Source organism: Blastococcus deserti, from assembly GCF_042682525.1.
GTDB lineage: Bacteria > Actinomycetota > Actinomycetes > Mycobacteriales > Geodermatophilaceae > Blastococcus_B > Blastococcus_B deserti.
Window position 1 is genome coordinate 92,964 of the sequence record NZ_JBHUHP010000011.1, and the last position, 41,726, is coordinate 134,689.

The 41,726-nt window shown below is 73.3% G+C and carries 39 protein-coding genes and 2 riboswitches; of the genes, 21 read left to right on the forward strand and 18 right to left on the reverse strand.

All coding sequences use genetic code 11. From position 1 onward, the window contains the following. Both ACFSHS_RS13440 and ACFSHS_RS13445 read left to right on the forward strand, forming a co-directional pair. The coding region (locus ACFSHS_RS13440; protein ID WP_376876724.1) for a transglycosylase domain-containing protein at positions 1-2,325 on the forward strand (2,325 nt) is incomplete at its 5' end. A gap of 144 nt (positions 2,326-2,469) precedes the next feature. Next, positions 2,470-3,933, forward strand: a complete 1,464-nt coding sequence (locus ACFSHS_RS13445; protein ID WP_376876727.1) for a glycosyltransferase family 87 protein — start codon at positions 2,470-2,472, stop codon at positions 3,931-3,933. Positions 3,934-4,044: 111 nt separating this feature from the next. Here the strand turns inward: ACFSHS_RS13445 and ACFSHS_RS13450 are convergent, their stop codons facing one another. Next, positions 4,045-4,872 carry a deoxyribonuclease IV gene (locus ACFSHS_RS13450; protein ID WP_376876730.1) on the reverse strand — a complete coding sequence of 276 codons (828 nt, stop codon included), beginning with the start codon at positions 4,870-4,872 and terminating at the stop codon, positions 4,045-4,047. Between the two features lie 139 nt (positions 4,873-5,011). On the opposite strand from ACFSHS_RS13450, the gene ACFSHS_RS13455 reads away from it, so the two are divergent. The 5 genes from ACFSHS_RS13455 to rplI all read left to right on the forward strand — a co-directional run bounded on the left by ACFSHS_RS13455 (position 5,012) and on the right by rplI (position 7,800). Beyond that, on the forward strand, positions 5,012-6,034 hold the full coding sequence (locus ACFSHS_RS13455; protein ID WP_376876733.1) for a cupredoxin domain-containing protein: 1,023 nt from the start codon (positions 5,012-5,014) through the stop codon (positions 6,032-6,034). A 210-nt stretch (positions 6,035-6,244) separates the two neighbouring features. Further along, a complete protein-coding gene (gene rpsF, locus ACFSHS_RS13460; protein ID WP_376876736.1) occupies positions 6,245-6,532 on the forward strand; it encodes a 30S ribosomal protein S6 in 288 nt (95 codons plus the stop codon). A 2-nt stretch (positions 6,533-6,534) separates the two neighbouring features. Further along, on the forward strand, positions 6,535-7,017 hold the full coding sequence (locus ACFSHS_RS13465) for a single-stranded DNA-binding protein (RefSeq protein WP_376876739.1): 483 nt from the start codon (positions 6,535-6,537) through the stop codon (positions 7,015-7,017). Between the two features lie 88 nt (positions 7,018-7,105). Next, positions 7,106-7,342 (forward strand): 30S ribosomal protein S18, encoded by a 237-nt coding sequence (gene rpsR / locus ACFSHS_RS13470; protein WP_014743489.1) that lies wholly within the window; start codon positions 7,106-7,108, stop codon positions 7,340-7,342. Between the two features lie 11 nt (positions 7,343-7,353). After that, on the forward strand, positions 7,354-7,800 hold the full coding sequence (gene rplI, locus ACFSHS_RS13475) for a 50S ribosomal protein L9 (protein WP_376876743.1): 447 nt from the start codon (positions 7,354-7,356) through the stop codon (positions 7,798-7,800). A gap of 115 nt (positions 7,801-7,915) precedes the next feature. On the opposite strand, the gene ACFSHS_RS13480 is transcribed toward rplI, so the two are convergent. After that, the gene (locus tag ACFSHS_RS13480) at positions 7,916-8,317 is read right to left on the reverse strand and encodes a RidA family protein (RefSeq protein WP_376876746.1); all 402 of its coding nucleotides are present in this window, start codon (positions 8,315-8,317) and stop codon (positions 7,916-7,918) included. Between the two features lie 519 nt (positions 8,318-8,836). Here ACFSHS_RS13480 and dnaB point away from each other — a divergent pair. Further along, on the forward strand, positions 8,837-10,207 hold the full coding sequence (gene dnaB / locus ACFSHS_RS13485) for a replicative DNA helicase (protein WP_376876749.1): 1,371 nt from the start codon (positions 8,837-8,839) through the stop codon (positions 10,205-10,207). A gap of 86 nt (positions 10,208-10,293) precedes the next feature. On the opposite strand, the gene ACFSHS_RS13490 is transcribed toward dnaB, so the two are convergent. The 3 genes from ACFSHS_RS13490 to ACFSHS_RS13500 form a co-directional block, all read right to left on the reverse strand. Next, the gene (locus tag ACFSHS_RS13490) at positions 10,294-11,001 is read right to left on the reverse strand and encodes a hypothetical protein (RefSeq protein WP_376876752.1); all 708 of its coding nucleotides are present in this window, start codon (positions 10,999-11,001) and stop codon (positions 10,294-10,296) included. Between the two features lie 143 nt (positions 11,002-11,144). Further along, the gene (locus ACFSHS_RS13495) at positions 11,145-12,341 is read right to left on the reverse strand and encodes a fatty acid desaturase family protein (protein ID WP_376876755.1); all 1,197 of its coding nucleotides are present in this window, start codon (positions 12,339-12,341) and stop codon (positions 11,145-11,147) included. A 31-nt stretch (positions 12,342-12,372) separates the two neighbouring features. Next, complete coding sequence (locus tag ACFSHS_RS13500; protein WP_376876758.1) at positions 12,373-13,473, reverse strand: ferredoxin reductase; 1,101 nt, start codon at positions 13,471-13,473, stop codon at positions 12,373-12,375. A gap of 91 nt (positions 13,474-13,564) precedes the next feature. Between ACFSHS_RS13500 and ACFSHS_RS13505 the strand changes: the two genes are divergently transcribed. The 3 genes from ACFSHS_RS13505 to ACFSHS_RS13515 all read left to right on the forward strand — a co-directional run bounded on the left by ACFSHS_RS13505 (position 13,565) and on the right by ACFSHS_RS13515 (position 16,210). Further along, complete coding sequence (locus ACFSHS_RS13505) at positions 13,565-14,758, forward strand: PucR family transcriptional regulator (RefSeq protein WP_376876761.1); 1,194 nt, start codon at positions 13,565-13,567, stop codon at positions 14,756-14,758. A gap of 99 nt (positions 14,759-14,857) precedes the next feature. After that, complete coding sequence (locus tag ACFSHS_RS13510) at positions 14,858-15,745, forward strand: hypothetical protein (protein ID WP_376876764.1); 888 nt, start codon at positions 14,858-14,860, stop codon at positions 15,743-15,745. A 129-nt stretch (positions 15,746-15,874) separates the two neighbouring features. Continuing rightward, positions 15,875-16,210: a hypothetical protein gene (locus ACFSHS_RS13515; RefSeq protein WP_376876767.1), complete on the forward strand. Its 336-nt coding sequence runs from the start codon at positions 15,875-15,877 to the stop codon at positions 16,208-16,210. A 65-nt stretch (positions 16,211-16,275) separates the two neighbouring features. On the opposite strand, the gene ACFSHS_RS13520 is transcribed toward ACFSHS_RS13515, so the two are convergent. Both ACFSHS_RS13520 and ACFSHS_RS13525 read right to left on the reverse strand, forming a co-directional pair. Beyond that, on the reverse strand, positions 16,276-16,881 hold the full coding sequence (locus ACFSHS_RS13520) for a class I SAM-dependent methyltransferase (RefSeq protein WP_376876770.1): 606 nt from the start codon (positions 16,879-16,881) through the stop codon (positions 16,276-16,278). A gap of 88 nt (positions 16,882-16,969) precedes the next feature. Continuing rightward, positions 16,970-18,364, reverse strand: coding sequence for a DNA polymerase IV (locus tag ACFSHS_RS13525; protein WP_376876773.1), 1,395 nt, complete (start codon positions 18,362-18,364; stop codon positions 16,970-16,972). A 96-nt stretch (positions 18,365-18,460) separates the two neighbouring features. Between ACFSHS_RS13525 and ACFSHS_RS13530 the strand changes: the two genes are divergently transcribed. Beyond that, positions 18,461-19,081, forward strand: a complete 621-nt coding sequence (locus tag ACFSHS_RS13530) for a maleylpyruvate isomerase family mycothiol-dependent enzyme (RefSeq protein WP_376876776.1) — start codon at positions 18,461-18,463, stop codon at positions 19,079-19,081. A gap of 97 nt (positions 19,082-19,178) precedes the next feature. Here the strand turns inward: ACFSHS_RS13530 and thiD are convergent, their stop codons facing one another. The 3 genes from thiD to thiM form a co-directional block, all read right to left on the reverse strand. Further along, positions 19,179-20,000 carry a bifunctional hydroxymethylpyrimidine kinase/phosphomethylpyrimidine kinase gene (gene thiD / locus ACFSHS_RS13535; RefSeq protein ID WP_376876779.1) on the reverse strand — a complete coding sequence of 274 codons (822 nt, stop codon included), beginning with the start codon at positions 19,998-20,000 and terminating at the stop codon, positions 19,179-19,181. Further along, on the reverse strand, positions 19,997-20,671 hold the full coding sequence (gene thiE / locus ACFSHS_RS13540) for a thiamine phosphate synthase (protein WP_376876782.1): 675 nt from the start codon (positions 20,669-20,671) through the stop codon (positions 19,997-19,999). Before thiE ends, thiD begins: the two co-directional genes overlap by 4 nt. After that, positions 20,668-21,480: a hydroxyethylthiazole kinase gene (gene thiM, locus ACFSHS_RS13545; protein WP_376876785.1), complete on the reverse strand. Its 813-nt coding sequence runs from the start codon at positions 21,478-21,480 to the stop codon at positions 20,668-20,670. The genes thiE and thiM overlap by 4 nt, the downstream gene beginning before the upstream one ends. Then, positions 21,474-21,567, reverse strand: a riboswitch (TPP riboswitch). It overlaps the preceding gene by 7 nt. 69 nt (positions 21,568-21,636) lie before the next feature. Beyond that, positions 21,637-21,745: riboswitch (TPP riboswitch) on the forward strand. Between thiM and ACFSHS_RS13550 the strand changes: the two genes are divergently transcribed. Beyond that, entirely contained in the window at positions 21,736-22,746 is a 1,011-nt protein-coding gene (locus ACFSHS_RS13550; RefSeq protein WP_376876788.1) for an alcohol dehydrogenase catalytic domain-containing protein, read from the forward strand. Its footprint overlaps the riboswitch before it by 10 nt. 8 nt (positions 22,747-22,754) lie before the next feature. On the opposite strand, the gene ACFSHS_RS13555 is transcribed toward ACFSHS_RS13550, so the two are convergent. Beyond that, positions 22,755-24,527, reverse strand: a complete 1,773-nt coding sequence (locus ACFSHS_RS13555) for a DEAD/DEAH box helicase (protein WP_376876791.1) — start codon at positions 24,525-24,527, stop codon at positions 22,755-22,757. A 66-nt stretch (positions 24,528-24,593) separates the two neighbouring features. On the opposite strand from ACFSHS_RS13555, the gene ACFSHS_RS13560 reads away from it, so the two are divergent. Continuing rightward, entirely contained in the window at positions 24,594-25,463 is an 870-nt protein-coding gene (locus ACFSHS_RS13560; RefSeq protein WP_376876794.1) for an alpha/beta fold hydrolase, read from the forward strand. A gap of 43 nt (positions 25,464-25,506) precedes the next feature. Here ACFSHS_RS13560 and ACFSHS_RS13565 read toward each other — a convergent pair whose 3' ends face one another. After that, positions 25,507-26,349: an ABC transporter permease gene (locus ACFSHS_RS13565; RefSeq protein WP_376876797.1), complete on the reverse strand. Its 843-nt coding sequence runs from the start codon at positions 26,347-26,349 to the stop codon at positions 25,507-25,509. Continuing rightward, positions 26,346-27,329, reverse strand: a complete 984-nt coding sequence (locus ACFSHS_RS13570; protein WP_376876800.1) for an ATP-binding cassette domain-containing protein — start codon at positions 27,327-27,329, stop codon at positions 26,346-26,348. The genes ACFSHS_RS13565 and ACFSHS_RS13570 overlap by 4 nt, the downstream gene beginning before the upstream one ends. Positions 27,330-27,474: 145 nt before the next feature. Here ACFSHS_RS13570 and pgm point away from each other — a divergent pair, with 145 nt between their 5' ends. Both pgm and ACFSHS_RS13580 read left to right on the forward strand, forming a co-directional pair. After that, the gene (gene pgm / locus ACFSHS_RS13575) at positions 27,475-29,109 is read left to right on the forward strand and encodes a phosphoglucomutase (alpha-D-glucose-1,6-bisphosphate-dependent) (protein ID WP_376876803.1); all 1,635 of its coding nucleotides are present in this window, start codon (positions 27,475-27,477) and stop codon (positions 29,107-29,109) included. Position 29,110: 1 nt separating this feature from the next. Next, the gene (locus ACFSHS_RS13580; RefSeq protein ID WP_376876806.1) at positions 29,111-30,190 is read left to right on the forward strand and encodes a M20 family metallopeptidase; all 1,080 of its coding nucleotides are present in this window, start codon (positions 29,111-29,113) and stop codon (positions 30,188-30,190) included. Positions 30,191-30,195: 5 nt separating this feature from the next. Here the strand turns inward: ACFSHS_RS13580 and ACFSHS_RS13585 are convergent, their stop codons facing one another. Next, a complete protein-coding gene (locus ACFSHS_RS13585; RefSeq protein WP_376876809.1) occupies positions 30,196-31,113 on the reverse strand; it encodes a diguanylate cyclase domain-containing protein in 918 nt (305 codons plus the stop codon). A 149-nt stretch (positions 31,114-31,262) separates the two neighbouring features. On the opposite strand from ACFSHS_RS13585, the gene ACFSHS_RS13590 reads away from it, so the two are divergent. Together ACFSHS_RS13590 and ACFSHS_RS13595 are read left to right on the forward strand one after the other, a co-directional pair. Continuing rightward, positions 31,263-32,198 carry a hydroxymethylglutaryl-CoA lyase gene (locus ACFSHS_RS13590; RefSeq protein WP_376876812.1) on the forward strand — a complete coding sequence of 312 codons (936 nt, stop codon included), beginning with the start codon at positions 31,263-31,265 and terminating at the stop codon, positions 32,196-32,198. Further along, entirely contained in the window at positions 32,195-32,710 is a 516-nt protein-coding gene (locus ACFSHS_RS13595; RefSeq protein ID WP_376876815.1) for a flavin reductase family protein, read from the forward strand. The genes ACFSHS_RS13590 and ACFSHS_RS13595 overlap by 4 nt, the downstream gene beginning before the upstream one ends. Positions 32,711-32,728: 18 nt before the next feature. On the opposite strand, the gene ACFSHS_RS13600 is transcribed toward ACFSHS_RS13595, so the two are convergent. Beyond that, the gene (locus ACFSHS_RS13600; RefSeq protein ID WP_376876818.1) at positions 32,729-35,080 is read right to left on the reverse strand and encodes a SpoIIE family protein phosphatase; all 2,352 of its coding nucleotides are present in this window, start codon (positions 35,078-35,080) and stop codon (positions 32,729-32,731) included. Positions 35,081-35,251: 171 nt separating this feature from the next. On the opposite strand from ACFSHS_RS13600, the gene ACFSHS_RS13605 reads away from it, so the two are divergent. Next, on the forward strand, positions 35,252-36,028 hold the full coding sequence (locus ACFSHS_RS13605; RefSeq protein ID WP_376876821.1) for a hypothetical protein: 777 nt from the start codon (positions 35,252-35,254) through the stop codon (positions 36,026-36,028). On the opposite strand, the gene ACFSHS_RS13610 is transcribed toward ACFSHS_RS13605, so the two are convergent. The 3 genes from ACFSHS_RS13610 to ACFSHS_RS13620 all read right to left on the reverse strand — a co-directional run bounded on the left by ACFSHS_RS13610 (position 35,983) and on the right by ACFSHS_RS13620 (position 38,003). Continuing rightward, positions 35,983-36,462: a hypothetical protein gene (locus ACFSHS_RS13610; protein WP_376876824.1), complete on the reverse strand. Its 480-nt coding sequence runs from the start codon at positions 36,460-36,462 to the stop codon at positions 35,983-35,985. The two genes, ACFSHS_RS13605 and ACFSHS_RS13610, sit on opposite strands and share 46 nt — an antisense overlap. Next, positions 36,455-36,820: a hypothetical protein gene (locus ACFSHS_RS13615; RefSeq protein ID WP_376876826.1), complete on the reverse strand. Its 366-nt coding sequence runs from the start codon at positions 36,818-36,820 to the stop codon at positions 36,455-36,457. Before ACFSHS_RS13615 ends, ACFSHS_RS13610 begins: the two co-directional genes overlap by 8 nt. A 178-nt stretch (positions 36,821-36,998) precedes the next feature. Further along, positions 36,999-38,003 (reverse strand): aldo/keto reductase, encoded by a 1,005-nt coding sequence (locus ACFSHS_RS13620; RefSeq protein WP_376876829.1) that lies wholly within the window; start codon positions 38,001-38,003, stop codon positions 36,999-37,001. A gap of 133 nt (positions 38,004-38,136) precedes the next feature. On the opposite strand from ACFSHS_RS13620, the gene ACFSHS_RS13625 reads away from it, so the two are divergent. Together ACFSHS_RS13625 and ACFSHS_RS13630 are read left to right on the forward strand one after the other, a co-directional pair. After that, positions 38,137-39,666 (forward strand): S8 family serine peptidase, encoded by a 1,530-nt coding sequence (locus ACFSHS_RS13625; protein ID WP_376876832.1) that lies wholly within the window; start codon positions 38,137-38,139, stop codon positions 39,664-39,666. 141 nt (positions 39,667-39,807) lie between these two features. Beyond that, a complete protein-coding gene (locus tag ACFSHS_RS13630; RefSeq protein ID WP_376876835.1) occupies positions 39,808-41,589 on the forward strand; it encodes an N-acetylglutaminylglutamine amidotransferase in 1,782 nt (593 codons plus the stop codon). Positions 41,590-41,726 lie beyond the last annotated feature (137 nt).

Below are 41,726 nucleotides of genomic sequence, written 5' to 3' on the forward strand. Positions count from 1 at the left end.
GCACGTACCCGGAGCACCGGTGGGGGTGGCCGTGGGTCCGGCCGTCCCCCGGCCGGCGGCCGGGCGCGCACGACGGCGTCCCGTACCGGCACGCCGACCTCGCCCCGTCCCGCAGGCAGCCGTCCCGGGGCCAAGGGCAGAGGCCCGGCCGGCAAGGGCAAGGGGGCGCGGAGCAAGAAGCAGAGGCGCAACCGCCGGCTGAAGATCGCCGGCGGTCTCCTCGCCGGGATGCTGGTGCTGCTGGGCGTCTTCGTCGGCGTCGTCTACGCCAGCACCGAGGTGCCGAGTCCCGACTCGATCACCAACGCGCAGACGACCGTCGTCTACTACTCCGACGGCACCACCGAGATGGCGCGCCTGGGCGACGAGAACCGCACCAACGTGCCGCTGGACCAGGTGGCGGAGGGGGCGCGCAACGCGGTGCTGGCGGCGGAGAACCGCAGCTTCTACACCGACCCGGGGATCTCCTTCACGGGCATCGTCCGGGCCACCTGGAACAACCTGACCGGTGGCTCGACCCAGGGTGGCTCGACCATCACGCAGCAGTACGTGAAGAACGCCATCCTGCGCAACGACGACCAGACGTTCAGCCGCAAGTTCCAGGAGCTGTTCCTGGCCATCAAGCTGGACAACAACTACACGAAGAACCAGATCCTCGAGAACTACCTCAACACCATCTACTACGGCCGCGGCGCCTACGGCATCGAGGCGGCGGCCAACACCTTCTTCGGAGTGCCGGCCGCACAGCTGACCCCGCAGCAGGGCGCCGTGCTCGCCGTGCTCATCCGGAGCCCGTCCCGCTACGACCCCGAGGTCAGCCCCGAGGAGGCCCAGGACCGCTGGGGCCGCGTCCTCGACGCCATGGTCGAGGAGGGCTGGATGACCGCCGAGGAACGCGCGGCGTCGGTGTACCCCCCGGCGCTGCCCAAGTCCGGTTCGTCCCTGGGCATCCCGGAGGGCCACCAGGGGATCATCGTCAACCGGGTGATCGACGAGCTCCAGGGCAAGCACGGCTACAGCGAGCAGCAGATCCGCGCCGGCGGCCTGCGCATCGTCACCACGGTGGACAAGGGCTACCAGGACACCGCGAAGGCCACCGTCGAGGACGTGATGACCGGCGAGGACCCGGCCCTGAAGCAGGCCCTGGTCGCCATCGACCCGCGCACCGGGGCCATCCGCGCCTACTACGGCGGCGCGACGGACTTCGACTACGCGCGCGCCCAGCGGCAGCCCGGGTCGTCGGTCAAGCCCTACGTGCTGGCCACGGCGCTGGAGCAGGGCATCAGCGTGACGGCCCGCCGGGACGGCAGCTCCCCGCAGACGTTCCCCGACCGGGACGCGCCCGTCCGCAACTCCGGTGGCGTCTCCTGCCCGGCGTGCACCCTGAAGGAGGCGATCACCCGGTCTCTGAACACGACGTTCTACGGGCTGTCCTATGAGCTCGGGCCCGAGAACGTGCGCCAGACCATCCTGGAGGCGGCGGACCTGCCCGAGGTCTGGGACACCGGCCAGTTCGAGGGCAACAAGACGCTGGCGAACGCCGAGGGCGGCACGGCGTCCTCCATCGGCATCGGTGAGTACGAGATGCGCACCATCGACCAGGCGCACGGGTTCGCCACGTTCGCAGCCGGCGGGGTGGAGCGTGACCCCTACTTCGTCGCGAAGGTGAGCAACAGCGAGGGGACCACGCTGCTGGAGTACGGCGGAGAGGCCGGGGAGCAGGTCCTCGACCCCGACGTCGCCAACGACGTGACCTACGCCCTCAAGGACGTCGCTGCCTTCTCGAAGCGGGCGCTCGACGGAGGGCGCGAGGTTGCCAGCAAGACCGGTACCCAGGGGTTGAACGCCGAGGACAACTCCGACGCCTGGATGGTCGGCTACACCCCCTCCATCTCGACCGCCGTCTGGATGGGCAACGACGACCCCAACCAGCCGATCGTCAACGCCCGCGGCCAGATCATCTACGGCTCTGGCCTACCGGGTGCCATCTGGCAGGACTTCATGAACGCCGTGCTCGCGGGCACGCCGAAGGAGGACCTGCCCGACGAGCCCGTGATCGAGGGCGACACCGGTGAGGGCGTCCCCGAGCCCACCCCGACGCCGACGGCGGCGCCGACGTCCGAGGCCCCGGCTCCGGTCCCCACGCCGACGCCCGTCACCCCGACCACGGTCCCGCCGGTGACCCCGGTGTTCCCGCCGGACGGCCAGGGCAATCCGAACCAGGACCAGGGCCGGGAGAACGGCAACAACCCCGCCGGGGGAATGCCGGGCATGCCCGGTGAGACCGAGGACCCCCCCTGGCCCGGGGAGCCGCAGGACGGCTGACCTCGGCCCTCCCGCCCGATCCCGCACACTGGGCGGGTGAGCACCTCCACGGACCCCTCCGGAAGCCTTCCGGGGGGGTCCGCGCTCGTTCCACGTGGAACGGCGCCGCCCACCCCGGGACCGGCGGACCGGCCGGACCGGGTGGTGCCGTCCTGGACGGACCCGGTCGCGGCGCAGGCCAGCGAGGCGGTCGGCGGGCCGTGGGGCCGGCACGCCGTGACCGGCCGGGCGTGGTTCTGGACGCCGCTGCGGGTGTGCCTGCTGTTCGCGACGTGCGTCCTCACGCTCGCCTGGGCCAAGCAGGCGCCCTGCTCGGCCGGCGACTGGAGCGGCTCCCGCCAGTACACGCACCTGTGCTACTCCGACGCGGTGCCGCTCTTCGGCAGCTACGGCCTGGGCGAGGGTGCGCTTCCCTACCTGGACGCGACGGTCGAGTACCCGGTGCTCACCGGCGCGTTCATGGCGGTGGCCGCCGCCGGGGCGCGGCTCTACGACGGTGTCGCCGAGCGCATCGGCCTGCTGCCCGACGTCCCGCCGGTGCAGAGCTACACCGTGCTGACCTGTCTCCTGCTGTCGGTGTGCGCGCTGCTGGTGGTCCGGGCCGTGCTGGGCCTTGCGGGCCGCCGGCCCTGGGACGCCGCCATGATCGGGCTCTCACCGGTCCTCCTGGTGCACGCCTTCACGAACTGGGACCTGCTCGCGGTCGCCCTCACCGCCTTCGGGATGCTCGCCTGGGCCCGCTCCCGGCCGGTGCTGGCCGGTCTGCTGCTGGGGCTGGGCATCGCCGCGAAGTTCTTCCCGCTCCTGCTGCTCGGCGTCCTCTTCGTCCTCTGCCTGCGCGCCGGGCGGCTGTGGACGTGGGCGAGGACGGTGGCCGCCGCCGTGATCGCCTGGACCCTGGTGAACGTGCCGGTGGCGGCGCTGGCCTTCGACAACTGGGCCTGGTTCTTCGTGTTCAGCCGCCAGCGTCCGGCCAACCCGGAGTCGATCTGGAACATCGCGCTGCACGTGGCCGACCACCGGATCCTCGACGGGCCGCTGGCTCCCGGAGAGGTGCCCACGGTGCTCAACGCCGTCGTCACCGTCAGCCTGCTGGGGCTGGCCGCCGGCGTCGCCTGGCTCGGCCTGGCCGCCCCGGTGCGGCCCCGGGTGGCGCAGCTGGCCTTCCTGCTGGTGGCGGGATTCCTGCTGCTCAACAAGGTGTGGAGCCCGCAGTTCTCGCTGTGGCTGCTCCCCCTGGCGGTGCTCGCCCGCCCTCGCTGGCGGTCACTGCTCCTGTGGCAGGCCACCGAGGCGCTGGTGTGGGTGGTGACGATGCTGCACTACCTCGGTACGGACAACCGCGGCATCGAGGTCGAGTGGTTCTTCCTCGGGGTCCTGCTCCGCGACGTCGCCGTGCTGGTCCTGATGGCCCTGGTGGCCCGCGACGTGCTGCGGCCCGACGGGGACGTCGTCCGGACCAGCTGGCCAGGGGTCGACGATCCGGCCGGCGGAGTGCTCGACCACGCCCCCGACCGCGTCGTCCTGCGTTCCTCGGGATCGCACCGCCATGACACTGCGACCGTCCCGGTCGCACCCCCATCAGGAGCCGTCCCCCCGGCACGTTGAGCCGTCGAGTCGCGCCTGCGCGAACCCCTCCGGGTTCACTCGGCACGACGGTGCCCCCCGCTCGGGATCCTGCCTCCGGGTGCCGCGCGTGACGACGGACCCGTCCCGCCCTCAGCGCTCCAGGGCCTGGCGGAGGGTGGCGATCTCCTCGGCGTGGCTGGCGGCGTCGCCGGGGGTCTCGAGCACGACCGGACAGTCCGCGGCGCGGGCCACCTCGATCAGCAGCTCCGCCGGGATCTCGCCCTCGGTCAGCGGTGCGTGCCGGTCGCGGCTGGAACCGTGCGCATCCCGGCTGTTGTTCAGGTGCACCAGGTCGACCCGTCCGGTGATCGCACGGACGTCGTCCACCGCGGTGGCCAGGTCCCAGCCGGCCGCCCAGGCGTGGCAGGTGTCGAGCACGAACCCGGCGCCGAACTCACCGACCGCCTCCCACAGACGGGCGATCGTGTCCAGGTCGCGGGCCATGGCGTTGCCGCCACCCGCGGTGTTCTCGATCAGCAGCGGGACGGCGAACCCGCCCTCCTCGGCCTGCCGGGCGAAGGTCTTGCGCCAGTTGTCGAACCCCACCGCGGGATCGTCCTTGGCCAGCACGTGACCGCCGTGCACCACCATGGCCCGTGCGCCGATGGCCCCGGCCGCCTTGGCGTGGGCGCCGAGCAGCTTGCGGCTCGGGATGCGGATCCGGTTGTTCGTCGTCGCCACGTTGAGCACGTAGGGCGCGTGGACCACGACCATCACGTCCCCCGCCAGGAGGTCCTCGGCGTCCGGCCGCGGCTCGGGTGCGGTCCAGCCCTGCGGATCGGCCAGGAACACCTGGACGCCGTCGGCGTCCATCTCCGCCGCCCGCGCGAGCGGGCCGCCGTCGTCGAGCTGGTTGTCCGCGGTCAGGCCGGGGCCGACGTGTACGCCGATCGGGTGTCGCGGGGAAGGGGTCACCACACCAGCCGACCCTAGTTCGTCCGCAATCCCGGGTTTAGGCGTAACTGCGGTCACACATCATCGTTCTTGCAGCGTGACGGGGCTGCTCCCCAGTAGGGGAGTCCAGCCTCTCAGCGCCTACGTGGAGGTAGAGCAGACGATGGCAACCGGTCGGATCCGTCGAACCGCGCGGCGGGGCATCACCGCCGCCGTCCTCGGCTGGCTGGGCGTGGCCGCCTTCTCGGTCCTGATGGCCCCCAGCGCCGGAGCGGCCCCGTCGAAGGCCGTGACGATCGAGATCAGGAACGTGACGCCGCCCGCGGCGAGCGTGGAGTCCGGCGGCACCGTGACCTTCGTGAACAAGATCCCGCCGCAGGACAAGGGCGGCATCTCGATCCCGCTCGTCGGCAGTTTCTCGGCCACGGTGTTCACCGACGTGTCGGTCACCTTCTTCGGCCAGAAGCGGGATCTCCCGCTGGACCAGAGCGCCTCGTGGGTCTTCACCGCCCCCGCCACCACGGGCACGGTCGCCTACACGTACCGGATCGTGCCGCAGCCCGGCCTGGCCGTCGACGTCGCCAACCAGGTCGTGAACACGGTGGCGGGATCGCTCCCGCCGCTGCCCGCGCCCGCGCCCTACGTCGTCCAGACCGTGGTGCCGACGGCGCCGGCCCTGCCGAGCGTGAACCTGCCGCAGCTGCCGACGGTGCAGGTGCCGCCGCTCGGCGGGGAGGTGCCGCCCCCGAGCCCGCCGGTGAACCCTCTCCCGACGCCCCCCACCGGGGACCCCGGCGACGGCGACCAGCAGGAGTTCCAGACCCTGGGCAACGGTTACGCCTACGACACCGGCCTCGGGGCGCCCCGGATGTCGGCGTCCGACGTCGTCGCGGCGGCGGCGTTCGACCCGTCACGGTTCTTCGTCCCCGGCCGGAGCACCGGTGGGCCCGACCGCGGTGGCTCCGGTGGTCTGGCGGGCACCTACGACGGTGCCTCGGTCCCGGTGTTCGGCCAGCTCGCCGGCCTGGACGGTGCCACGCTCGACGAGGACGCCGTCACGGAGGCCGCCTCGGAATCTGCGCCGGCGCAGAGCCTGCCCGCCGCCGCACTGGCCGCCGTGGTCGCCCTGGTCACGGTGACCGCGGCGTTGGTCCGCACCCAGCAGGCCGCGCGCGCGTCCCGCTGATCCCGGTTGCGTCCCCGGTCCTCCACGCGGGGCGGCGAGGACGGGGCCGTCCGGCTGTGGACCGTGCGGGGCGGTCGTCCCGACGTCGCTGGTAGCCTGGTGCCGCGCGTTCTGCCCGTCCCGTGCGACGGCCGGGGCGCGCGACGCGTGTACGACCCTCCTGCTGCAGATCGACTGCGGCCGCCAAGACCAGAGGAGGTGGGGTTCTCCGTGCGTCACTACGAACTGATGGTCATCCTCGACCCCGATCTCGAGGAGCGCACGATCGCGCCCTCGCTCGACCGGTTCCTGACCGTCGTCACCAAGGCCGGTGGCACCGTCAAGACCGAGATCTGGGGCCGTCGTCGGCTGGCCTACGAGATCAAGAAGCAGGTCGAGGGCATCTACGCCGTCATCGACATCCAGGCCGAGCCGGCCGCCGTCGCCGAGCTGGACCGCCAGCTCAACCTGAACGAGTCGGTGCTCCGCACGAAGCTGATGCGGCCCGAGGTCCACTGATCATGGCCGGCGAGACCGTCATCACCGTCATCGGCAACCTCACCGCCGATCCGGAGCTGCGCTTCACGCCGTCGGGCGCTGCCGTCGCGAACTTCACCGTCGCGTCGACCCCCCGCACCTTCGACCGGCAGTCGCAGGAGTGGAAGGACGGCGAGGCGCTGTTCCTCCGCTGCAACGTCTGGCGGCAGGCGGCCGAGAACGTGGCCGAGTCCTTGACCCGCGGTTCGCGGGTCATCGTCAGCGGCCGGCTGAAGCAGCGCTCCTTCGACACGAAGGAAGGCGAGAAGCGCACCGTCATCGAGCTGGAGGTCGACGAGATCGGCCCGTCGCTGCGCTACGCCACCGCGAAGGTCACCCGTGCCTCGCGCGGCGAGGGTGGCGGCGGCTTCGGTGGCGGAGGCGGCGGTGGCTTCTCCGGCGGTGGCGGCGGTGCGAGCGACCCCTGGTCGACGCCCGCCGGACCGTCCGACGAACCGCCCTTCTGAAAAGGACCCCGTCCTTCTCACCCCTCGCACGCTCGGGGCGAGCCTCCGGGCGGGGCCACACACTTCGTACTGATCTCTGGAGAACCCAGTGCCCAAGCCCCCCATCCGCAAGGTCAAGAAGAAGGTCTGCCAGTTCTGCAAGGACAAGGCGACCTACATCGACTACAAGGACACGACCCTGCTGCGGAAGTTCATCTCCGACCGCGGCAAGATCCGTGCTCGCCGCGTCAGCGGCAACTGCAGCCAGCACCAGCGTGACGTCGCCGTGGCCGTGAAGAACAGCCGCGAGATGGCACTGCTGCCCTACACCTCGACGGCGCGCTGATCATGAGCACGATGAAGCTGATCCTGACCCAGGAGGTCACCGGCCTCGGCTCCTCCGGCGACACGGTGGAGGTCAAGGGCGGCTACGGCCGCAACTACCTGCTGCCCCGCGGGCTGGCCATCCAGGCCACCCGTGGCGCCGAGAAGCAGGTGGAGTCGCTCCGGCGGGCGCGTGCCGCCCGCGACGTGCGCTCGCACGAGGAGGCACAGGCCCTGGCCGGGCAGCTGTCCGGTCTGACCGTCCGGGTTCCGGCGCGCGCCGGTGAGGGTGGCCGCCTGTTCGGTCGCGTCACCACCGCCGACGTCGCCGCCGCGGTGACCGCGGCTGGTGGCCCGGAGCTCGACCGCCGCCGCATCGAGCTGCCCAGCAGCATCAAGACCACGGGCGAGCACACCGTGACCGTGCGGGTGCACCCGGAGGTCGTCAGCCGGCTGACGATCGAGGTCGTGCCCAGCTGAAGAAGGACCCCCTGCCCCCACCGCTCGCAGGCTCGCGGCGGGACCCTGCAGGGGGCCGAGCCCGCGAGGGGCGTCGGACTCCGGTCCGGCGCCCCTCCGGCGTCTCACCGGACCGTCAGGCGACCGCCGTCGCCTCGAGTTCGACCATCAACTCCGGGAAGGCGAGCCGGCTGATGCCCAGGAGCGTGCTCGCCGGCATGACGCCTGCCCGGTCGAACCGCTCCACCATGGAGCCGGAGGCGGCGAAGAACCCGTCGACGTCGGTCGTGTAGATGTTCATCTGCACCACGTTGCTCAGCGTCATGCCGGCACCCGCGAGGACGGCCTCGACGTTGTCGAGCGACATCGCCACCTGGGCGGCCATGTCGCCGGGGTGTTGCGGCGTGCCCTCGGCCGACATCGCCGTCTGACCTGAGCACACCAGGACCCGGGTGGCCCCCTCGACCAACTCGGCCTGGTTGAAACCCATGGCGACCGACCACTGCCACGGGTTGATCCGGATTCGGCTCAGTGTCATGGCTGCTCCTCTCTCGACCGCCGCGCCCGCGCGCGGAGGGGGCCACCGATGCTGGCCCCCTCCGGGGGGTCGTGGGGCGCTTCCGCGCGTCCCCGGCGGGAAGGGTCCTGCTGGTCGACCGGGTGCCCGGGCTGCCCGGCGTGCGCCTGGGACAGGTGGTGCGCGGCGCGGAAAATAGTTGGTGACTTTCTCCCGTCCACAGGGGGTGGGCACTCTCCGCGCAGGTGGCGAGCGGGAATCGAGGCGGTGGGGCGTGTGCGTCCCCCGCCGTCTCCACATGTCGACAGGCGTGAATCCACCGACTTGTCCACAAGTTGTGCAGATCGACGTGCACATCGGTGTTGGACTCGGCCCCCGTCGTCTTCCTAACGTCCTCCTCAGCTGCCGCCGGGCATGAATCTGTCGGTGCCCGGCGGTAGCAATGACTCGAACGCACGTTCGGTCCGGCGGCGCCCGCCGAACTCCGGCTTCCCCACGGAGTGGTGGTGCGGGCGCGCCTGCGCGAGATGGAGGAACACCGTGGCGGTGGCCGACGAAGTCAGCCGGCCTTCAGCGACGGCGCCGGCGTACGACCGGCAGCCGCCGCAGGACATCCCCGCCGAGCAGTCCGTGCTCGGCGGCATGCTGCTCAGCAAGGACGCGATCGCCGACGTCGTCGAGTCGCTCACCGGGGCCGACTTCTACCGGCCCGCGCACCAGATCATCTTCGACTGCATCCTCGACCTCTACGGCCGCGGCGAGCCCGCGGATGCCATCACCGTGGCCGCCGAGCTCAACCGCACCGATCAGCTGTCGAAGATGGGCGGCGCGGTCTACCTGCACACCCTCATCGCCTCCACGCCGACGGCGGCCAACGCGGGCTATTACGCGGCCATCGTGGCCGAGCAGGCCGTGCTCCGGCGCCTGGTCGAGGCCGGCACCCGCGTGGTGCAGCTCGGCTACGGCGCGGCCGGGGGCAAGGGGGACGTCGACGACATCGTCGACCGTGCCCAGCAGGAGATCTACGACGTCACCGAGAAGCGGATGAGCGAGGACTACTCGCGTCTCGAGGACATCCTCCAGCCGACGATGGACGAGTTGGACGCGATCGCCTCCCGTGGCGGTGTCAGCCGGGGCGTCCCCACCGGCATCCGCGACCTCGACGAGCTCACCAACGGGCTGCAGGCCGGCCAGATGGTCGTCATCGCGGCGAGACCTGGCGTGGGCAAGTCGACGCTCGGATTGGACATCGCGCGATCTGCGTCGGTGAAGCACCACCTGCCGGCCGCGATCTTCTCGCTGGAGATGAGCAAGCACGAGATCACCATGCGTCTGCTGTCGGCGGAGGCGAAGGTGCCGCTGCACCACATGCGCGCCGGCACGCTGAGCGACGAGGACTGGTCGAAGCTGGCCCGCCGCATGGGCGAGATCGCCGACGCGCCGCTCTACATCGACGACTCACCGAACATGACGATGATGGAGATCCGGGCCAAGGCGCGGCGGCTCAAGCAGCGCAACGACCTCAAGCTCGTGGTGATCGACTACCTCCAGCTGATGGCGTCGGGCAAGCGGGTCGAGAGCCGTCAGCAGGAGGTCTCGGAGTTCTCCCGCGCGCTCAAGCTGCTGGCCAAGGAACTAGAAGTGCCGGTAATTGCCATGAGTCAGCTGAATCGGGGTTCAGAACAACGGCAGGACAAAAAGCCAATGCTTTCCGACCTTCGCGAATCTGGTTCGATCGAACAAGATGCGGATATGGTCATGATGATCCATAGAGAGGATATGTACGAAAAGGAATCCCCGCGGGCCGGCGAGGCCGACATCATGCTGGTCAAGCACCGTAACGGCCCCACCGCGAACGTCACCGTTGCTTTCCAGGGCCACTACAGCCGCTTCGTGGACATGGCCAACTGAGACTCGGCGGGTCGCCATGTCCGGGCATGCCGTGGCCGCCGAGGCGCGGCATGCCCGGTCTCACGGGAAACGCTGCTCGCTGGAGCTCAGGCGTCCCACACCCAGGTCGGCGGGGGCAGCGCGGGGAAGACCTGCTGCTGAAAACCCATGAGCTCCCCGAAGGTCCGCTCCTTGGCGTCGGCGATCCTCCGGAGGGGGGCCTCCGGGTGCACGAACACCTCGGCTATCCCGCGCAACGCCTCGTCGTCCGTGGCCTCGTCGGACAGCAGGGGCCGGGCTATCAACGGGAGCCGCTCGCCGATCGCGGCGTCCGTGCCCCGGAGCTCCTCCTCGAGGAGGACATCGACGCCATCGGTGCGAGGGTCGTAATCGGGCAGGTAGTCACGGGAACCCAAGATCGACCGGGTTAGCCGGAGTTCGTGGATCAGGCCCCGGATCTGTGGATCCGGCTCCTGGGTCTCCAGGATGCTCAGGGCGCCCTCCGCAGCGCGGATCCGCGGCAAGACCACGTCCTCGTGTGCCAGCGCGACTATCTCCTCGGCCCACTGCTGACGCCGGTCGGCGCCCCACAGGCCGGGGTTGAGGTAGGCCAGCGGCAGGAAGAGCCGATGGACCTCCCGGTCGATCTGCCGGAGCCCCGACACGAGGACCCCCGGGTTGCCTACGATGTTGGCGAATCGCTGTTGGTCCTTCGTGCGGGCGCTCTTGACGGCCGAGTCGAGCCAGCCGACGACAGTGGTAATTACGCTCCACGGCTCCGGCATCAGCGCCTCGCAGTGCGGCTGGCGATCCACCCGTAATCGCTGCGGCGACACCTGCTCGCATTCTGCTCAGCGTCTGCCAGGCGCGGTACCGGATCCCATGCAAAGCCGCCGAGGCCGGATGCGCGCGGTGCGCACCCGGCCTCGGGTCGAGATCGCAGCGGGTGGGCCTCAGTTCAGGTGGCGGCCTTCGACAGCTCGCGGCGCACCTTCTTGCCGCCGAAGGTCATGCGGGCGAGCTTGGCCAGCTGTGCGGGGGCGTTCTTCGGCGTGGTCTCGGCGAGCCAGCCGTTGGGCAGCGACAGCCGGATGACCTTGTGCCAGGCGCTCGCGACCTGCTTGTACAGCGGCGCGGTGTGGTAGGTCAGCCCGTAGCGGTCGAAGATGTCCTTCACCTTCGGGGCGATCTCGGCGTACCGGTTGCTCGGCAGGTCGGGGAACAGGTGGTGCTCGACCTGGTGGCTCAGGTTGCCGGTCATGATGTGCATCGCCTTCGACCCCGAGATGTTCGCCGAGCCCAGCATCTGCCGCAGGTACCACTCGCCTCGGGTCTCGCCGTCGATCGACTTCTTCTCGAAGGTCTCGACGCCCTCGGGGAAGTGGCCGCACATGATCACCGAGTGCGACCAGAGGTTGCGCACCACGTTGGCGGTGAAGTTCGCGGCCAGCGTCGGCAGGAACGAGGGACCCGAGAGGATCGGGTGGGCCAGGTAGTCCTTGGCCGCCTGGTTGCGGATCTTCTTCAGCACCTGCTTGGCGGCGGCCCGGAACTTCGGGTCGTTGCGGCGCTTCTTGGTGGCCAGGTTCTTGCCCAGCTCCAGGTCGTAGGCGGCGATCCCGTACTCGAAGAAGCAGGCGTTGATGAAGTTCCACAGCGGCTGCGCCAGGTACAGCGGGTGCCACTTCTGGTCCTCGTCGACGCGCATGATGCCGTAGCCGAGGTCGTTGTCCTTGCCGATCACGTTCGTGTACGTGTGGTGCAGCTCGTTGTGCGAGTGCTTCCACTGCTCGGCCGGGCTGGCCATGTCCCACTCCCACGTCGTGGAGTGGATCTTCGGGTCGCGCATCCAGTCCCACTGCCCGTGCAGGATGTTGTGCCCGATCTCCATGTTCTCGAGGATCTTGGCGACCGACAGGCCGACGGTCCCGACGAACCAGGCCGGCGGGAACATCGAGGCGAGGAGGACGGCGCGGCTGCCCAGCTCGAGCTTGCGCTGGACGTCGATGACCGTGCGGATGTACGTCGCGTCGGCCTCGCCGAGGCTGTCCCGCACCTCCTGGCGGATGGTGTCGAGCTCCTTGCCGATGATCTCGATGTCCTCGGCGGACAGGTGCGCGATCGGGTTCTCGGGCTTCTTCTGCAGAACGGTCACGGGTCCGGCTCCTCTTCTGGGGTCGGTCGGGTCAGTGGTCGATGTCGCAGGCGCCGGCGGCGGCGCTCACGCAGGTCTGGATGAGGACGCCGTCCCCGGGGGCGGCAGTGGTCAGCTCGCCGTTCCGCAGGTCCCGCACGGCTCCTTCGCGCAGGGGGAGCACGCAGCCGTAGCAGATGCCCATGCGGCAGCCGCTCGGCATGAGGACGCCGGCCTCCTCGGCCGCGTCGAGGATCGGCGTGGCGCCGTCGGCCTCGAGTGTGGTGCCCGACTTCGTGAACGAGACGGTGCCGCCCTCGCCGGTGACCAGGACGGTCGGCCGGAAGCGCTCCGTGTACAGCCGGTCGGCGATCCCCGCGGCCGCCCAGTGCGCCTCCAGCGCCTCGAGCATCCCCACCGGGCCGCAGGCCCAGGTGGCGCGCTCGGCCCAGTCGGGGACCAGCTGCGCGATGGCGGCGGCGTCGAGCATCCCGGCGGTGTCGGTGTGCTGCTCGACCAGTCGGATGCGTCCCTCGGCGGCCAGCCGGCGCAGCTCGGGCCCGAAGACGACGTCCTCGCCGGTGGGCGCGGAGTGCACCAGCACGACGTCGGCGAGCTCCGCGGCGTGGTTGCGCAGGATGCCCATCACCGGCGTGATCCCCGACCCGGCGGTGACGAACAGCGCCTTGGCCGGGACCTGCGCGGGCAGGCAGAACTCGCCGGTGGCCTGGTCCAGCTGGACGATCGTGCCCGGCTTCGCACGGTGCACCAGGTGGTTGCTGACCTTCCCGCCGGGGATGGCCTTCACCGTGATGCTGATGCAGCCGTCGGTGCGGGTCAGGTCGGACGTGATCGAGTAGGCCCGCCACTGCCGGACGCCGTCGACGTCGATGCCGATCCGGACGTACTGGCCGGGGGTGTGAGGCCGCCAGCTGCGGCCGGGGCGGATGACGACCGTGGCGGCGTCCCGCGTCTCGTGCTCGATCGCCTCGATGCGGCCGCGCAGGTCGGCCCCCGAGCGGAGCGGGTCGACCAGGTCGAGGTAGTCCTGGGGCAGCAGCGGCGTCGTGACGAACTCGGCGAGCTTCAGGACCCGGTCGCGCAGCCGAACGCGCGGCCGGGCCTGCGTGGGGCGCGGGACAGTGGCCGTCATACCTAGAGGGTGTCCAGCGCAGGGCTCAGTTACCTGTGTGATCCACGTGAATCGAACGGTACGTTTCGTTCCCGGCGAACAAAGGAGTGGCATGACCGACGACGAGCTGAGCATCCCGGCCGACGTGGCGGACGCCATGCGGGCCGAACTGCCGTCGGTCGCCGAGCAGACCGTCGCTGCGATCGTCGTCGAGGTGCCCAGCTACGCCGACGCCTTCGGAGGCGACATGGGCGCCACCATCGAGAACGCCGTGCAGCTCGCCCTCGGCGGCTTCCTGGAGCTGGCGTCCGCCGGTGGCGCCGGCGACGCGAGCACACCCATCAAACCGGCGCTCGACGGCGCGTATGCGCTCGGCCGGGGCGAGGCCCGCAGCGGGCGGTCGATGGATGCGCTGCTGGGCGCCTACCGGGTCGGGGCTCGGGTGTCGTGGCGGCACATGGCGGCCAGCGCCGTCGCCGCCGGGCTGGGCGTCGAGCAGCTGGCCCGTTTCGCGGAGCTGGTGTTCGCCTACATCGACCAGCTCTCGGCGGCTAGCGTGGCCGGGCACAGCGACGAGCTGGCCACCAGCGGGCGCGTGCGCGAGCGCTACCTGGAGCGGCTGGCGAACCAGTTGCTGGCCGGCGCTCCGAGGGAGGACATGCTGGCGGCCGCCGAACGCGCCGACTGGAGCACGCCGCGCACCCTGACCGCGGTGATCCTGCCCGAGGCCCGGGTGCGGGGAGCGCTGGCCTCGCTGGACGCCCGCACGCTGCGGTCCACCGAGGAGGTTCCCGGGCTCGCCTCCTCCGGGGATCTGGTGGTCCTGCTGGTCCCCGACGCCGAGGGCCGGTCGCGACCGGCGCTGGTGCGCTCGCTGCGCGAGCGGGAGGCCGTGGTGGGGCCCGCGCGCCCCTGGGCGGAGGTGCACAGCTCCTACGCCCGCGCCCTGCGGGCACTGCACCTGGGGCTGACCGTGGACGGCCCGGAGCCGCTCGACACCGAGGGCCGGCTGGCGGACCTGGTGCTGCGGGCCGACGAGACCGCGCTCGGCGACCTCCGCGCCCAGGTGCTGGCCCCGCTGGCCGGCCTGGGGCCGGGCGCGCGGGAGAAGCTGACCGAGACCCTGCGGTCGTGGCTGCTGCACCACGGGCGGCGGGAGGCCATCGCGGCCGAGCTGTTCGTCCACCCCCAGACCGTGCGCTACCGGATGGGCCAGCTGCGCGAGCTCTACGGGAACCGGCTGGAGGACCCGCGCACGGTGCTGGAGCTGACCCTCGCCCTGGGCGTTCCGCCGGTCACGGCCTGATCGGCCCGGCATCCGTCGCGCAGGCGGGGGCTCGGGAGGCGGACGGGGTTCCCGGACCGCTCTGGCGCGGATCGGCTGCGACGGGGCAGGGTTGTCGGGGTGGGTGTCGACCTGGCGGCTGCTGCGGAGTTCCTGGCCGGTGCGGCGCGCGTGCTGGACCGGAGGCGCTTCGACCTGCTGTTCGGGGACGGCGGCGCGGCACCCGTGCTGGCCGCCGTCGACGGCTACCGGAACCCGGACGGCGGCTACGGATGGGGCCTGGAGCCGGACCTGCGCTCGCGGACCAGCCAGCCGGGCGGGGCGCTGCACGCCCTGGAGGTGTTCGCCGACGTCGCCCCGGTCGTCACCGGGCGGGCCCGCGAGCTCTGCGACTGGCTGGAGGGCGTGACCCTGCCCGACGGCGGGCTCCCCTTCGCGCTGCACGTGCCCGACCCGGCCGCCTGTGCGCCGTTCTGGGCGTCCGCCGACGCGGGGACGTCGTCCCTGCAGATCACCGCGGTGGTGGCGGCCGCCGCCCACCGGGTCGCGGCCACCGATCCAGCGGTGGCCGGCCACCCCTGGCTGGCCCGGGCCACCGACCACTGCCTGCGTGCGGTCCGCGACCTCGGCCCCGAACCGCACGCCATGGTGCTCGCCTTCGCGGCGCAGTTCCTCGACGCTGCGGCCGCGGGAACGCCGTCGGCCACCGGGCTCGTCGAGCACCTGCGGCCGCACGTCCCGCCCGACGGCCTGCTGCACGTCGCCGGCGGCGCGGAGGACGAGTACATGCGCCCGCTGGACTTCGCCCCCGTCCCGGGCGGGCCCGCCCGCTCTCTCCTCGGCCCGGGCGTCGTCGAGGCGGAGCTCGAGCGCCTCGCGGCCGCGCAGCAGCCCGACGGTGGCTGGCCGGTCGACTTCGCCAGCTACTCCCCCGCGGCAACCTTGGAATGGCGCGGCCACCGCACGGTCGAGGCGCTCCTGTTGCTGCGCGCCAACGACGTCCTCTGAGGCCTGCTCGGCGGAACCTGTGCCGGTTCCCAGCCGAGAAGCAGTGCCGGTACAGCGTCAGCGCAGGGTGCCCCCCGACCCTCGGTCCTGAGCGGCTCGGCAGGAGCCGACGGAGAGAGGAGCACGCGCATGGATGACATCAGGGGCGACCAGGCCGAGGTCCGGGAGCGGATGGGTTCCCGCGCCTGGGTTCGCACGGTGGGCCTCATCGGCAGCGGGCTGGTCGCCGGCGGCATCATGGCCGGCACGCTCACCGCGACCGCCGCCGAGGACAGCACCCCGACCCCCTCGGTGACGCAGTCGGAGGACGCCGCGGCCACCGAGGAAGGCACCATCATCGAGCGGGCGGCGACGCCGGAGGACTGTCCCGAGGCCGCCGACGGTGACGCCGGCACCGACGGCGGCACGGTGCCCGACGACAGCGCCGGATCCGAGGGCAGCACGGACGGCGACGCCACCGCCTGATCCCGCGCGGATGTCGCGCGGCCCGTCGCCGGACCGGCGGGCCGCGCGGCGTCCCCAGGGGCCCGTCAGGCCGGGCGCAGCAGGGCGACCAGGAAGTCGGACCCGGCGGTGAACGGCCGCAGGTCCCACGTCGACAGCAGCAGGTCCGCTTCCCAGCCGGTCGCCCCGGCGTCGGCGAGGAAGTCGTCGAAGTCGTAGCCGCGCCCGGCGCCGAACCCGATGGCCGCCCGGCCGTCGGCCCGCAGGTGGGCCCGCATCCTGCGCAGCACCTCCTGCCGGGTGGACTCCGCCAGGAAGGTCATCACGTTGCCGGCGCAGACGATGACGTCGAACGGCTCGGGGATGCCGGCGGCCGCCAGGTCCAGCTGGGCGAGGTCGCCCACCAGCCACCGGGCGCCGGGATGCTGCTGCCGCGCCTCGGCGACGAGCACCGGGTCGCCGTCGACCCCGACCACCGCGTGCCCGACCGCGGCGAGGTATCCCCCCACGCGCCCGGTGCCGGACCCGGCGTCGAGGACCCGTGCGCCGCGCGGCAGCATCGCGTCGACCAGCCGGGCCTCCCCGACCAGGTCGTGCCCGGCGTCGGCGAGGTCGCGGAAGCGCTGGATGTAGGCCACCGAGTGCTCGGGATTCTCCTGCGTCAACCGCGTCCACATGCTGGGTTCGGGCATGGGGCCGTTCTACACGGCGCCGTCCCTTCCGGCGCCGGGCAGGACACCCGGACGGGGCATCCCCCGCCGCGGCCGTGGCGCCGCCGGGTCACTCCGGCGTCCGCCAGTCGGGCGGGTCCGCCGGCTGCAGCAGCGGATCGTCGGCCGCCAGCGTGCGCACCGGTCCTGGTCCGGTCAGCGGACCCTCGAAGCGGACGGTGACCCGGCCCAGGCCCCGGCCCCACACCCAGCCGGCACCGAGCTCCGCGTGGCGGACGTCCTGACCCGGCCACCACCGGCGTTCCGCGGGCAGCTGCTCGGCGGAAGCGCCCGCCGGCGCCTCCCCGGCGGGCAACCCGTTCTCGGCGGGCAAGGCGTCCCCCGCGGTCGACGGGTCCTCCGGAGCCGGCCCGTCGTCGTCGATCGGGCCCTCGGCGAAGAGGTCGCCCTGCACGTAGACCGACAGGCCCGAGACCCCCACGCCCAGCAGCCGCAGGCCGCCGCTCGCGCCCGCCTCGGCGAGCAGCCGCCGGGCGGTGGTGGCGATCGTGCGGGGGTCGTCGGTCGGTTGCGGCAGGGTCTGCGACCGCGTGAGCGTGGTGAAGTCGTACCGGCGGAGCTTCAGGGTGACCGTGCGCCCGGAGTGGGCGGATGCCTGCAGCCGCCGGCCCACCCGCGCGGCCATCGAGTCGATCTCGCGCCCCAGCACGTCGAGGTCGGTGAGGTCGCGCTCGAAGGTCTCCTCGTGCGACACCGACTTCACGCCCCGGTCGGGGACGACGGGGCGGTCGTCCTCGGCCCGCGCCAGGGCGTACAGCCCGGCCCCGTGCGCCCTCCCGGCCAGCGCCACCAGGTCGGTCAGCGACTTCGCCGCCAGGTCGCCGACGGTCTTGACGCCGACCTGGTGCAGCCGCTCGGCGGTCGCCGGACCCACGCCGCCCAACCGGGTCACCGACAGCGGATGCAGGACGTCCAGCTCGGTGCCCGGCGGGACGACGACCAGACCGTCGGGCTTCTGAAGATCGGAGCCGATCTTGGCCATGAGCTTGGACGTCCCGATGCCGACCGAGCCGGTCACTCCCCCGGTCGCCTCGGCGATCCGGACCTTCAGCCGCCGCGCGAGCTCGGTTACCCCCGCGACGGACAGGTCGTGCCCCTCGCCGGCCGCCAGGTCGACGTAGGCCTCGTCCAGGGACGCCGGCTCGACCAGCGGCGACAGCTCCCGCAGCAGGCCCATGACCACGTCGGAGGTGCGCCGGTAGGCGGCGAACCGGCCGCCGAGGAACGCCGTCCCCGATGGGCACCGCCGCCGCGCCTCCGCGGTCGACATCGCGGAGCGCGCTCCGTAGGCCCGCGCCTCGTAGGACGCCGTGGCGACGACGCCGCGCCCGCCCACCCCACCGACGACCACCGGCCGGCCGCGCAGGGACGGCTTGTCCCGCTGCTCGACCGCGGCGAAGAAGGCGTCGAGGTCCAGGTGCAGGACGCTCGCCTCCCGCCGCACGCCGCACCCACTTCCGCCCATTCGTCCCACGTGTCCGCACGCCATTGTCGGTCGAGGCGGCGACAGGTCCGGTGACGGCGCCTAGGGTCCCGGCGCATGACCGTGATGGACCTGGCACGAGCCGAGCGCGAGGACCTGCTGGAACTCCTGGAGCGGCTGACTCCCGACCAGTGGCGGGCACCGTCGCTGTGCGAGGGCTGGAGCGTGCACGACGTCGTCGCCCACGTGCTCAGCTACGACGAGCTCGGCCCGCGGCAGCTGGCGGCACGCTTCGCTCGCGGCCTGTTCCTCGTCGACCGGGTCAACGCCGTCGGTCTGCGGGACTACACGGTGCGCACCCCGGCCGAGCTGGTCGACCTGCTGCGGGCACACCTCACCCCGAGCGGGCTGACGGCTGGGCTGGGCGGAGCGATCGGCCTGACCGATGTGATGATCCACCAGCAGGACATCCGCCGTCCCCTCGGCGAGCCCCGGCACATCCCCGCCGAGCGTCTCCTGCCGGCCCTGCGCACCGCGCTGTTCAGTCCGGTGCTGCGCGGCGTCGTGCGCGTCCGCGATGTGCGGCTGGTGGCGACCGACATCGACTGGAGCTTCGGGCGGGGACCCGAGGTCCGCGGGACGGGTGAGGCCCTGCTGCTGGCCGTGGCGGGACGCGGTGTGGTGGCCGATGAGCTCTCCGGGCCCGGACGCGACCGGGTGACGCGACGGCTCGGCTGACCGCAGGCTCCGGAGCGAGGGCTCGTCTCGGTGGCCGCCCGCCGTGGCGAGGGGTCGAGGCCGAGGCGCGGGATCCGCGCCTCCGCGGCACCTCCGATCAGTCCGGCCACACCCCCGCGAAGTGGTGGACCGGGCCGTGCCCCGAGCCGACGCCCAGACTCCCGCCACCCTCCAGCGCGCGCTGGAGGTAGTCGCGGGCCTGCTCGACCAGGGGCAACCAGTCTCCGCCTCCGGACCGGGCGGCGAGCGCGGCGATCGCCGAGGAGAGCGTGCACCCCGTCCCGTGCGTCGCGGTCGTCGCCACCCGGGGACGGCGGGTGGTCCACACGCCCCCGGCGGTCGCCAGCACGTCCACGCTCTCGTCCCCGCCCAGGTGGCCGCCCTTGAGCAGCACGGCTCCGGGGCCGAACTCCAGCAGGGCGCGGGCCTGGTCGGTCAGGTCATCCGCTTCGGTCGACGGCTCCACCTCGAGCAGCGCCGCGGCCTCGGGCACGTTCGGGGTGATCAGGTCGGCGACCGGCAGCAGATCGGTACGGACGGCGGCCACCGCCTCCTCGTCGATCAACCGGTCGCCGCTGGTCGCCACCATCACCGGGTCGCAGACCACGGGCCCGGGGCGACGTTCGGCGAGCACGGCGGCGACCTCCCGCACCACGTCCGCGGTGCCCAGCATGCCCAGCTTGGTGGCGTGGACCTCGACGTCGTCGAGCAGCGTGCGCAACTGCAGTCCCACGAACGCCGCCGGGACGGGATGAACGCCGGTGACGCCGCGGGTGCTCTGCGCGGTGAGCGCGGTGAGCACGGCGGTGCCGTAGGCGCCGAGGGCGCTGAAGGTCTTCAGGTCGGCCTGGATGCCGGCACCCCCGCTGGGATCGCTGCCGGCCACGGAGAGGGCCGTGGGCGTGCGTCCGGCGGTCACCGCGCGAGCTCCGCCAGGCGGCCACGGCGGATCTCCGACCGCAGTTCCCGGGCCGCGGCCGTGGGGTCGGCGGCAGCGCAGACGGCGGAGACGACGCACAGCCCGTCGACACCGGCGGCAGCGACCTCCGCCGCCCGGTCGACGGTGATCCCCCCGATGGCCACGCTGGTCAGCCCGCCGGCCCGGGCCGCGGAGGCCAGGCTCCGGACGGCCGCGGTCCCCAGTCCGGGGCCGGCCTCGGGCTTGGTCGGCGTGGCCCACACCGGGCTGAGGCCGACCACGTCGACGGTGCCTGCGGGCAGCCGCAGCGCCGCGTCCAGATCGGCCGCGCTCTCCACCGACAGGCCCAGCCACGGGTGGGGGCCGATCAGCGCCCGGACCTCGGCGACGGCAAGGTCCCCCTGGCCGACGTGGATGCCGTTCGCGCCGGCCAGCAGGGCGACGTCCACGGCGTCGTTGACGACGACCGCCACGTCGGGGCGGCCGGCGAGTGACGCCTGCACGGCGCCCGTCAGGGCCAGCAACTCCCGCCGGGAGGCGCCCTTGTCACGTACCTGTACGGCGGTCACCCCGCCGGCCACCGCGGCCTTGACGACGTCGGCCACCGGCCGGGGCCGGCAGAGCTCGGTGTCGGTGACCAGGTAGAGCGTCGGGTCGAACGGCCGCCTCATCCGGCGCCCCGGACGTCTTCCGCACGCAGGTCGGCGCCGGCCACGGCGTCCCCGTCCACCCCGTCGAGGGCGTCGAGCCACGCGACGGCGAACGTGCCGGGCCCCGCGGCGGCGGCGGCCGCCCGCTCCGCGGCCAGCGCGACGTGGGCGTGCGCGGCGACGGCACCGGCGAGGGGGTCGTCGGTGACGGCGAGGTAGGCCGCCACCAGGGCGCCGAGCGCGCAGCCGGCCCCGGTCGTCCGGGTGAGCAGCACCGACCCGCCGCCCACGCGCACCGTCCGCCGTCCGTCGGTGATCAGGTCGACCTCGCCGCTCACCGCGACCACGCCACCGGTGCGGCCGGCCAGTTCCGCTGCTGCGGTGACCGCGTCATCGGTGGCAGCGGTGCTGTCGACGCCCCGTCCGCCTCCGCCGGCACCGGCGAGCGCCATCACCTCGGACGCGTTGCCGCGAACCACGGTGGGGCGCAGCGCCACCAGGTCGGCAGCCAGCTCCGTCCGATAGGCCAGGCCGCCGACGGCGACCGGGTCGAGGACCCAGGGAGTGCCGGCCGTCCAGGCCGACCGTGCCGCCAGCCGCATCGCCTCGGCGGTGCGGCGGTGGACGGTGCCCACGTTGACCAGCACGGCGGAGGCCACGACGGCGAAGTCGCCGGCTTCCTCCGGTGCGTCCACCATGGCCGGCGCCGCACCGGCGGCGAGCAGCGCGTTGGCGGTGATCGACTGCACGACCGTGTTGGTCAGGCAGTGCACCAGGGGTGCGTTCGTGCGCACTGCCTCACGGGCAGCGCGGAGATCGACGGCTTCCACGCCGGTGACATCCCTTCGCCAGTGCGAACTGGAGCAGGTTCGACGGGTCTGTTCTCAGTCCCTGGAGGGACACCCCGTGCCACGTACGCAGCGAACCTAACAGGAGTCGGGTGGCCGGGCGGCCCCGGGCGAGGACCACGGCGACCGGCTACCGTGCCGTCCGTACGCGGGAGCCCGTCGAAACGGGCTGAGAGGGCGGCTGCAGCCGCCGACCGTTGGAACCTGTCCGGGTCATGCCGGCGTAGGGAGGCAGTTGTGCGTGCTGTGCGTTTCCACGGAGCGGGACGGCCGGCGGTGGTCGAGGACGTCCCCTCGCCTCGCCCCGGGCCCGGGGACGTGCTGATCGACGTCGCGGCCGCGGGGGTGTGCGGGACCGAGCTGCACTTCCTGGACGGGCTGCTGACCCCGGCACGAGCGCCCATCACGCTGGGCCACGAGGTGGCCGGCGTGATCGCCGAGGTCGGCGACGAGGTGGATGACGTCGCAGTGGGAGACCGCGTCGCCGTCCACTACCTGCACGCCTGCCATCGGTGCCGCTCGTGCCTCGCCGGCGACGACCACCTGTGCGACGCGCCCCTCGGCTTCCTGGCCTTCGCCACCGACGGCGGGTTCGCCGAGCAGGTCGTGGTGCCCGCCTCGGCCGCGGTCCGCGTGCCCGAGACGCTCGACCTGCCGTCCGCGGCCACCCTGTGCTGCAGCGCCACCACGGCACTGCACGCGGTGGACGTGGCGGCCGTCCGTCCCGGATCCACCGCCGTCGTCTACGGAACCGGTGGCGTCGGCCTGGCCCTGGTCCAGGTGCTGCGGGAGGTGGGGGCGCGGCCGGTGGCGGTCGCCCGGAACCCGCACCGCCTCCGCCTCGCCCGGAAGCTGGGCGCCGACGTGACGGTCGACGGGACCGGGGACGTCGCGACCGCCGTCCGGGAGGCCACCGGCCGCGCCGGCGCCGACGTGGTCTTCGACCTGGTCGGCACCCGGGAGACCGGCGCCGCCGCACTGGCCTGCCTGGGCAAGCGGGGAACCCTGGTCTACGTCGGCTACAGCTTCGACACCGTCGAGATCAACCCGCTCGGCCTCGTGGTCCCCGAGCAGCGGATCGTGACGTCGGTCGGCAACCGCCGCTCCGAGCTCGTGGCGGCCCTCGACCTCGCCGCGCGCGGCCGGCTGCAGACGACGGTCACCGAGCACGCCCTGGACGACGGCCCGCGCGTGCTCGAGGAGCTGCGCGCCGGCCGTGTCGTCGGCCGGGCGGTGCTCCGGCCCTGATGACCGGGTCAGTCGTCGGTGAGTGCGGCCGCCGGCAGCCAGTCGGCGTCGAGCAGCTCGGCGATCTCGCGCAGGGACGACGTGTCGGCCCCGGCGGCCGAGCCGCTGACCGCGAGCCGTTCGACCATGACGCGGGCGACCTGCTCCTCGACCGTGTCCTCGGCGAACGCGATCCGCCACGGCGAGGTCCGCCCGTCCCGGTGGGTGCGGCCGGTGACCTGCCGGGCCTGGATGCCGGAGAAGCGGGGCTGGTGGAACAGCCCGACCCGTGGCGTCTCCGAGGCGGGGCGTCCGTCGGGCAGGAGCTCGCCGGCGTGCAGCGAGATCGACGCGGTGACCGTGAAGACGCAGACCCGGGCCTCGCCCCGCTGGAACCGCAACCGCTCGCGCTCCGGATCACCGAGGCCATGGTCGAACCGGTCGCGCCCGTAGATGCCGGCCACCGGGATCCCCGCGTCGAGCAGGGCCTCCCGGATCGGATCGGCGGCCGTCTCGACGAACTCGACCGACACCGCGACCTGCCGCTCGGCCTCCACCTGGGCCTTCACCCAGTCGACCGTGGCCTGGACCCGGATCAGCCCGGCCTTCTGCCGGAACCGCAGCAGCGCCGCCCGCCCGCGGGCGCCCTGGCGTGCCGTGCGCGCCAGCCGCATCTCCGCGCGGAACTCCGACCACTCCGAGTCGTAGGCCGCCCGCTCCGCGGGGGTCAGCGCCACCGGCGTCCCGCTCACCGAGACCGGCCCCCAGGGCGCACCCCGGTGCAGCGTGCCGGGCGGGTCGGCAGCTGTCAGCCACGACTGCAGCCTGGTTAGGTCAGCGCGCCGCTGGTCGGGGTCGTCGGTCCACTGCCACCCGTAGCGGCCACGTTCCACGTGGAACCCGTGCGCGGCGAGCTGCTTCGGCAGGTCGGCCCACTCGCGGACCGGCTCCCCGTGCCGGACGGCGAACTCCGGGGCCAGGTACGGCAGCTCCAGCGGCGTGTGCGCCGGGGTGGCGGTGGCGGCCAGCACGAACGGGGCGTCCTTCCCCCGGCCGGCGCCCGACACCGCCTTCCAGTGCTTCCAGCGCTGCGTCGTGGTGTGCCGCACCATGTGGGCCTCGTCGGCGACGACGACGTCGAACCGGAGTTTCGCGACCTTCCCGAGCCGGTCCCAGGTGGTAACGCACCAGCGCAGGCCGCCGTCACCGAACCCGGCGATCGAGCGGGTCCAGTGCGGGATGGTGATCGCCGCGGGGCGGTCGGCGACCACCAGGACGGTCCGCACGTGGCGCTGCTCGGCGACCGCCTTGACCGCGAGGATCGCCGTCCCCGTCTTGCCCACCCCGGGGTCGTCGCCGAGCAGGAACACCCGGCCCCCGGCCGCCGCGTGCGCCGCGATCACGTCGGCGCCGTCGCACTGCTGGTCGCGGGGCGTCAGCGGCCGGGCGAGCGGCACCGGCCGTGGCTTCTCGTTGACCTCGTCCTCGAGGAAGCGCTCGAGCGTGTACGGCGGCGGGTCGTAGGGCGCCAGCTCCGGCGGGAGCTCGGGCCCCACCCACACGTGGGCCTGCAGGCCGGCGTGCCAGACGGCGCCGGGGGCCGGCGCCCGGAACGGCACCGCCAGGACCCACACCCGCTCGCCCGGACCCGCCGTGGGCACCTCGGGAGCGGCCTTCGCGGGCCGCTTCGACGCCGCCGCGGTGGACCGGCGGCGGGTCGTGGCGCGGGTGGTCTTGTTCGCGGTCGTGCTGCGGCTGGTCGTGCCGGCGCTTCGCGTGCTGCGCCGCCGTCGTCCGGGCATGTCCCTCCCCCTCGTCCCGGGCACCGTAAGCGGCGGCACCGGCGGAACGTCTGATGGAATCGCCGGGTGACCGAGGACGCCGGCAACGACGAGCGCCTGGCGTCGCGCACCCTGGGGGAGTCCGGGCCGCGGGTCGTCTTCGTCCACGGGCTCTTCGGCCAGGGCAAGAACTGGACGACGATCGCCAAGGGTATGGCCGACGGCCACCGCGTCACCCTGGTCGACCTCCCCAACCACGGGCACTCGCCGTGGACGGAACGGGTCGACTATCTCGACATGGTGCGGATGCTGGCCGCCGAGCTCGAGCAGCTGGGTGAGCCGGTGACCCTGGTCGGGCACTCGATGGGCGGCAAGGTGGCGATGCAGCTCGCCCTGCGCCGGCCCGAACTGCTCCGGGCGCTGGTCGTCGTGGACATCGCCCCCGTCGAGTACCCGCTGCAGGGAGGGCGCACGGACGACCCGGACGAGGAGGCCTCGCCGTTCGCCGCGTACATCCAGGCGATGCGGGCGATGGACCTCGACCGGCTGAGGACCCGCGAGGACGCCGACGCGGCGCTGAAGGAGGCCGTCCCCAGCCGGATGGTGCGCAGCTTCCTGCTGCAGAGCCTGGTCCGCGAGGGGCTGAGCGACCAGGAAGGGCGGCCCGCCCCCGGATGGCGCTGGCGGCTGAACCTGGAGCTGCTGGAGCGCGACCTCGAGGAGCTGCGCGGCTTCCCCGAGCCGCCGCCGGGAGCCACCTACGACGGGCCGGTGCTGTGGGTGGCCGGGGCGAACTCCAGCTACGTGCTCGACCGCGACCGGCCGCACATGGACGCCCTCTTCCCCGCCACCCGGCTGGTCCGCATCAAGAACGCCGGACACTGGGTGCACTCGGAGCAGCCCGAGATCTTCCTGACCACGCTCCGCCTCTTCCTGGAGCGGGTCGAGGCCCGCTGAGCCCGGTAGCCCCCGAGCACCCCGTGCCGCGGAACCAAGCTGGTCAGTCGCGGGAGCGGCGGCGGAACGCCGCGACGGCGAGCGGCGCGAAGATCGCGGTGAGCGCCAGCGACCAGGCGATCGACACGGCGACCGGGTGCTGCAGGGGCCACGCGGCGTCCGCCGGGGCGGGCAGGCCGTTGCCCCACAGCTCCCGGCAGGCCTGGGTGAGGGCCGACACCGGGTTCCACTCCGCGATGGCGCGCAGCCACGCGGGCATGCTCTCCGGCGGCGCGAAGGTGTTGGCGACGAACGTCAGCGGGAACATGACCGTGAACATGAAGCCCTGCACGGCCTCGACGGTCCGCATGAGCGAGCCGACCCAGATGCCGAGCCAGATGAGCGCGAACCCGAACAACAGCAGCAGCAGGAAGGCGAGCAGGCCGTCGAGGAGGCCGTTGCGCACCCGCCAGCCGATGAGCAGCCCGGTGAGCGCCATCACGACCACGCCGATGCTGGAGTGGATGAGGCTCGAGATGCTGCGGCCCACCAGCACCGCCGACCGCGGGACCGGCAGGGACTTGAACCGGTCGACGATCCCCTTCTGCAGGTCGCTGGTCAGTCCCATGGCCACGATCGCCGAGGAGAAGACCATGGTCTGCACCATGATCCCGGGCAGCAGGAACTCCTTGTAGTCCGCGCCGCGCACGGCGATCGCGCCGCCGAAGACGTAGGCGAACAGCAGCACGAACATCACCGACTGCACGGTGACGTCGAGCAGCATCTCCGGCATCCGCCGGATGTGCAGCAGGTTCCGCCACACGATCGTCGACGACGCCCGCAGGAGCGAGGGCGGCGAGATGGGCGGCCGCTCGGCCGGGGCCCGGGTCTTCTGCAGGACGGTCACGGCGTGACCCCTTCCGTCGTCTGGTCCGGATCGGCCGTGGGCTCGGCACGACGGCCGGTGAGGTGCAGGAACACGTCGTCGAGGCTCGGCCGGGCCAGTCCCAGGTCGTCGAGCTCGATACCGCTGGCCTCGAAGACGGCGGCGATCCGCGTCATGTCGGCCAGCCCGCCCGCCTGCGCGGTGAGCCGCCGGCTGCCCCGCTCCACGTGCACCTCGGGGGAGTGGGCGCGCATGAGCGCGGCGGCCTCGTCCAGGTCGTCGGCGTGGGTCAGCGTCACCACGACGCTGGCCTGTCCCGCCTGGTCCTTGAGCTGCGTGGGCGTGCCGGCGGCGATGACCTTGCCCTTGTCGACGACGATGATCTCGTCGGCGAGCTGGTCGGCCTCCTCCAGGTACTGCGTGGTCAGCACCAGCGTGGTGCCCTCGTCGACCAGTTCCCGGAGCACCTGCCAGAGCCCGGACCGGCTGTGCGGGTCCAGTCCCGTGGTCGGCTCGTCGAGGAACAGGATCGGCGGGGCGGCGAGCAGGCTGACCGCCAGGTCGAGCCGTCGCCGCATGCCCCCGGAGTAGGTCTTCGCCATCCGGTCGGCCGCGTCGAGCAGGTCGAAGCGGGACAGCAGCCGCTCGGTGGCCTCCCGGACGTACTTCTTCGACAGCCCGTAGAGGGCACCGATCAGCGCGAGGTTCTCCCGGCCGGTCAGGATCTCGTCGACCGTGGCCGCCTGGCCGGTGAGGCCCATGTTGCGGCGGACGTCGGTCGGCTGCCGCACGATGTCGAACCCGGCGACCCGGCCGGTGCCGCTCGTCGGCACGCTCAGCGTGGTGAGCATGCGCACGAGGGTGGTCTTGCCGGCGCCGTTGGGCCCGAGCAGGCCCAGCACCGACCCGGCGGGAACGACGAAGCTCACGTCGTCCACGGCCCGGTTGGTGCCGAACTGCTTGACCAGCTCGATCGCCTCGACCGCCGGTGCCGCGGTCATGCCGCCCGCCCTGGGTCTCGTCGTCCACCCCTGTCCGTCGTCATGGGGTGCAGCATGCCGCCGCCCACCGACAGAACCGCAAGGCCTTTTCGGTCCCGACGCGTCCGGTCGCGCCGCCGACCCGCTCCGGGCCAGGATCAGCGGCATGAGCGACGACCGTGCCGGTCAGCCCGCCCGGCCCAGCGATCTCATCGACGTCGCCGCGCTGGTGACCGCCTACTTCACGATCGAGCCCGATCCCGCCGAGCCGTCCCAGCAGGTGGCCTTCGGCACCTCGGGCCACCGGGGCTCGGCCTTCGACGCCGCGTTCAACGAGGCGCACATCCTCGCCACCACCCAGGCGATCTGCGAGTACCGCGCGGAGCGGGGCTACGACGGCCCGCTGTTCATCGGCCGGGACACCCACGCGCTGTCCGAACCGGCCTGGGCGAGCGCGCTCGAGGTCCTCGTGGGCAACGACGTGACGGTGCTGGTCGACGCGGCCGGCCGTTACACGCCGACGCCCGCGGTCAGCCACGCCATCCTCACCGCCAACCGGGGCAGGTCGTCCGGCCTCGCCGACGGCATCGTCGTCACGCCGTCGCACAACCCGCCCCGCGACGGCGGCTTCAAGTACAACCCGCCCGACGGCGGGCCCGCCGACACCGACGCCACCGGCTGGATCGCCGGGCGGGCCAACGACCTGCTGCGGGCCGGCCTGACCGGCGTCCGCCGCGTGCCGCTCGACCAGGCCCGCCGGGCGGCCCAGCCCTACGACTTCCTCGGCACCTACGTCGACGACCTGCCGAGCGTCGTCGACCTCGACGCCGTCCGCGACGCCGGGGTCCGGATCGGCGCCGATCCCCTCGGCGGGGCCAGCGTCGACTACTGGGCGGCGATCGCCGAGCGGCACCGCCTGGACCTCACGGTGGTGAACCCGCTGGTCGACCCGACGTGGCGGTTCATGACGCTGGACTGGGACGGGAAGATCCGGATGGACTGCTCCTCCCCCGCGGCCATGGCCTCCCTGGTCGGCCGCCGGCACGAGTTCCAGATCGCCACCGGCAACGACGCCGACGCCGACCGGCACGGCATCGTCACCCCCGACGGCGGCCTGATGAACCCCAACCACTTCCTCGCCGTCGCCATCGCCTACCTGCTCAGCCACCGGCCGGGCTGGTCGAAGGACACCGCCGTCGGCAAGACGCTGGTCTCCAGCTCGCTGATCGACCGGGTGGTGGCCGACCTCGGCCGCACGCTGGTCGAGGTCCCCGTGGGCTTCAAGTGGTTCGTGCCCGGGCTGCTCGACGGCAGGATCGGTTTCGGCGGGGAGGAGTCGGCCGGCGCCTCGTTCCTGCGGCGGGACGGCAGCGTCTGGACGACCGACAAGGACGGCATCCTCCTGGCCCTGCTCGCGTCCGAGATCCAGGCGGTGACCGGACGGTCGCCGTCCAGGCTGCACAAGCAGCTCACCGACCACTTCGGCGAGTCGGCGTACGCGCGCATCGACGCGCCGGCCACGCGGGAGGAGAAGGCGGCGCTGGGCAAGCTCTCCCCCGACGCCGTCACCGCCACCGAGCTGGCCGGCGAGCCGATCACCGCGAAGCTCACCCGCGCTCCCGGCAACGACGCCCCCATCGGCGGGCTGAAGGTCACCACGGAGAACGCCTGGTTCGCCGCCCGCCCGTCGGGCACCGAGGACGTGTACAAGATCTACGCGGAGTCGTTCAAGGGCCCCGACCACCTCGCGCAGGTGCAGGAGGAGGCCCGGGCCGTCGTCGGCGCGGCGCTGGGCGGCTGAGATGGACCCGGTCGCGCTGCTCCGCGAGCTCGTCGCACGCGTCACCGTCTCGGGGGAGGCGGGCCCGCAGCGGAACGCCCTGGGGCTGGTGACCGAGGCGCTGCTTGAACGGGCACCGCATCTCGAGGTCACCACGGGCCGCGACCCGGACCACCCGTGGACGCTGCTGCGCACGCCCACCGATCCGGGCCGGCCGCAGCTGCTGCTGGCCTGCCACGTGGACACCGTGCCGGTGCCCGACCCCGGCCGCTGGCAGAGCGACCCCTTCGGCGCCGACCTCGACGCCGGGCGGGTGTGGGGGCGGGGTGCGAGCGACATGAAGGCCGGCCTGGTCGCCGCTGCCGTGGCACTGGGGTCCGCCGATCCGGAGACCCCGATCGCCCTCCTGCTGACCAGCGACGAGGAGATCGGCTCCAAGGGGGCGGCCGCGGCGGCCGCGGCCCTGGCCGAGCAGCGGATCGGCGCCGTCGTCGTCCCGGAGGCCACGGGGAACCAGGTCGTCCTCGGTCACCGCGGAGCCCTGTGGCTGGCCGTGCGGACCGCCGGGCGGGCCGCCCACGGCAGCACGCCCGAGCGCGGGCACAACGCCGTCCTGGACCTCGTCGCGCTGCTGGGCCGGGTCGCCGGGCAGCTGCCGCTGCGCACCGACCCGTTCCTGGGCACCGAGACGTGGAACCCCGGGGTGGTGGCCGGCGGAACCGTGCCCAACGTCGTGCCCGACCGGGCCGAGGTGCTCGTGGACATGCGGACGGTCGCCGACGGCGGGCCGCTCCTGGCGTGGTGGCGGGCGCAGCCGGAGGTCGCCGACGTCGAGGTGCGGGTGGACCTGCCGCCGGTGGGCACCCCGGCGGACGACCCCTGGGTGGCCACCCTGCCGGCCCCGGTGCTCCCCGGGCCCGCCACCTACTTCACCGACGCCTCCGTCCTGGGAGCGGTCGTCCGGGGCGCGCCGATCGTCGTCTGGGGCCCGGGCACTCCCGCGGTCATGCACGCCGTCGACGAGTACGTGGAACTGGCCGAGCTCGAGCAGGCGACGGCGGCCTTCACCGCCGTGGCCGCGCGCTGGGGCCGCGCCGGCTGACCGGCTCAGTCGCGCGCCGCGACCCCCCGGCGGCCGTGGCGACGGCGGGCCTTGTCGGCGTACATCGCGTCGTCGGCCTCCCGGACCACCCGCTCGTACACATCACCGGGGTGGTCGCCGCCGGCCACCGAGCCGATGCCGATGCTCAGTCCCACCGACACCGTCCGCCCGCCGAGGGCCAGCGGCTCGGTGACCGACGCCCGCAGCCGGTCCGCCAGCACCTCGGCGTCGGCCGGCTCGGTGTTCTCGCAGACGATGCTGAACTCGTCGCCCCCCAGCCGGGCCGCGGTGTCGCTGGCCCGGAGGACCGACCGGAGCCGCTCCGCAAAGCTGACCAGCACGAGGTCGCCCATCGGGTGCCCCAGCTCGTCGTTGATGACCTTGAAGCCGTCGAGGTCGGTGATGAGCACGCAGGTGGGGGTGTTCTCCCGGCGGCCCCGCTCCAGCGCGTGCCAGAGCCGGTCCTGGAACAGCAGCCGGTTGGGCAGTCCGGTCAGCGGGTCGTGCAGCGAGCGGTGGACCAGCTGCGCCTCCAGCGCCTTCCGCTCGGTGATGTCCTCGACGATCATGACCAGGTGCGCGGCCAGCCCCTCGGGGCTCTCGGCCACCCACGAGGCCGTGACCTGTACGGGGACGTCGCTGCCGTCGGCCCGCTGCAGCCGGGTCTCGTGGCGCAGCGGCCGGGCCGGCCCGGCGATCCAGGCCGCGAACGCGTCGCCGGCGGCGGATGCGAAGTCCGGGTGCACCTGGTCGAGCACCGACCTCCCGTGCAGCTCCGCGGAGGTGCGGCCGAGCATCTCGCACAGCGCCGGGTTGGCGTCGACCAGGACGCCGGTGGGGGTGGTGAGCGCGACGCCCATCGGCGCGTTCGCGAACGCGCTGCGCCGGTCAGCCGCCGGCAGGGGTACGGCCACGTCGATCACACCTCATCTCCTCCCCCACCTCACATCTTGCGCGACCGATAGCCGGAAGGGCGCGCCGGGCGTCACGGAACCGTTCCGGGTCACCCGCCGGGGGGTCACCCCGGAGGTGCAGGATGCGGGGGACCACCGACAGTCGAGGAGGAACGCGCGTGAACGAGTTCGACCTGGTGCTGCCCGCCGCGGTCGACATCCGCGAGGTCGGCATGCGCGACGGGCTGCAGCTCGAGGCACCGGTGCCGCTGGAGGGGAAGCTGGCCATGCTGGAGGCGCTCGTGGCCACCGGCGTGCGGCGGATCGAGGCGACGTCCTTCGTCTCCCCCAAGGCCGTCCCCGCCCTGGCCGATGCCAACCAGGTCGCCGCGGAGCTCTCCCGCTGGGGCGACGTGCACTGGTCGGCGCTGGTGGCCAACGCCCGCGGCGCGGTCCGCGCCGTCGACGCCGGGGTCGCGCACCTCGAGTACGTCGTCTCGGCCTCCGACGGGCACAGCCGGGCCAACGCGGGCCGGTCGACGGCCGAGGCGGTGGCGGCGGTCGGCGAGATCGCCGGCCTGGCCCACGGCGCCGGCGGGTCCCTGGAGGTCATCATCGCCACCGCCTGGGACTGCCCCTTCGACGGCCGGACGCCGATCCCCCGCACCGTCGACGTGGCCCGCGCGGCCGTGACCGCGGGTGCCGACCAGCTGTGCCTGGGCGACACCATCGGCAGCACCGCCCCGCTGCGCGTGGTGCAGCTGCTCGACGCCGTCCGCCGTGCCTGCCCGGGGATCGCCGTCGGGGTGCACTTCCACGACACCCGCGGCACCGGCCAGGCGAACGCGCTCGCCGCGATCCAGGCCGGGGTCACCCAGCTGGACTCCTCCGTCGGTGGCCTCGGCGGCTGCCCGTTCGCGCCGGGGGCCAGCGGCAACATCGCTACCGAGGAGCTGGTCTACCAGCTGGAGGAGTCGGGGGTGCGGACCGGGCTGGACCTCGACGCTGTCCTCGCCGCGGCCCGGGTCACCGAGGAGGCCGTCGGCCACGACCTGCCCAGTTCGCTCTACCGGGCGGGAGGCCGGTCGGTCCCGCGGCCGCTGGAGGCCCGGTGACCGTGCCGGACCCCGTGGGCACGCCGCGGATCGTCGACCCACGGCTCATGCGCGAGGTGCTCGGGCACTTCGCCTCCGGCGTCACCGTGGTCACCGCCGACACCGCCGAGGGCCCGATCGGTTTCACCTGCCAGTCGTTCAGCTCCCTCTCGCTCGACCCGCCCCTGGTCGCGTTCGCCCCGGCCCGGACGTCGCGCACCTGGGCCCGGCTGCGCGAGATCGGCCGGTTCTGCGTCAACGTGCTGGCCGAGGACCAGGACGCCGTCTCGCAGAACTTCGCCCGCTCGGGGGCCGACAAGTTCGCCGGCGTCCGCTGGACGCCGAGCCCCCACGGGTCGCCGGTCCTCGACGACGTCGTCGCCTGGATCGACGGCCGGCTGTGGGCCGAGTACGACGGTGGCGACCACACCATCGTCGTCGCCCGGGTCTTGGACCTCGGCGCCCACCCGGACCGGCGGCCGTTGCTCTACCACCGCGGGAGCTACGGCCTGCTGCATCGCAGCGAGGCCTAGGTTCGGCGCAGCCGCCCCTCAGCCGAAGCGGACGGCGATCAGCGCGACGTCGTCCCGGTGGTCCAGGCCACCGCTCACGGCGGCGTCGCACAGCTCGCGGGGCCCGGCGCCGGGCGGCGCGGCGGCCAGCCGCTCGCGCAGCTCGGCGATGCCGTGGTCGAGGTCCGCGCCGGGCCGCTCGATCAGCCCGTCGGTGTACGCGACGAGCGTCGAGCCCGGCGGCACCTCGAGGACCACGGTGTCGCGCTCGATGGCGGTGGCCACGCCGACCAGCATCCCGGTGATTCCCTCCAGCAGCCGCATCTCGCCGTCCGGCGCGCGGAGGAGCATCGGCGGGTGGCCGGCGTTGGCCACGTGCAGCTGCCACGGCGCACCGGGCGAGGACGGCCGGATCGCCCGCGCGTAGACCATCGTGGCCAGCGGGGCGACCCGCAGTCCCTGCACCAGCCGGTCGACGCGGGCGAGCACTCTTCCGGGGTCGGGGTCCTCGGCGTCCCAGACGCAGGCGCGCAGGACACCGCGTAGGTGCCCCATCGCGGCGGCCGCGGCCACGTCGTGCCCCACGACGTCCCCCACGACGATGCCGACGGAGCCGTCCGGCAGGTCGAGCAGGTCGTAGAAGTCGCCGCCGACGTCGGCCGCCGACGAGGCGCTGACGTAGTGCGCTGCCGCCTCGATGCCGCGGATCTCGGGCAGGACCGGCAGCAGCGAGCGCTGCAGCGTGTCTGCGACCGTGTGCTCCCGCTGGTAGAGCCGCACGTTGTCCATCGCCAGCGCGGCACGCCCGGTGAGGTCCTCGACCAGCTCGAGGTCCTCGCGGGTGAAGGCCTGGCCGGCAGAGCTCCGGACGAGTGCGATGGCACCCAGCGTCCGGCGCCGGGCGACCATCGGAACGGTCAGGACCGAGCTGCCGCCCAGCCGCCGGAAGGCCTTCCGCGCGCCCGGGGAGGTGACCGCCTCCTCCAGGATCTCCTGGGTCACCTCCGGGAGCAGTACCGGCTGCGACGTCGCGATGCTCCGCCGGCTCGGCGACATCGGCGGCAGGTGCAGCACGTGCAGCGAGGTGAACTCCTGCAGGTCGGCCTCGCGGCCGTCGCGGTGGCGGGCCACGGCGTCACGGATCCCGCCGTACTCGTCGAGCAGCGTGACGTAGACCCAGTCGGCCAGGTGAGGGACGCACATGCGGGCCAGCCGGTCCAGCAGCTCGGTCATGTCCAGCGTGGCGATGAGCGTGCTGGTCGCCTCGGCCATCAGGGCCAGACGCTCCTGGGCCCGCTCGGCCTCACGCTGGGCGCGCTCCGCGTCCGTGCGGGCCTGCTCCGCGACCGCGCGGGCCAGCTCGGCCTCCTGCCGGGCGGCCTGCTCGGCGGCGAAGGCCACCTCCCGTTCGCGCTCCACCCGCACCCGCTCGGTGACGTCGGTCTGGACGCCGACGAAGCTGACCAGGTCGCCCGCGCCGTCGAAGACGGGGCTGACCGACAGCTGGTTCCAGAAGGCGGTCCCGTCCTTGCGGTAGTTCAGCAGCGTCGTGGTGACCGTCCGACGCGCCCGCAGACCGGCGCGGATCTCCGCCACGGCGGCCGGATCGGTGGCCGGGCCCTGCAGGAAGCGGCAGTTGCGCCCGATCGCCTCCTCGATCTCGTACCCGGTGACCCGGGTGAAGGAGGGGTTGACCCAGATCAGCGGGTTGTCCGGCTGACGGGGATCGGTGATCGTGAACGTGATGTCGGTGGCGATGACGGCCCGCTCACGCAGCGCCTGCAGGTAGGCGTCCGGGTCGTCGACCTCCTCCGGCGGGTCGAGCTGCAGGAAGACGACGAGCGACAGCTGCTCCTCGGTCCCGGCCTGGGACAGCGGGAACCCGGTGACCCACAGCAGCTGGTCGGAGAACTCGTCCGCGGCGCCGGCCCGCTCGGGCTCGGTGCTCGTCCTGGGCGACAGGCGGACCGCCTCTCCGCTGACCGGGCGGCCCTGGGCCACCGCCGACAGCGGCCCGCTGCTGCTGGCCAGCGGTGCCCCGGAGAGATCGGTCAGCCCGGCCGAGGCGCCCCACGTGTCGACGTCCACCGGCAGGTGGACGTTGCCCGCCAGCTCCACCGCCGCGGTGTTGGCGTACACGACCGAGCCGGCCTTCTGGTCGATGACGAGGACCGCCACGGGCACGTCGGCCAGCACGCCCGGCAGGCTCGCGTGCGCGCCGGCACGTCCGCCGTGCCCGGAGACGGCGGCGCTCGCGGCCGTGACGATGCCCGCCTGCTGGTCGAGCACCGGATCGGCCTCATGTGCCGCCGATCCCAGCGACCCGGCCGCCGCCCCCGGTGCGCGGTCGGGCGGGGGAGAGGACGCGGGGCGGTCGCGCTCGAACGGCACGAGGCCATCTAACCGTGTACCAGGTAACGCCCTCCCACGAGGCACCGGCGGCGCTGACCTGCGGAGAAGCACCGGCGTGTGGGCGGGCCGACCACGGGGAACGGCTCGACCGCCCCGTTCGTCACCCGAGCGGGCACCCGCACCCGCGTGGACACGGCGAGAGGAACCACCATGGGACTGCTCGATCGCCTCTTCGGTCGGCGATCCTCCGGACACCAGCAGTACGGCGGGCAGTACGGCGGTGCCCACGGCGGGGGGTACGCGCCCGAGCACCACGCGCAGCAGCCGGCGACCCGGCGGGGCGAGCAGTTGTCCGACGAGCAGGCGATCGCCCGCTACCGGTACCTGTTGCGCACCGCTCCCCCGGAGCAGATCGAGCAGGCGCACGCCGAGGCGTTCGCCCAGCTCACGGTCGACCAGCGGCAGCAGGTCCTGGCCCAGCTGGCCGCCGCGGTGCCCGCCGGGGAACGCCCGCGCACCGACGACCCCGAGACGCTGGCCCGGGTCGCCACCCGCGCGGAGATGCGTCAGCCGGGCACCCTGGAACGCGCGCTGGGCGGATACAGCCCCGGGCACGGCGGTGGATACGGCCCCGGGTACGGCGGTGGCTACGGCCGTGGCGGCTACGGCTACGGGCCCGGCTACGGCGGGCCCGGCATCGGCGGCATGATCGGCGGCAGCCTGCTCGGCACGATCGGTGGCCTGGTCATCGGCACAGCCGTCGCGGATGCGCTGTTCGACACCGGGATCGGCGACGGCGGCCTGTTCGGCGGCGGCGACGAGGAGGCCTACGCCGAGGGCTACCAGGACGGTGCGGGGGCCGAGGGGTCGGGCGACTACGGCGGGGACCCGAATGCCGACTTCGCCGGTGGCGCCGACAACGGCTGGGACGGCGGCGGCGACTACGGGGACTTCGGCGGCGGGGACTTCGGCGGCGGGGAGTTCTGAGCCCGCGCGGGGAGCCCGCGCAGCACCAGCACCAGCCCGAGCACCGGCAGCACCAGCGGGACGAAGTAGTACCCGCGGCCGTACGCCGACCAGACCGTCTCGTCGGGGAAGGCGGCCGGGTCGACCAGCGAGAGCGTCCCCACCACGAGCACGCCGATCAGCTCGACGGTGATCGCGGCCAGCGCCGTCCGCCGTCCGCGCCGTCCACGGGCGAGGCCGACCGTGGCCACCACGTAGACGGCGGCGGCGAACGCCGACAGCAGGTAGGCGACCGGGGCCTCGCCGAACCGGGTCGCGATCTGCACCGCGGCCCGCGCCCCGGCGGCCAGCGCGAACGTGCCGTAGAGCGCCACGAGGACGCGACCGGGCCCGGTCGTCCCGGTTCCGGCCCCGCCGCGCTCGGCCGGCGCGCCGAGCGCCTTCCCCTCACGCACCGGTGGCCTCCCACAGCTGCAGCAGGCGCCAGACCATGACGCCGACGACCGCCCCTGCCACCGCGAGCACGGTTCCCGCCCAGCGGGTCCGCTCGGCGCGTGCCCACAGCACGCCGACCACCGGGACGAGGAGCACCCCCACCAGGTAGCTCAGGAACGTCGGGGTGTCCGCCGGCCGGTCGCCGGCGACCAGGGCGGCCGTCGCCAGGGCGGCCTGCAGCAGGAGGAGCGCTTCCAGCAGTCCGGCGGCTCCCAGGTGCACCAGGCCGATCCGCCGCCGGGCGAGGGTGGACAGCGCCCCGAGCAGCGCGAGGACGACGGCGGCGACCGTGATAGTGCCGACGAGGAACGGCGTCACCGGCGGGTTTCCCGGGGGACGGCGTCGTTCGGCACCTCGCCATCCTCCCGCGCGACCCGGCCCGGGCGGCGCCGGGGTCAGCGCCTCCCTGCGGCGGTCATGAAGTCTCGGGGGCGACACGCGGGTGCCGACGGGCGTGTCGCCCCCGGAGGTCCATGATCGCCGACTGCCAGGGTCCTTATCGGTGGACGGTGGACATGTCCGGGTAGCGGTCGCCCTGGGCCGCACCGACCGGCGCGGCCTCGTCCAGCCGGCGCAGGTCCTCGTCGGTCAGCACGATGTCGGCGGCCGCCGCGTTCTCCTCCAGGTAGGCGACCCGCTTGGTGCCGGGGATCGGCACGATCGGGGGGTTGCCGCGCCGGTCGCTCCCGGCCATGACCCAGGCGAGGGCCAGCTGCGAGGCGGTCACGCCCTTCTCGACGGCGATCTCGCGCACCCGGTCGACCAGCCGCAGGTTCTGCTCGAAGGCCGGCCCCTGGAAGCGGGGGTTGCGCCGGCGGAAGTCGTCCGGCGCGAGGTCGTCGAGGCTGCGGATCCGCCCCGAGAGGAAGCCGCGGCCGATCGGTGAGTACGCCACGAACCCGATCCCCAGCTCGGCGCACGTGGCCAGGACGCCGTTCTCCTCGGGATCGCGGGTCCACAGCGAGTACTCGGTCTGCACCGCCGTCACCGGCTGGACCGCGTGCGCCCGGCGGATGGTCTCCGGCATCGCCTCCGAGATGCCCGCGAAGCGGATCTTCCCGGCCTCAACCAGCTCCCGCAGGGCACCCCAGGTGTCCTCCACGGGGACGGTGGTGTCCACGCGGTGCTGGTAGTACAGGTCGATGACGTCGATGCCCAGCCGCTGCAGCGAGGCGTCGCACGCGCGCCGTACGTAGTCGGGCTTGCCGTTGATGCCACGGAACGAGCCGTCCTCGCCCCGTTCGTTGCCGAACTTCGTCGCGAGCACGACCTCGTCCCGGCGGCCGGCGATCGCCTGCCCGACGAGGCGCTCGTTGGTGAGCGGCCCGTACATGTCGGCGGTGTCGAGGAAGGTGACGCCGAGGTCCAGCGCCCGCCGGATGGTGCGTTCGGCCTCCGCCACGGCTTCCGGGCCGTCGCCCGGCCCGTAGAACTCGCTCATCCCCATGCAGCCCAGCCCCTGGGCCGAGACGGTCAGCCCGCCGAGCATCCGTGTGCGCATGGCCCGCTCCTGCCCGGGCGGTACCCGGCAGTAACCCCCCTGCGCGCGCGTCGTTGAGGCAGCGCACGAACACCTGGTCGCCCAGTCCGGCATGCCGCCCGTGATCCCGCCCCGTGATCCAGCGAGGAGTCCCATGAACCCGTCGTTGCGCCGAACCCTCGCGGTGGGGGGCCTGTCCGTCGTCACGGCGGGTCTGCTCGCCGCCCCCGCCCAGGCCGTCCCCGCCACCGATCCGCCGGCCCCCGTGCAAGACTTCCTGGCCGGCCAGCTGGGCAGGCTGACCGGCGAGACGACGGTCCTGGTGCACGGCACCGACATCGGCGCCGCCCGCGCCGCCGTCGCCGCCACGGGGATGCGCTTGGTCACCGAGTTCGAGCGCATCGGCGTCGCGGTGGCCACCGGCACGGCCGACCAGATCGAGGCGGCCCGCGCCGAGCCGGGTGTCACCTACCTCGAGGGCAACACCCCGATCGCGTTCACCCAGGAGACCTCCAACACCGCCACCCGCGGGGCCGAGGCGGTGCGGACGCTCAGGGGAGCCGACGGCGGGGCGCTGGACGGTCGCGGCGTCTCGGTGGCGGTGATCGACTCCGGGGTGGACCCCACGCACCCGTACTTCCGGAACCAGGACGGCAGCAGCGCCGTCGTCGCCAACCTGAAGAGCCTGTGCCTGGTCGAGTCCGACACCAGCCCCGACTGCGTCGTCGAGGTGCCGTCCTCCGTCGACACGGACACGGTCTCCGGGGGCGGGCACGGCACGCACGTGAACGGCATCGTGGCGGGCCGGCCGACCACCCTCTCGGACGGCTCCACGCTCTCGGGGGCCGCGCCCGGGGCGAGCCTGGTCTCGATATCCACCGGCGCGGTGCTGCTGATCGTGGGTGCGGACTCCGCCCTCAACTGGGTCCTCGAGAACCACGAGGCGCCGTGCGGTGCCGACGTCTCCGCCGGGGTCTGCCCGCCCATCAAGGTCACCAACAACTCCTACGGCCCGGTGGGCGGCGGGGAGTTCGACCCGAACTCGGCCACGGTGAAGCTGCAGCGCGCACTCGCCGCCGAGGGCGTGGTGACCGTGTGGGCGGCCGGGAACGACGGCGGGGACGGCTCGGAGTCGCTGACCAACCCCGCCGGTCAGGACCCGACGGGGGGCATCCTCTCGGTGGCGTCCTACTACGACGAGGACACCGGCGCCCGGGACGGCGTCGTGAGCGAGTACTCCTCGCGCGGTGCGGCGGCCGACCCCTCCACCTGGCCCGACCTCTCCGCCCCGGGGGAGAACATCACGTCGGCGTGCCGGCCGTACCTGCCGATCTGCGCCATCGGCCTGGACTTCCGGGACGGCCCGGGAGCCCTGGACGTGGGCACGTTCAACACCATCAGCGGCACGTCGATGGCCGCACCGCACATCGCCGGCATCGTCGCCCAGCTCTTCCAGGCAGACCCGACGGCCACCCCCGCCGAGATCGAGGCGGCGCTGAAGAGCACGGCCCACCGGTACGCCGACGGGGCGCCGTACACGGCGGTCGGCGGGTACCCGACGTCCTTCGACAAGGGCACGGGGCTCGTCGACGTCGTCGCGGCGGCGCAGGCGCTGACGGGCTCGACCGAGGCACAGCAGACGCGGCGCCCGGCACGCGCGGGCGGGCCGAAGAACCGCCGCTGATCCCCTGCCGGTGGCGAGGGCGGCCCCGACGGGGCCGTCCTCGCCCTGTTCCACGTGGAACCTCCCGGCGACGGTCGTCCCGCTCCGGTGATCTTGCTCTCGACGAGCATGGAGCATGCGACACGGGTTAGATCAGGTTGCATGTGCGGCCTCTGTGGCGAGATCACGTTCGACGGGTCGATGGCCGACACGACCGCGGTCGCCCGCATGGTCGAGTCCCTGGTTCCCCGCGGCCCGGACGGTCAGGGCTCCTGGAGCAACGGGCGGGTCGCCTTCGGGCACCGCCGGCTCTCGGTCATCGACCTCTCCTCCTGCGGCTCCCAGCCGATGGTGGACAACGAGCTGGGCTTGACGGCCGTCTTCAACGGCTGCATCTACGACTACAAGGAGCTGCGGGCAGAGCTGGAGGGCCACGGCTACCGCTTCTTCTCCCACAGCGACACCGAGGTGATCCTCAAGGGCTACCACCACTGGGGGACCGACGTCGTCTCGCACCTGCACGGGATGTTCGCGTTCGTCATCCACGAGCGCGACACCGGTCGGGTCGTCATGGCCCGCGACCGGCTCGGCATCAAGCCGCTCTACTTGGCGGAGAGCCCGAAGCGCCTCCGGTTCGCCTCCACGCTGCCGGCGCTGCTGAAGGCGGGCGACGTCGACACCTCGATCGACCCGGTCGCGCTGCACCACTACCTGACCTGGCACGCCGTCGTCCCGGCGCCGCGGACGATCCTGGCCGGCGTCCGCAAGCTGCCCCCGGCCACCGTGCGGGTGATCGAGCCCGACGGTTCCAGCACCGAGCACCGCTACTGGGACGCCACCTACGAGCGCCGCCCGGAGCACGCCTCCTGGTCGGCCCGCGACTGGGAGGACGCGATCGAGGAGGCGCTCCGGGTCGCGGTCCGCCGGCGGCTGGTCGCCGACATCCCGGTCGGGGTGCTGCTGTCCGGCGGCCTGGACTCCAGCTTGATCGTCGGCCTGCTGGCGCAGGAGGGCCAGACCGGCCTGGCCACCTACAGCATCGGGTTCGAGTCCGTGGGTGGGCGCGAGGGCGACGAGTTCGCGTACTCCGACGTGATCGCCGAGCACTTCAGCACGGACCACCACCGCATCCGGGTGACGTCCGACGAGTTGTCGGCCGCGCTCGGCCACGCCATCGGGGCGATGGCCGAGCCGATGGTCAGCCACGACGTCGTGGCCTTCGACCTGCTCAGCGAACGGGTCAGCGAGACCATCCGCGTGGTCCAGTCGGGGCAGGGCGCCGACGAGGTCTTCGCCGGCTACCACTGGTACCCGCCGCTGGCCGGCGTCGGCCGCGAGGAGGCGGTGGAGCGGTACGCCCGGGCCTTCTTCGACCGGGACCACGCCCAGCTGCGAAGGGTCGTGTCCGACCGGTACGCCCTCGACGAGGACCCGAGCCTGGCGTTCGTGCGCGACCACATGTCGCGGCCCGGTGCCGAGACCGCCGTCGACGCCGCGCTGCGGCTGGACAGCGAGGTCATGCTCGTGGACGACCCGGTCAAGCGCGTGGACAACATGTCCATGGCGTGGGGCCTGGAGGCCCGGGTGCCCTTCCTCGACCACGACCTAGTGGAGCTCGCGGCGATGTGCCCGCCCGAGCTGAAGCTGGCCGACGGCGGCAAGGGGGTGCTCAAGGCGATCGGCCGCCGGATCATCCCGCCGGAGGTGATCGACCGCCCGAAGGGGTACTTCCCCGTGCCGGCGATCACCCACCTGGAGGGCAAGGTGCTCGGCCTCGTCCGCGACGCCCTGACCAGCGACGCCGCCCGGGACCGTGCGCTGTTCCGCCCGGAGTACGTCGACGAGCTGCTCGCCGACCCCAACGGCGAGCTCACCCCGCTGCGCGGGAACAAGCTGTGGCAGCTGGGCCTGCTCGAGCTGTGGCTCCAGAGCCACGCGGTCTGAGGCGGTGACTGTGGCTCGACTCCGGATTGCCGGGCAGCGGCGCCGCACGGCCGTCCCGGCCACGCCCGCACTGACCAGCCGGTCCTGGCACGAGCCGACGGCGCACGAGATCGAGGGCATGGGGACCGACGTCGTCC

Excerpts from the sequence above, each read along its gene's own strand:
- thiE (WP_376876782.1), bottom strand. The coding sequence starts at position 20,671 with ATGAGGCGGCCGTTCGACCCGACGCTCTACCTGGTCACCGACACCGAG.
- ACFSHS_RS13455 (WP_376876733.1), top strand. The coding sequence starts at position 5,012 with ATGGCAACCGGTCGGATCCGTCGAACCGCGCGGCGGGGCATCACCGCC.
- ACFSHS_RS13630 (WP_376876835.1), top strand. The coding sequence starts at position 39,808 with ATGTGCGGCCTCTGTGGCGAGATCACGTTCGACGGGTCGATGGCCGAC.
- ACFSHS_RS13480 (WP_376876746.1), bottom strand. The coding sequence starts at position 8,317 with ATGACACTGAGCCGAATCCGGATCAACCCGTGGCAGTGGTCGGTCGCC.
- ACFSHS_RS13500 (WP_376876758.1), bottom strand. The coding sequence starts at position 13,473 with ATGACGGCCACTGTCCCGCGCCCCACGCAGGCCCGGCCGCGCGTTCGG.
- ACFSHS_RS13570 (WP_376876800.1), bottom strand. The coding sequence starts at position 27,329 with ATGACCGCGGCACCGGCGGTCGAGGCGATCGAGCTGGTCAAGCAGTTC.
- ACFSHS_RS13465 (WP_376876739.1), top strand. The coding sequence starts at position 6,535 with ATGGCCGGCGAGACCGTCATCACCGTCATCGGCAACCTCACCGCCGAT.
- ACFSHS_RS13530 (WP_376876776.1), top strand. The coding sequence starts at position 18,461 with ATGACCGTGATGGACCTGGCACGAGCCGAGCGCGAGGACCTGCTGGAA.
- pgm (WP_376876803.1), top strand. The coding sequence starts at position 27,475 with ATGAGCGACGACCGTGCCGGTCAGCCCGCCCGGCCCAGCGATCTCATC.
- ACFSHS_RS13520 (WP_376876770.1), bottom strand. The coding sequence starts at position 16,881 with ATGCCCGAACCCAGCATGTGGACGCGGTTGACGCAGGAGAATCCCGAG.
- ACFSHS_RS13555 (WP_376876791.1), bottom strand. The coding sequence starts at position 24,527 with ATGCCCGGACGACGGCGGCGCAGCACGCGAAGCGCCGGCACGACCAGC.
- ACFSHS_RS13620 (WP_376876829.1), bottom strand. The coding sequence starts at position 38,003 with ATGCGCACACGGATGCTCGGCGGGCTGACCGTCTCGGCCCAGGGGCTG.
- ACFSHS_RS13625 (WP_376876832.1), top strand. The coding sequence starts at position 38,137 with ATGAACCCGTCGTTGCGCCGAACCCTCGCGGTGGGGGGCCTGTCCGTC.
- ACFSHS_RS13515 (WP_376876767.1), top strand. The coding sequence starts at position 15,875 with ATGGATGACATCAGGGGCGACCAGGCCGAGGTCCGGGAGCGGATGGGT.
- rplI (WP_376876743.1), top strand. The coding sequence starts at position 7,354 with ATGAAGCTGATCCTGACCCAGGAGGTCACCGGCCTCGGCTCCTCCGGC.
- ACFSHS_RS13605 (WP_376876821.1), top strand. The coding sequence starts at position 35,252 with ATGGGACTGCTCGATCGCCTCTTCGGTCGGCGATCCTCCGGACACCAG.
- ACFSHS_RS13505 (WP_376876761.1), top strand. The coding sequence starts at position 13,565 with ATGACCGACGACGAGCTGAGCATCCCGGCCGACGTGGCGGACGCCATG.
- ACFSHS_RS13580 (WP_376876806.1), top strand. The coding sequence starts at position 29,111 with ATGGACCCGGTCGCGCTGCTCCGCGAGCTCGTCGCACGCGTCACCGTC.